General features: G+C 65.4%; 53 protein-coding genes and 1 tRNA gene (2 of these 54 running past the window's edge). 34 read left to right on the plus strand and 20 right to left on the minus strand.

Features of this window, described 5'->3' with window-relative positions:
• The 3 genes from QM712_RS14950 to QM712_RS14960 all read left to right on the plus strand — a co-directional run.
• A protein-coding gene (locus QM712_RS14950) for a 2'-deoxycytidine 5'-triphosphate deaminase (protein ID WP_415023880.1) crosses the window boundary here: on the plus strand, window positions 1–491 show its 3' end. It extends 616 nt beyond the left edge of the window; the window shows 491 of its 1107 coding nt (coding positions 617–1107); its start codon lies off the left edge, out of view; it ends in the stop codon at window positions 489–491.
• 197 nt (window positions 492–688) lie between these two features.
• On the plus strand, window positions 689–1738 hold the full coding sequence (locus tag QM712_RS14955; protein ID WP_415023881.1) for a hypothetical protein: 1050 nt from the start codon (window positions 689–691) through the stop codon (window positions 1736–1738).
• 169 nt (window positions 1739–1907) lie between these two features.
• A complete protein-coding gene (locus QM712_RS14960) occupies window positions 1908–3353 on the plus strand; it encodes an MATE family efflux transporter (protein WP_415023882.1) in 1446 nt (481 codons plus the stop codon).
• On the opposite strand, the gene QM712_RS14965 is transcribed toward QM712_RS14960, so the two are convergent.
• Together QM712_RS14965 and QM712_RS14970 are read right to left on the minus strand one after the other, a co-directional pair.
• A complete protein-coding gene (locus QM712_RS14965; protein ID WP_415023883.1) occupies window positions 3350–3853 on the minus strand; it encodes a hypothetical protein in 504 nt (167 codons plus the stop codon). The genes QM712_RS14960 and QM712_RS14965 overlap by 4 nt on opposite strands.
• Window positions 3854–3977: 124 nt before the next feature.
• A complete protein-coding gene (locus tag QM712_RS14970) occupies window positions 3978–4376 on the minus strand; it encodes an SRPBCC family protein (protein WP_415023884.1) in 399 nt (132 codons plus the stop codon).
• On the opposite strand from QM712_RS14970, the gene QM712_RS14975 reads away from it, so the two are divergent.
• Window positions 4375–4533 carry a hypothetical protein gene (locus tag QM712_RS14975; protein WP_415023885.1) on the plus strand — a complete coding sequence of 53 codons (159 nt, stop codon included), beginning with the start codon at window positions 4375–4377 and terminating at the stop codon, window positions 4531–4533. The two genes, QM712_RS14970 and QM712_RS14975, sit on opposite strands and share 2 nt — an antisense overlap.
• Window positions 4534–4614: 81 nt before the next feature.
• Here QM712_RS14975 and QM712_RS14980 read toward each other — a convergent pair whose 3' ends face one another.
• Genes QM712_RS14980 through QM712_RS14990 form a run of 3 tightly spaced genes read right to left on the minus strand, consistent with a single transcriptional unit; the run spans window position 4615 to window position 6457 of the window.
• Window positions 4615–4974 (minus strand): VOC family protein, encoded by a 360-nt coding sequence (locus QM712_RS14980; protein ID WP_415023886.1) that lies wholly within the window; start codon window positions 4972–4974, stop codon window positions 4615–4617.
• Between the two features lie 55 nt (window positions 4975–5029).
• The gene (locus tag QM712_RS14985) at window positions 5030–5869 is read right to left on the minus strand and encodes a helix-turn-helix transcriptional regulator (RefSeq protein ID WP_415023887.1); all 840 of its coding nucleotides are present in this window, start codon (window positions 5867–5869) and stop codon (window positions 5030–5032) included.
• A gap of 9 nt (window positions 5870–5878) precedes the next feature.
• Complete coding sequence (locus tag QM712_RS14990) at window positions 5879–6457, minus strand: methylated-DNA--[protein]-cysteine S-methyltransferase (protein WP_415023888.1); 579 nt, start codon at window positions 6455–6457, stop codon at window positions 5879–5881.
• A gap of 343 nt (window positions 6458–6800) precedes the next feature.
• On the opposite strand from QM712_RS14990, the gene QM712_RS14995 reads away from it, so the two are divergent.
• The 11 genes from QM712_RS14995 to QM712_RS15045 all read left to right on the plus strand — a co-directional run bounded on the left by QM712_RS14995 (window position 6801) and on the right by QM712_RS15045 (window position 23077).
• The gene (locus QM712_RS14995) at window positions 6801–7631 is read left to right on the plus strand and encodes an integrase arm-type DNA-binding domain-containing protein (protein ID WP_415023889.1); all 831 of its coding nucleotides are present in this window, start codon (window positions 6801–6803) and stop codon (window positions 7629–7631) included.
• 419 nt (window positions 7632–8050) lie between these two features.
• Entirely contained in the window at window positions 8051–10570 is a 2520-nt protein-coding gene (locus QM712_RS15000; RefSeq protein WP_415023890.1) for an ATP-binding domain-containing protein, read from the plus strand.
• 768 nt (window positions 10571–11338) lie between these two features.
• Window positions 11339–12877, plus strand: coding sequence for a hypothetical protein (locus tag QM712_RS15005; RefSeq protein WP_415023891.1), 1539 nt, complete (start codon window positions 11339–11341; stop codon window positions 12875–12877).
• 494 nt (window positions 12878–13371) lie between these two features.
• Window positions 13372–13445, plus strand: a tRNA-Gly gene (locus QM712_RS15010).
• A 79-nt stretch (window positions 13446–13524) separates the two neighbouring features.
• The gene (gene rpiB / locus QM712_RS15015; protein WP_415023892.1) at window positions 13525–13983 is read left to right on the plus strand and encodes a ribose 5-phosphate isomerase B; all 459 of its coding nucleotides are present in this window, start codon (window positions 13525–13527) and stop codon (window positions 13981–13983) included.
• A gap of 166 nt (window positions 13984–14149) precedes the next feature.
• Window positions 14150–14839 carry a TetR/AcrR family transcriptional regulator gene (locus tag QM712_RS15020; protein ID WP_415023893.1) on the plus strand — a complete coding sequence of 230 codons (690 nt, stop codon included), beginning with the start codon at window positions 14150–14152 and terminating at the stop codon, window positions 14837–14839.
• 95 nt (window positions 14840–14934) lie between these two features.
• Window positions 14935–16521: a fatty acyl-CoA synthetase gene (locus tag QM712_RS15025; protein WP_415023894.1), complete on the plus strand. Its 1587-nt coding sequence runs from the start codon at window positions 14935–14937 to the stop codon at window positions 16519–16521.
• 34 nt (window positions 16522–16555) lie between these two features.
• On the plus strand, window positions 16556–17761 hold the full coding sequence (locus QM712_RS15030; protein ID WP_415023895.1) for an ABC transporter substrate-binding protein: 1206 nt from the start codon (window positions 16556–16558) through the stop codon (window positions 17759–17761).
• A 99-nt stretch (window positions 17762–17860) separates the two neighbouring features.
• Window positions 17861–21121: a carboxyl transferase domain-containing protein gene (locus QM712_RS15035; RefSeq protein WP_415023896.1), complete on the plus strand. Its 3261-nt coding sequence runs from the start codon at window positions 17861–17863 to the stop codon at window positions 21119–21121.
• Window positions 21122–21568: 447 nt separating this feature from the next.
• Window positions 21569–21985 carry a DsrE family protein gene (locus QM712_RS15040; protein WP_415023932.1) on the plus strand — a complete coding sequence of 139 codons (417 nt, stop codon included), beginning with the start codon at window positions 21569–21571 and terminating at the stop codon, window positions 21983–21985.
• A gap of 27 nt (window positions 21986–22012) precedes the next feature.
• Window positions 22013–23077, plus strand: a complete 1065-nt coding sequence (locus tag QM712_RS15045; protein ID WP_415023897.1) for a TAXI family TRAP transporter solute-binding subunit — start codon at window positions 22013–22015, stop codon at window positions 23075–23077.
• Window positions 23078–23201: 124 nt separating this feature from the next.
• On the opposite strand, the gene QM712_RS15050 is transcribed toward QM712_RS15045, so the two are convergent.
• Window positions 23202–24077: a hypothetical protein gene (locus QM712_RS15050; RefSeq protein WP_415023898.1), complete on the minus strand. Its 876-nt coding sequence runs from the start codon at window positions 24075–24077 to the stop codon at window positions 23202–23204.
• Between QM712_RS15050 and QM712_RS15055 the strand changes: the two genes are divergently transcribed.
• From QM712_RS15055 to QM712_RS15080, 6 genes are all read left to right on the plus strand, one after another.
• Window positions 24070–24468: a type VI secretion system-associated protein TagO gene (locus tag QM712_RS15055; RefSeq protein WP_415023899.1), complete on the plus strand. Its 399-nt coding sequence runs from the start codon at window positions 24070–24072 to the stop codon at window positions 24466–24468. The two genes, QM712_RS15050 and QM712_RS15055, sit on opposite strands and share 8 nt — an antisense overlap.
• Before the next feature lie 153 nt (window positions 24469–24621).
• Complete coding sequence (locus QM712_RS15060; RefSeq protein WP_415023900.1) at window positions 24622–25203, plus strand: helix-turn-helix domain-containing protein; 582 nt, start codon at window positions 24622–24624, stop codon at window positions 25201–25203.
• On the plus strand, window positions 25203–25715 hold the full coding sequence (locus QM712_RS15065) for a GNAT family N-acetyltransferase (RefSeq protein ID WP_415023901.1): 513 nt from the start codon (window positions 25203–25205) through the stop codon (window positions 25713–25715). Before QM712_RS15060 ends, QM712_RS15065 begins: the two co-directional genes overlap by 1 nt.
• Window positions 25716–25730: 15 nt before the next feature.
• Complete coding sequence (locus QM712_RS15070) at window positions 25731–26195, plus strand: GNAT family N-acetyltransferase (protein ID WP_415023933.1); 465 nt, start codon at window positions 25731–25733, stop codon at window positions 26193–26195.
• A gap of 150 nt (window positions 26196–26345) precedes the next feature.
• On the plus strand, window positions 26346–27326 hold the full coding sequence (locus tag QM712_RS15075; RefSeq protein ID WP_415023902.1) for an aldo/keto reductase: 981 nt from the start codon (window positions 26346–26348) through the stop codon (window positions 27324–27326).
• 3 nt (window positions 27327–27329) lie between these two features.
• Window positions 27330–28178 (plus strand): amidohydrolase family protein, encoded by an 849-nt coding sequence (locus QM712_RS15080; RefSeq protein WP_415023903.1) that lies wholly within the window; start codon window positions 27330–27332, stop codon window positions 28176–28178.
• Between the two features lie 190 nt (window positions 28179–28368).
• Here the strand turns inward: QM712_RS15080 and QM712_RS15085 are convergent, their stop codons facing one another.
• From QM712_RS15085 to QM712_RS15100, 4 genes are all read right to left on the minus strand, one after another.
• A complete protein-coding gene (locus QM712_RS15085; RefSeq protein WP_415023904.1) occupies window positions 28369–28734 on the minus strand; it encodes a nuclear transport factor 2 family protein in 366 nt (121 codons plus the stop codon).
• A 151-nt stretch (window positions 28735–28885) separates the two neighbouring features.
• Complete coding sequence (locus QM712_RS15090; RefSeq protein ID WP_415023905.1) at window positions 28886–29236, minus strand: RidA family protein; 351 nt, start codon at window positions 29234–29236, stop codon at window positions 28886–28888.
• Window positions 29237–29350: 114 nt separating this feature from the next.
• A complete protein-coding gene (locus tag QM712_RS15095) occupies window positions 29351–30268 on the minus strand; it encodes an alpha/beta hydrolase family esterase (protein ID WP_415023906.1) in 918 nt (305 codons plus the stop codon).
• A 2-nt stretch (window positions 30269–30270) separates the two neighbouring features.
• On the minus strand, window positions 30271–31929 hold the full coding sequence (locus QM712_RS15100; RefSeq protein WP_415023934.1) for an FAD-binding dehydrogenase: 1659 nt from the start codon (window positions 31927–31929) through the stop codon (window positions 30271–30273).
• A gap of 261 nt (window positions 31930–32190) precedes the next feature.
• On the opposite strand from QM712_RS15100, the gene QM712_RS15105 reads away from it, so the two are divergent.
• The 5 genes from QM712_RS15105 (at window position 32191) to QM712_RS15125 (ending at window position 36838) form a co-directional block, all read left to right on the plus strand.
• Window positions 32191–32661 carry a hypothetical protein gene (locus tag QM712_RS15105; protein WP_415023907.1) on the plus strand — a complete coding sequence of 157 codons (471 nt, stop codon included), beginning with the start codon at window positions 32191–32193 and terminating at the stop codon, window positions 32659–32661.
• Between the two features lie 147 nt (window positions 32662–32808).
• Entirely contained in the window at window positions 32809–33171 is a 363-nt protein-coding gene (locus tag QM712_RS15110) for a hypothetical protein (protein ID WP_415023908.1), read from the plus strand.
• A gap of 25 nt (window positions 33172–33196) precedes the next feature.
• Complete coding sequence (locus tag QM712_RS15115) at window positions 33197–33787, plus strand: SCO family protein (RefSeq protein WP_415023909.1); 591 nt, start codon at window positions 33197–33199, stop codon at window positions 33785–33787.
• A 203-nt stretch (window positions 33788–33990) separates the two neighbouring features.
• A complete protein-coding gene (locus QM712_RS15120; protein ID WP_415023935.1) occupies window positions 33991–34968 on the plus strand; it encodes a transporter substrate-binding domain-containing protein in 978 nt (325 codons plus the stop codon).
• 226 nt (window positions 34969–35194) lie between these two features.
• Window positions 35195–36838, plus strand: a complete 1644-nt coding sequence (locus QM712_RS15125) for a lysine--tRNA ligase (protein ID WP_415023910.1) — start codon at window positions 35195–35197, stop codon at window positions 36836–36838.
• A gap of 49 nt (window positions 36839–36887) precedes the next feature.
• Here the strand turns inward: QM712_RS15125 and QM712_RS15130 are convergent, their stop codons facing one another.
• Window positions 36888–37541, minus strand: a complete 654-nt coding sequence (locus tag QM712_RS15130; protein ID WP_415023911.1) for a S24 family peptidase — start codon at window positions 37539–37541, stop codon at window positions 36888–36890.
• 305 nt (window positions 37542–37846) lie between these two features.
• Between QM712_RS15130 and QM712_RS15135 the strand changes: the two genes are divergently transcribed.
• Together QM712_RS15135 and QM712_RS15140 are read left to right on the plus strand one after the other, a co-directional pair.
• Window positions 37847–38191 carry a DUF952 domain-containing protein gene (locus tag QM712_RS15135; protein WP_415023912.1) on the plus strand — a complete coding sequence of 115 codons (345 nt, stop codon included), beginning with the start codon at window positions 37847–37849 and terminating at the stop codon, window positions 38189–38191.
• The gene (locus QM712_RS15140) at window positions 38188–39285 is read left to right on the plus strand and encodes a quinone-dependent dihydroorotate dehydrogenase (RefSeq protein WP_415023913.1); all 1098 of its coding nucleotides are present in this window, start codon (window positions 38188–38190) and stop codon (window positions 39283–39285) included. Before QM712_RS15135 ends, QM712_RS15140 begins: the two co-directional genes overlap by 4 nt.
• An 18-nt stretch (window positions 39286–39303) precedes the next feature.
• On the opposite strand, the gene QM712_RS15145 is transcribed toward QM712_RS15140, so the two are convergent.
• From QM712_RS15145 to QM712_RS15165, 5 genes are all read right to left on the minus strand, one after another.
• Window positions 39304–40635: an MATE family efflux transporter gene (locus QM712_RS15145; protein WP_415023914.1), complete on the minus strand. Its 1332-nt coding sequence runs from the start codon at window positions 40633–40635 to the stop codon at window positions 39304–39306.
• Window position 40636: 1 nt separating this feature from the next.
• A complete protein-coding gene (locus tag QM712_RS15150; RefSeq protein WP_415023915.1) occupies window positions 40637–41371 on the minus strand; it encodes an MBL fold metallo-hydrolase in 735 nt (244 codons plus the stop codon).
• Between the two features lie 76 nt (window positions 41372–41447).
• Entirely contained in the window at window positions 41448–41753 is a 306-nt protein-coding gene (locus tag QM712_RS15155; protein WP_415023916.1) for a DUF6460 domain-containing protein, read from the minus strand.
• A 397-nt stretch (window positions 41754–42150) separates the two neighbouring features.
• Window positions 42151–43932 carry a cisplatin damage response ATP-dependent DNA ligase gene (locus QM712_RS15160; RefSeq protein ID WP_415023917.1) on the minus strand — a complete coding sequence of 594 codons (1782 nt, stop codon included), beginning with the start codon at window positions 43930–43932 and terminating at the stop codon, window positions 42151–42153.
• Window positions 43929–44966 (minus strand): ligase-associated DNA damage response exonuclease, encoded by a 1038-nt coding sequence (locus QM712_RS15165; RefSeq protein WP_415023918.1) that lies wholly within the window; start codon window positions 44964–44966, stop codon window positions 43929–43931. The genes QM712_RS15160 and QM712_RS15165 overlap by 4 nt, the downstream gene beginning before the upstream one ends.
• A 65-nt stretch (window positions 44967–45031) precedes the next feature.
• Here QM712_RS15165 and QM712_RS15170 point away from each other — a divergent pair, with 65 nt between their 5' ends.
• The 4 genes from QM712_RS15170 to pdeM all read left to right on the plus strand — a co-directional run bounded on the left by QM712_RS15170 (window position 45032) and on the right by pdeM (window position 50922).
• Window positions 45032–45958, plus strand: coding sequence for a methyltransferase domain-containing protein (locus tag QM712_RS15170; protein WP_415023919.1), 927 nt, complete (start codon window positions 45032–45034; stop codon window positions 45956–45958).
• Between the two features lie 113 nt (window positions 45959–46071).
• Complete coding sequence (locus QM712_RS15175; RefSeq protein WP_415023920.1) at window positions 46072–47301, plus strand: ABC transporter substrate-binding protein; 1230 nt, start codon at window positions 46072–46074, stop codon at window positions 47299–47301.
• Window positions 47302–47531: 230 nt separating this feature from the next.
• Window positions 47532–50108, plus strand: coding sequence for a ligase-associated DNA damage response DEXH box helicase (locus QM712_RS15180; RefSeq protein WP_415023921.1), 2577 nt, complete (start codon window positions 47532–47534; stop codon window positions 50106–50108).
• Window positions 50109–50223: 115 nt separating this feature from the next.
• A complete protein-coding gene (gene pdeM, locus QM712_RS15185) occupies window positions 50224–50922 on the plus strand; it encodes a ligase-associated DNA damage response endonuclease PdeM (protein WP_415023922.1) in 699 nt (232 codons plus the stop codon).
• A 101-nt stretch (window positions 50923–51023) separates the two neighbouring features.
• Here pdeM and QM712_RS15190 read toward each other — a convergent pair whose 3' ends face one another.
• On the minus strand, window positions 51024–51887 hold the full coding sequence (locus tag QM712_RS15190) for a LysR family transcriptional regulator (protein ID WP_415023936.1): 864 nt from the start codon (window positions 51885–51887) through the stop codon (window positions 51024–51026).
• Window positions 51888–51983: 96 nt separating this feature from the next.
• Here QM712_RS15190 and QM712_RS15195 point away from each other — a divergent pair, with 96 nt between their 5' ends.
• Complete coding sequence (locus tag QM712_RS15195; protein WP_415023923.1) at window positions 51984–52895, plus strand: DMT family transporter; 912 nt, start codon at window positions 51984–51986, stop codon at window positions 52893–52895.
• Window positions 52896–52908: 13 nt separating this feature from the next.
• Window positions 52909–53682: an MBL fold metallo-hydrolase gene (locus QM712_RS15200; RefSeq protein WP_415023924.1), complete on the plus strand. Its 774-nt coding sequence runs from the start codon at window positions 52909–52911 to the stop codon at window positions 53680–53682.
• A gap of 75 nt (window positions 53683–53757) precedes the next feature.
• Here the strand turns inward: QM712_RS15200 and QM712_RS15205 are convergent, their stop codons facing one another.
• The 3 genes from QM712_RS15205 to QM712_RS15215 form a co-directional block, all read right to left on the minus strand.
• Window positions 53758–54528 carry a TIGR02186 family protein gene (locus QM712_RS15205; protein WP_415023925.1) on the minus strand — a complete coding sequence of 257 codons (771 nt, stop codon included), beginning with the start codon at window positions 54526–54528 and terminating at the stop codon, window positions 53758–53760.
• Window positions 54525–55442 (minus strand): sulfite exporter TauE/SafE family protein, encoded by a 918-nt coding sequence (locus QM712_RS15210; RefSeq protein ID WP_415023926.1) that lies wholly within the window; start codon window positions 55440–55442, stop codon window positions 54525–54527. The genes QM712_RS15205 and QM712_RS15210 overlap by 4 nt, the downstream gene beginning before the upstream one ends.
• A gap of 241 nt (window positions 55443–55683) precedes the next feature.
• Window positions 55684–57031 carry part of the coding region annotated (locus QM712_RS15215; protein ID WP_415023927.1) for a tetratricopeptide repeat protein on the minus strand (this coding region is incomplete at its 5' end). 145 nt of the annotated region lie beyond the right edge of the window, so 1348 of the 1493 annotated nt are shown.

Raw genomic sequence — 57031 nt, forward strand, 5'->3', positions numbered from 1 at the left:
ATCTGTCCGGCGAGAAGGCCAGCGGCTTCGTCGGCTACCGCGCCAAGCGTCACACCGGCGTCGTCGATGTCGATCGCCGCTCGGGCTATGCGGTGGAGGATTTCTGGGAGCCGATCTCGGCCCGTCCCGATGGCAGCCTGATCCTCGATCCCGGCGAGTTCTACATCCTCGCCTCGAAAGAGGCGGTGCAGGTGCCGCCCGATTACGCCGCGGAGATGGTGCCGTTCGATCCGCTGGTCGGTGAATTCCGCGTGCACTATGCCGGCTTCTTCGATCCCGGCTTCGGCTATGCCGGCGCCGGCGGGCAGGGTGCACGCGCCGTGCTCGAAGTGCGCTCGCGCGAAGTGCCGTTCATCCTCGAGCATGGCCAGATCGTCGGCCGTCTCGTCTACGAGAAGATGCTGGCGCGGCCCGACGCGATGTACGGCCAGCGCATCGGCTCGAACTACCAGGCGCAGGGCCTGAAGCTCTCCAAGCATTTCCGGGTGTAGCGCCCGCCTCGTCCTCGGCTGTCGTCCCGGCGAAGTCCGGACCCATAACCATGGGCGACGTTCGGCGAAGGATGGTCGTTGCGACCTTTCCGCAAGGCTGTTCCCCGTGCTGATGGGGCCCGGGTCTGCGCTTCGCTTGCCCGGGACGACAGGGTAAAGTACCGCGGCATCAACGACAACAAAAGCCGGGAGCGAACATGACCGCATCAGATGCGGCGCAGGAAGCCCAGTGGAAGCGCTGGCGCGCGGTCGCCGATCTCTATCACGCCTATTTCACCGGTCTCATCCTCACCGTCGTCACGCGGCGCGGCACGGCGGATGCCGCCGAGTTCGTCTTCCGCGTGTTTCGACGCCAGCAGCAGGAGCGCTTCCTGCCCGGGCTCAGGAAGCTCGGGATCGATCATCTGCCGCCGGCGGTGGCGGCCGCGCAGTATCACTACCTCTCCAATTGGATCGGCGGGGTGCATGTCGAATACATGTACGAGAGCGACACCAAGGCCTGGATCCGCTATCCGCCGCCGCGCTGGATCTGGAAGGGCGCCGCGATCTGCGGCGTGCCCGGCGAGGTCAGCCGCGCCATGCTGCGTGGCTGGCACGCCAACAACGGCGTCGCGCTCGGTGATACCAGGCTGGGCTTCGTCTGCACCAAGCAGAGCGTCGACGGTCAGGACGGCCTCGAAGGCTACTACTGCCAGTACGACCATCCGCTCGAGCTGGATCAGCGCCTCGTCTTCGCGCGGCATCTGGAAGCGCCGCTGTTCGAGGCGAGCGCCGCGCCGGCGTTGCCCGTCGCGAGCTGGCCGAAGCCGCGGCTGGAGAAAGCCTTTCGCAACTACGCGATGGAATATGTGCGCACCGCAGCGCCCGTGATGGTGCAATTGTTCGGCCCGGAAGACGCAGGCTATCTCCTGCACCTCACCGGCAAGCTCATCGGCATGCAATATTTCGACGAGGTTGCGGCCGCGCTGTCGGCGACGCGCGGCGGCGCGAAGGAATTCGCGGCGTTTCTGAACGCGCTGTTCGCCGCGCAGGATGATACCGCCGAGACTGCGCAATCCGAGGGCACTGTCGAACTCCGCCAGCAAAGCTGGAAACTGATGGACGACGTCGCCGATCATCATCGCGCCTGCAACAGGGTGCTCGAGGGATTGTTCGAAGGGCTCGCCGCGGGTTGTGGCCGGCACATCGGCGTACACCTGCGCCCGACGGCGGGCGGCCGCCCACCGCTGATCTGGACCATCGGGTAATTCCACGTGCTGAAATGCGCTGTCGCAGGGCACGCCTGCGCCCGCCGCAGGAGGAATCGCGCCGCACCGTGCTAACAAGTCGCTCCCCGCGCCTTTTCGCGGGAAGAAAATCATTGGCACACCGCTTGATTGATGCGCCGCGAATGGCGCCTGTGCTTCCGGAGAGGAAATGTCCGACATCGCCGAGATCCCGGTCGATGAACAGGAGCGTCCGTTGCCGCCGCCACCGCAGCCGGTGCGGAGCGCGCTGACGGACGGGCCGATCCTGCGCACATTGCTCGGACTCGCCTGGCCGAACGTGGTCGCGCTCTCCGCCGGCACCTGCGTCGTGATCGCGGAGACGTCCTATATCGGCCGGCTCGGGGTCGAGGCGCTGGCCGCGATGGCGCTGGTGTTTCCGACAGTGATCCTGACCATGACGATGTCGGGCGGCGCGATGGGCGGCGCCGTGGCATCGGCGATCGCGCGCGCGCTCGGCGCCGGCGATCGCGAGCGTGCCGGCACGCTCGCCGCGCATGCGCTGCTGATCGGCATCACCTTCGGCCTCGTCTTCATGCTCGGCATGCTGATCTTCGGACCGCGTGTCCTGGAGCTGCTCGGCGGCCGCGGCGATGTGCTGTCGCACGCGATCGCCTACACACAGGTGTTTTTCGGCGGCGCCGTGCTGCCCTGGCTGCTCAACACCATGGCCGGCGTGTTGCGCGGCACCGGCAACATGAAGCTGCCGTCGCTGCTGATCCTCAACTCCGCGGTCTGGCAGGTCCTGCTCGGCGGCACGCTGGGCCTCGGGCTCGGGCCGGTGCCGCAGCTCGGCATGCGCGGCGTCGCGGCCGGCGCGCTGATCGCCTATTCGATGAACATCTGCGTGATGGGCTGGTATCTGTTTTCAGGGCGTGCCCGTGTCGTGCCGAAGCTGCGCGGGCTTCGCATCCAATGGTCGATGTTCTTCGACATCCTGAAGGTCGGCGCCATCGCCTGCTTCTCGCCGCTGCAGTCGGTACTGACGATCTCGATCTTCACCCACATGCTGGCGAAGTTCGGCACCGCGATCCTCGCGGGCTACGGCATTGGCGCGCGGCTCGAATTCCTGCTGACCTCGATCGCATTCTCGTTCGGCATCGCCTCGGTGCCGATGATCGGCATGGCGGTCGGGGCCGGCCGCATCGCGCGCGCCCGGCGCATCGCCTGGATCGCGGGTGCGTCCGCATTCGTCGCCGTCGGCGTACCGGCATGCCTCGTCGCGATCTTCCCCGACCTCTGGGTCAACATCTTCACCGACAACGCCACCGTGCGCGCCGCCAGCCACCAATATCTCTCGACGGTGGCGCCGTTCTACGCCTTCATCGGTCTTGCCTCGACGATGTATTTCTCCTCGCAGGGCGCAGCCAAGGTGATCGGACCGGTGCTGGCGCAGACCGCGCGTCTGGCCTACATCGCCGCCTGCGGCTGGTGGCTGTCGACGCACGATGCCACCGCGCAGGGTTTCTTCTGGCTCGCCGCAAGCTCGATGGTCGTGCTCGGCCTGCTCTCGTGCTCCAGCGTGGTGCTGACGCGCTGGGGCCCTCGCGAGATCAAATCCGCGATCAGGCCGGCACTGTCGGGCGCGACGGACTAGCGACGCCTGTGGCGGCGATGACCGCCGCCGCCGACATTGGCGAGCCGTATCAGCTGCGGGATCATCGCCATCATGTCCCCGCCACCGCCGCCGCCCAGCATGCCCATGATGTCGCCTCCGCCCATGCCGCCGATCCCGGCCGGCGCATAGCCGCCGCCCATCGGCGTGTAGCCGCCGTAATTGGGCGCGCCGAAGCCGCCGCCGAAATTGCCGGCACCGAGGCCACCCATGCCGCCGCCCATCATCCCGCCGAATCCGCCGCCGCCATTCTCCATCATGCGGCTCATCATCGGGCCCATGGTCTGCATCATCATGGCGAAGCGCCGCTTGCCCATCTTCGCCTTCATCATCTCCAGCATCGGCGCCATCTGGGTCATCATGTCCTCACCGCCGGCGCCGCCGCCGAAGCCCGCGAACTGCGCCTTGGCCGGCGAGCTCGCGACCGAGAACAACAGCAGCACTGCGGCTGCCTGGCAGATCACTTTGTCAGCACCTCTCATGGCATGCTCCTCGCGTGCGCAGCTCCGCCGGGAGAGTGGAGCCCATCGGACGCACGCGGTCATGGTTAGAGCCGGCGCAGGCAAGGCTCTGTGAGAAAAATCACAGAGGCCGGGTGAGGAAGCGCTACGCCGCGGGCGCAAAGGCTCTGTGCATGGCGGCCACCGCCTCCCTGGCCTGTCCCTGGACGTAAGGCGCGAGCTCGTTCGGCAGCATGTCGATGATCCAGAGCAACCGGCATCGCGTCTCGCCGTCGGAGATCACCTGCACCGATGCGCTGTAATGCGTCAGCCGCTCGCTGCTGATGGCATAGACCAACCGCTGCCGCGCATCGTCGCAATCGACCAGCGTCTCGCGCGCCACCGAACCGTTGGCGAAAGTGACGATCCGCGCATCGCCGTCGAGGGTGCAGGCGGCGACGAAGCCCGGCACCAGCCGCTGATGCAGCGCGCCGAAATCGCGCACGGCGTCCCAGACGTCGTGCGCGGAAGCGGCGAGGGGCACGTCGTTGTGGATGGAGGCCATGAAGGTGTCCTTCTCGTTGGATGCCGCCACAACCACCGCCATTGCGAGGAGCGTTTGCGACGAAGCAGCAATCCAGAGTCAGCCGGTCTGGATTGCTTCGCTGCGCTGCAACGACGCGGCGCGGCTGGAAATCGTGGGGTGGGCAAAGACGGCATAGCGCCGTGCCCACCACGCATCGTCGTCGCACTCGGTTGGCGGGTACGCTGCCCACCCTGCGAATGTGCGCGCTTGGCAGTGCTTACGTACAGACGGCCTCGACATTGTTGCCGTCGGGATCGATCAGGAACGCCGCATAATAGGTCGGGCTGTAGTCCTTGCGCGGGCCGGCGCCGCCATTGTCGCGGCCGCCGCTCTTCATGCCTTCGCTGTGAAATGCCTTGACCGCGTCGTGGTCCTTGGCCCGAAACGCGATGTGCGTGCCGTCGGCCTTCCGTCCCTTGTTCAGATGCAGCCAGAGCGCCGGCTCGCCCTTCGGCCCGAAGCCGGCATAGCCGTCTCCGCTGGAGCACAGGACGTAGCCGAGCGGGGCCAGCACCGCGGTGTAGAAGCGCGTCGCGGCCTCGAGATCGGCAACGCGTAATCCGATATGGTCGTACATGGTGGTCTCCATTGCAGAGCGCGCCGCGAGAAGCGCGCGCAGGAGACGAACCTACTCAGTTGAGGGCGAGCCGCTCTTGGAGAATCTTGCGCTCGCCTCGTGATGCCTGGCGGAACTTCGTTGGTGACACGCCAGCAGCGCGGTGGAAGGTGCGGACGAAGTTGGAGAGATCGCCGAAGCCGACGTCATAGGCGATGTCGGTGACCGCGATGCCGTCGTCGGCGAGCAGCCGCGCGGCATGCCGCAGGCGCGAGCGCACCAGATATTGGTGCGGCGTGACGCCGAGCACGCCCGAGAACAGCCGCAGGAAGTGGAACGGGCTCAGGCCCGCCTGGCTCGCGGCCTGCTCCAGATCGACCTCGGCATGCGAATTCTCGTCGATCCACAGCGCGGCCTCGACCGCGCGGCGACGGTCGCGCGCGGTGGGCGGGCCCTGCCTGCGCGCCTTGCCGGAGGCGATGTCGACGAACCGGCCCGCCAGGATCTGGCCGACCTCGTCGAGACCGATGTCGCTGTTGCCGTCCGCGGCCGTCTGGGCCAGTTCGCCCAGCACCATCAGTTCCGGCAGTGGCGGCGTTGCGCCGACACGCCAGGCCTCACGTCGTCCGCCGAGCGCATCGACAAGCTCCTCGCTGAGGAAAAACGACAGGCAGACGTCGCCGCAGACATGCTCATGCGTGCAGGTGTATTCGTCGCCGGGAGCGCCGACCAGCATCGAGCCGGCCACCAGTTCGAAGAAGCCGGCCCGGCAATGGCAGCCGAAACTGCCCGAGCGGACATAGGCGATGGAATGGCCGGTGCGGCACTCGGCGAATGGCTTGTCGCCCGGTCCCGCATCGCAGCGAAGCTCGGAGACCGTCATCGAGGGCGTCGTCAATAACGTGGTCGCGTCCATCCCGCCTATCTAGGAAGGAGCCCTCGGCGGGGCAACGGGCAGCAGCACCTCGAACAGCGTCTTGCTGGCGATCGGATGGGCGCCCTCCAGCGACAGCAGGCGCCGCTTGGAGATCACGCCGCCGTAGGGCGAGAGCCGGTCGGTGTAATTGCCGGCCTCGAGCACCCGGTGACAAGGCACGATGAGCATGAACGGGTTCTTGACGATCGCCTGCGCCACCGAATGCACGGCGCCGGATGCCCCGAGCGTCTTGGCGATCTCGTGATAGGTCCGCGTCTCGCCGCGCGGGATCGCGCAGGTCGCTTCATAAACGCGCCGGTCGAAGGCAGGCAGGCCGCCGGCATCCAGGCTGACGTCGGAAAAATCGGGATCGCTGCCGTGCAGCAAGGCCGCGATGCCGTCGATCGCAAGCTCGGCATTGTCGGACGGTCGCTGCTCGCGTGCGTCGGGGTGAATCTGGAAAATCCGGCGGCGGGTATCGATCTCCCGGACCTCCGGCAATTGCACGGCCATCACGCCGGTCTCGCTCCAGACGATGCCGCAGCGGCCGATGGCCGTGTCGAATATCGCGTAACCGCGCCCCACCATGCACACGCCTCACAAAGTGCACGTTTCTCCCCAGACACAGATCATAACACCGTCACAATCCGGCGCACGTAGAATCTTGCCAAGACGTTAACAACCGTCAGGCGGGGCACGCCAAAGCGCTTGGCGGGACGCGCCGTCTCGGCTAATCAGGAGGAGCGCGAGGCGCATCTCGCGGGCGTAGTTCAATGGTAGCAGCTTCCCAAGCTGTTCAGTAGCTCGCTCGTCATGCACCATGGTTCGCCCTAGGTGCCTGTGACAAAAAGCTTTTCTCTCGGTACGACTAGGCATCGGTTGCCACTGTAAACCACGGCAATCCGCATGTGCCGGTGCCTAGAGGTGCCTAGTGAAATCCAATCTGACTGACGTGAGCGTTCGCGCTCTTAAGCCGCCGTCTAAGGGACAGCTCACCGTGTGGGACAAGAATAGCCCGCTGGGCGTCCGCATCTCGCAAGGCGGATCGAAGACCTTCATCCTTATGATCGGTCGCGGCAAGCGGCGTACGCTTGGCCGTTTCGGCATAGTGCCTCTCTCTAAAGCCTGCGAGGAAGCGCGTCGTATCGCCGCGGAAAAGACGCTTGGTATCACCGCGCCGACGGTCAAGACCGGTGTGCTCTTCGACGCAGCTACGATCGCTTTCGTTAAAGATCACTACAAGTCTGCGAAGCCACGGACCAAGCACGAAGCGCATCGGCTGTTGACCAACAAGTTTCCATTGCTCGATACGAAGCTCTTGTCGGAAATCACGGACGAAGATGTGAGTTCGGACCTAAAGAAGCTGGCTGGCACCCCGAGTGAGCAGTTGCACGCCTTTCGAGTACTCCGAGTTTTCTTCAAGTGGTGCATGCGACTACCTCACAGATATCTCAGGCACAGACCGCTCGAAGGGTATCCGGCGCCGGGTAAGGACAAGAAAGGGAAGCGCATACTTTCAGACGACGAGCTCCGCAAGGTGTGGCACGCGTGCGAGGGAATGTTCGGAGACATGGTCCGTCTACTTATCCTTTGGGGCTGCAGGAACGGCGAGATAGGCCGTTTGATGCCGACATGGGAGGAGAGCGGCGTGATGATTATTCCCGGAGAATTCACGAAGAATGGTCGCGCCCATGCAATTCCGATCTTGCCGCTAGCGCGCGTCATTCTCGCCGCAAGACTAATGCGCGTTACTATTTCCTAGGCCGGTTGATCGACGATCATTTCAAAGATGGCTCGTGGGGGAAGTTCAAGAAAGAACTCGACACCCGCTCGGGAGTAACGAGCGAGATCTTCGGCGGACGTTTCGATCGATGTTGGCGCGCCTTCACGTGCCGCGCGAGACCGCGGAGATAATGCTCAACCATGTGACCGGGGCAGGGCGCAACGATCTGGATGAAATCTACGATCGTTACGACTATCTTGACGAAAAAAAAGAAAGCGCTAGCAAAGCTCGAACGGCATCTGCAGCACCTGACTGTCTCGCGTTAGGATCGGCGGCCGCGAAACCAGTTCACGCAGCTTCTGGTCCGTTTTGTACTGCGCTTGGGGCTGTATCCTAGTTCCATTCGCTGCTCTATACTCACGACCTTCCCCCGAGTCGTCAGTCATTGTGGAGACCGCATGACAAATCGACCTATCGTGAGTCCGGCATCCGTAGCCGAACCAGAAGAAATAGTTGCCAGCCGCCAAGAGTTGCAAGTCCTTGAGGCGTTGGCCTACGGGGTTTCTGCTCATCTTGCCGATCTGTCGAGAAAGCCACAGTCGTTAGGTCGAATCGACGCCACCGAGTTCGCGGTGATCGAAAATAGGCATGCGCGCCTGAAGGCCTTCCAGGAACTTGCCCATGCTTGCTATGGGCGCACGGTGATCGGAACGGAGGTGGATGAAAGTGATCGGTCAAAGGGTTCTTTCACGTATAGAATTACGCAAGCCAATGTTGGCTATGTGGAGCAGGGATGCTTTGTACTGGCTCGCAATTCCCGGCTTGCCACTCAACTCGTGACCGCTCAGCCCGGCGATGAGCGTGACGTAGCGACTCCGGGCGGCGATCGATATTTGAACGTGCAAGATGTCCGCGTTCTTGATGGCCCGGTGAGCCTGCGATTGCCTACTGAGGAGCCTAACTTCCGTTCGATGGCGATCCGGAGACGCGGGCTCAAAAAGCCGGTGATCGTCGAAGACCTTCGAGCCACCCTGCAGCGCTTTAGCATGGACGCAACGGCGCTGAAGCCGTTGACCGAACTCGATCGCTTTGACCGGGCAGACCCCACCTGGTTGATCGACTGGACCGGTATCTATCTCGGAGACTCCGATAATCAATCTCTGGGTCATCAATTCATGACCCGGACAACAGAAGACCAAGAGCGCGCCTTGAACAATCCGCGCGGCTTGACCTTCGTCGAAGGAATCGCTGGAGCCGGAAAGACATCCGTAGCCCTAGGCCGCTTGAAGTTCTTCGCGAATTTTGAAACTGGAGCCGAACGTGAATATTACGGACTTCAGAACGCATCGACCAGCGATTTCGCTCCCGCAGGAATGATGGGCTTCGTCCTCAGTCACAGCCTGAGAGGATATCTCAGAGAGACTGCGGCAGCATTGGAATTGGCACATCTCCCCATAAAAGATTTTGAGGAGTTTAGAGGCGATTTGTCCAATCGCTTTGGAATCGCCAATCGGTTCAGGAAAAAGAAAAGCGGAGGCGCGTCACTTCGTAGTCGTTTCCACTGGTTGCGCGCGTTGGATGTCGCAATGGCGCGCGCGGCAGGCGAACGTCTTCGAGGCCAGTTGGCAGACGTTGGAGAAATCCCCAAGAGCGCGCGTGACGATCTCGCAAGATTTGCGGATAGCCTCCTGAATGCGACTATCCAGGCTCCGTCCGAGCCCTTCTACTTGAGTGAACTCGCGTCGCGGGTCGTCACCCTTACTGCCGAAGGCGAGCTTCGCGATCAGGAGGACCGAGCCAGAGAGACGTTCCAAGTTCGCGAAGAAATGGACCCCGAACGACGCCGCCGAGAAGAGCTGAATCTCGATCGCGAGATGCGACGCATCCAGGAACAGGCGGAGAAAAAAATCGTCTCGCCTGCGGCCCGACGTTTGCTTGAGGGGCTGACGTCGCATGAGCTGTTTGTTGCGGCGATAGGCCGCGCGGAGTTTCCGGCATTGGTTCACAGATCATTCCCTAATTCCGACGACCCAAGGATAGTTCAGGACCTAAATGGCGCTGTCGCTGAAATCAGGGGATTCCTCAGCCAAGGCGTGGAACGTCCGGCGCTGATCGAAGACGATCTGGTCGCGTTGGTGATATTTGCTGCAATGATATCCGCGGGGTTCGACTTTATCGATCAAAGCGGCAGCTTGAACCATATGCATCAAATCCGGAAAAATACCGCTGTCTTCATCGACGAGGTGCAGGACTTCACGGAAATCGAACTCGTTTTGATGGGGCTCAGTGCCCGCAACGCGTACCATCAGATCACGCTATCGGGCGACAGATGCCAGCAACTTCAGTCAGAAGGAGCCACTGATTTTGAAAATCTGTTTCCGTGGGTCCCAAAATCTTCGCGAAATAGCACAATATTCCTGGATCATAACTTTCGTCAGCGTCCTGAGTTAGCTGCACTTAGCGCGGGGTTCCGGTTTCTCATCCTTGGAGACAACCGTGTAGAATTGCAGCCCGGCGAGTCTATGGATTCTGCGGCTATCTACCGATTCGATGAACGCGGTCGCATGGCTCGACTCATTCTCGAACGTGTCCGTACTCTGCCTCATCATGCGACAGTCGCGGTAATTACGCCGTCGGCCGACAAAGCTGAAGAGTGGTTCGATCTTCTTGAGGAAGAGCTGAGTGCGTATCATCGCCCAGCTTTGTTATCGCGACGCGATGATCTCACTAAACGGATCAATATCCACTTTACAGAAGTGCGGGAAGCGAAAGGATTGGAATTCGACGTGGTTATCGTTCCGGACATTGCCTCGTTTGAACTCGATAGGATCATAGGATGCAATCAAGCCTATGTGGCAATCAGCCGAGCCAAGCACTCGCTGTTGCTCGGATGTGCAACGAATTCCGCCAGCTGGGATGTAATTGAAAACTTAAGGCAAAAAAGTTTAATCGATCTACGCGATGTTCCCTCAAGTTGATGCCATCTCGATCCATCTCTCATAGCTCGATCAATCCGAGTCGCGTTCAAGGGATTGCGACTACCTCATGTGCATTTGCGCGCCGGTCTAATTCGTGTCGTGCCGCTTTTGGCACTGACTGTGGATAACTTTTTTCAAAGACCGCGCGAGTCCGCATCTTGAGAATTTCTTGAGTTTTTTACTTCGGCTAACCGAGAACCCAAATCATTGATTTATGAAAGAGAGCAATCTCGGATAGCCGAGATGAAGATTCTGGAAAATGGAGTGAATGAGCTGTCAAATTATGGCCATCCTCTCCCGCACTTCAAAGTCTTCCGTCAGGAAAATTCGACGTTCTCCGGGACTGGCAGACCGTGCCGCTTGAAGTAGTCGAGGACCGCAGGCGTATACCACATTGGGTGGCTGTTCCGGTGGCGCCCGATCTTGCCGCGTCGCGGAAAAGGATCATGCGCGTACTTGGGATCAGTCTCCAATCGTTCGGTATGCGTCCTGCCGTAAGGCCGGCCCAAGACGTCCTTCAATTTTCGCCAACTTAGGTATAGCGGTAGCTTCACTTGTGTGGACATCCGAAGTCTCCTGTTCGGGAGACACCGGTGCTCCACGTGGGTTAAGCCACTAGCAGCGTCACAATACGTACAAATGGGCGGCCACAACCGTCAATAGTGATTATGGCCAGCGCGCTGGGCGCCAATTTGTGCAATGCGATCTTCTTGCGTACTCCTTTGCATCGATCTACCCTAGGTAGCGTCATATTGAGGAGGGTTGTTTATGCATTTCAGAAGTCGAGACGCTCAAACTAGTGGAATTGCTTCGCCACTATACAATTTGACGTCGTTCCACGACGTCCAAGATGATCGCATGTTTGATGGAGTTGCTCTACCTCGTACGTCGGCGGCAGTGCGGTGGATTAAGGAGAATACCGTTCATCAGGCATTGAAGCTGACCGCTAGTGGGGCGACCTCGGCTCCTTTTCTTTCGACACAGGTGAGCGCTGTTAGAGATGAAGGACGAGACGTCACCCACGTTCTCACAGCGGAGACAGATGGACTCTATCTAAGCAAAGTCCAAAACGTATCCGTCATTGAAAGGCATCGGATCAGTGATGGTGTAACCAGCCGCCATACCCTCGAACTGCGTAAGTATGACGGCGGGGTCGTTGTTGCCTATGTTGAAGCCGGTCGCCTGCACTTGGGAAGCGCCGAAGTGGGTACGACCTGCCAGCGTGTCGATTTTCCCTGTTTGAGCATCGACCAACCTCCTATCGGTCACGTAGCAGTCGATGCGCCTACACTCGGTTTGCTGTCGTACAAATGCCGAGAGAGCAATAGCGTCTACGTCCGGACGTTTAATCCGGTAACCTTACAAGTAGGGCCCGAAGTACCCCTGCGCGTTGCAGGTGCGTTGGGTAGCGCAGACGTTGTCTGTCGCCTCGGCCGCTGCTTTATCCGCGTTGATGTGGCGGAGAATGCAAGGATCCGCCCCTTCTTCGGTACCTGTACCCTGAATGATCTCTCGAACTTGAGCCTCACTCCCCTCAATTTGGATGGGGTCCCGCATGACGAGTTACATCCGGCCACATGTCGCTCATTTATCGACTATACGGAAAACTATCACACCATCCTTCTTGCAACTCATGGTCAGACGCAATCCGTCATCGACGTCATGCCCCATGACGATTTGGCCGTGGCGGCGATCACGCTTCCAAATGGTATCAGCGGCGCTGCCGCAGATGCATTTCCAAAGAAGCCAGGCGCGGCCATAGATTTTCGACCGGGGTTCGGCAATGGTGTGACCGATGGAAATGGCATCATTATTTCAGCGTCGTCTAAAGGTGAATTGCTCTCGACAAATTCTCAGTCGGGCGGCTACTCCTATCCCGAGGCAGGGCTTCTAAACCATGAGATGCCCAAGATATTCGCGTTTCGGACCACACAATGTTACACGCGGGGCGCTGCCCCTAACACGGTTTCGATGGACTATATCTTCATCGAAGCGGACGATCAGGGTAATCCGGTCGATAGCACGATTTGGCTAGAGACTTGGGACATGCCGTTACCGCTTCCAGACGTGCAGGCCATCTCATCTGGAAACAGCATCACGCTGAACATTCAGAAGGACGGATGGTTCTTCCCTGGAAAGACAACGGTAGGTTTGTCGGATCTAGCTGTTTCGGTAGTGAGCACTAAGCTAGTATCCGATCGGACCTTGGAGATTCTGGTCGACCGCCCGCCGCGAGCAGGTTCGATCGTTAGTTTCGAGATGAAGAGCCAATTTCTTCATCATGCAGGAGAAGCAACGCTGCCCTAGTCGGACACACGCGCTGCATGTGAGATGACGGCCCGACCCCCAAGCGCCGGCCAATCTTGGTTGGCCAGTCGCTTGGGACTTGATGCAGCTGGCAATTGCAGGTCTGATTTTGGGTTTTGGGCGTGGGTTACTATGGCGGCAGCGGGACGGCTCACCGGAGCAAGTATGGCCTGAGCTCTTCTGGGTGATCACGGACGAAAGAAATAACTCGACGCCGCTTTTCTTTTCCGCGAGCCGCGCTCCCTGAGTTGGTCTCTGCAGCAAATCAGGGCACGTGCTCCATCAGGTGGTTGAGCCACTAGCAGCGGGTAAGTGTACGGACGATCCGGAACAACCTTCAATAGTGATTCTGCTCAGTCAGCTCGTGCCCGATTGAGGCTAGCTGCTGCGCCAAGAGGCGGCTGACTTCAGAATGGACGGGGATATTGCGTTCGGCTAAACACTGAGGGAAGACCGGTGCCTGGCCGGTGCCTAAGAGACGAAAAAGTCGCTTTGCGGGCGTAGTTCAATGGTAGAACGGCAGCTTCCCAAGCTGCATACGAGGGTTCGATTCCCTTCGCCCGCTCCAAGGTTCCTTGTTTCACAGAGCTCGAGCACCAGGCCGGATGGCTTCGCGTCCGCCTGCGATCGATCGATTGGGGTAGCGAATGGCCGGGCAGGACGAGAAGGCGCATCTCGAACGCATCGTGGCCATTGCCTGCGATCACGGGGGCTTTGCCCTCAAGGAAGCCCTGAAGACCGCCTTGCCCGATGTGAACTGGCTGGATCTTGGGACCGACAGCACAGCTTCCGTCGACTATCCCGATTTCGCTCGCAAACTCGCCGATGCCATCGCAGCCGGCGAGGCCGCGCGCGGCATTCTGATCTGCGGGTCTGGCATCGGCATTTCGATCGCGGCCAACCGTCATGCCCACATCCGTTGCGCGCTGGTGCATGACGTCACGGGCGCGCGGCTGTGCCGCCAGCACAACGACGCGAATGTCCTGGCGATGGGCGGGCGGCTGATCGGCGAGGCGGTGGCGCAGGAATGCGTCGAAATGTTCTTGAGCACGACATTCGACGGCGGCCGCCACCAGCGGCGCGTCGACATGCTGGGTTCCTGCTAGGGCTGCGGCGCCGCGGGCCTCCCGTGTGCCGCTCTACCCCCGGTGGACGAGGGCCGCGCGAGACGGAGGGGGTTGCAGACGAAGGAGCGCATAGTCTAAGGGTCGCTTTCGTCGGATGGTGCAACTCGCCCACCGATATCCGATCCAACGGTAGGTCGCTGGCCCCATGACATCCGCGCGCAAGGCCGCCTTCGAGTTCAAGAAGGATCTCGTCCTCAAGGCCGCTGCGGAGAGCTTCTTCAGGAAGGGATTCTCAAAGACCCGGATCGACGACATCGCCGCGGCGCTGAACGTCACGAAGCCCTTCATCTACTATCACTTCTCGAACAAGCTCGAGATCCTCGAGGAGATCTGCGGGCGGACCTCCGTGTTCGCGGCCAATCTCGCCGAAAAGGCCGCGGACGGACCGGCGACCGGCTCGCCGGCCGAGCGACTTCGTGTCTTCGTTCGCAATTTCGCGCTGACCGTGATCGAGGAGCGGATGTTCCTGGCGATCTATTTCCGCGAATCCAAGCATCTTCCCAAGCGCACCCAGGATCGCTTCCGCAACGACCGCCTCCGCTTCCATGCGGCGTTGTCGCGGCTGTTGGCCAGCGGATGCGAGAGCGGCGATTTCGTCATCGCGGACATGTCCGTGACGGAGCAGACCGTGACCGGAATGATCACGTGGATCTTCAACTGGTATCAGGCCGACGGCAAGAGATCGCCGGAGGAAATCGCCGGGATCCTCGAACAACTCGTGCTCTCCGCCGTCAGTGCGCCGGCCGTCGGCAAGGCCTTGCCCAAGACGCTGCCCAAGACGCTGCCCAAGACCCTGTCCAAGACCTTGCCGAAGGTGCGGCGCAAGATCGCCTGATGGCGATCAGAACCGCCCTTTACACCCCTGCCGAAATCTGAATTATACCCGCAAGTATAATTTCATAACCGGTGACGATGCCGGCAGGAGGAAGCATGACCGACGCGAGGCGCCGGGCTACGCGCAACGCCATCGGCGACGCCTTGCGAAGGGTGGTGGCCAAGAACGGGGCGAAGTCGGCCCTCGTCTGGAAGGACCGCGAGTGGACCTTCGCGCAATTGGAAACCGCGTCGATCGCCGTCGCCGAGGCGCTCGCTGCGCGAGGCCTGCGAAAGGGTGATCGCATCGTAGCGTTTGGACGCAACTCCGACGCCTATCTGTTGTTGTGGCTCGGCTGCGTGCAGGCCGGGTTCATCCATGTGCCGGCGAACTACGGCCTCACGCCCGGCGAGCTGCGCTACATCGTCGAGCAGTCCGGGGCGAGGGCGCTGATCGCCGATCTGGCCCTGATGGGGCCCGTGGAGACCGCGCGGGATTTGCCGACCCTCGAATTCATCGGGCAGTTCGAAGGCGGCGGCGACATCGACGTGATGTCCGCGGCCACCCAGCCCGTGAGCCAGCCCCGTCCGGATTGGGACATCCGAGGCGAAGATCCCTGCCAGATCATCTACACGTCGGGAACGACCGGGCTTCCGAAGGGCGGCCTGATCACGCACGCCGCGTTGCTCGCCGAATATATGAGCTGCATCCAGGCCTGCGACTACGAGGAGAGCGATCGGGCGCTCTTCGCCCTGCCGCTCTACCATGCCGGGCAACTTCATACCTTCACGATGCCGCAGCTTCTGATGGGGTCGAGCACCGTTCTCATCGAGCAGCCAAAGCCCGACACGGTCTTCGAGATGATCCAGAAGCACCGGATCAATTCGTTCTTCGCGCCCCCGACGTCGTGGATCGGGCTGCTCAGGCACGAACAGATCGACCGCTACGATCTGTCCTGTCTGGGCAAGCTCTATTACGGCGCCTCGATCATGCCGGCGACGATTTTGGCCGAGTTGCGCGCGCGCTTTCCCGGCGTGCTCACCTACAATTGCTACGGCCAGAGCGAAGTGGGCCCGCTTGCGACAGTGCTGCGACCGGAGGATCATGACGGGCGTCTGACTTCGGCCGGACGGCCCGTCCTCAATGTCGAGACGCGCGTGGTCGACGACGACATGAACGATACGCCGACGGGTGTCGTCGGAGAAATCGTGCATCGCTCGCCGCAGATCATCGATTGCTACTGGGACAAGCCGGAGGAAACGGCCGCCGCGTTTGCCGGAGGCTGGTTCCACTCGGGCGACATGGGTTACTTCGACGCGGAGGGTTTCCTCTACATCGTCGATCGCAAGAAGGACGTGATCAATTCCGGCGGTGTCGTGGTGGCGTCCCGCGAAGTCGAGGACGCGCTCTACCAGCACGACGCCGTCTACGAGGTTGCTGTCGTCGGGTTGCCGGACCCCAAATGGATCGAGGCCGTTACGGCGGTGGTGGTCTGCCGGGAAGGCCAGAGCGTGACCGAGCAGGACCTGCTCGCCCATGCGCGCGACCGGCTCGCCTATTACAAGCTGCCCAAGAGGGTCATCTTCTCGGACGCGCTGCCGCGCAACGCGTCGGGCAAGATCCTGAAGCGCGAGCTGCGCCGCATCCACGGCGGAACGGAAGCGGCCTTCGCGACCGACGCCAATCCGTCCCAAGAAACGTAATCATCACAACATCCCGGGGGAAACCATGACAACAATGAAGACGATGATATCGCTATGCCTTGCCGGCCTTCTCGGCATCACCTGCGCTGCTGCTCAGGACGCGAAGCCGGTCAAGATCGGCGTGCTCGAGGACATGTCGGGCGTATATGCCGATATCACGGGTCCCGGCTCGGTCGCCGCGGCCGAACTCGCGATCGCGGACTTCGGGCCGACGGTGCTCGGCCGCAAGATCGAGCTGCTGAGCGCCGATCACCAGAACAAGGCGGACGTCGGCTCCGGCGTGGCGCGGCGCTGGATCGATGTCGACAACATCGACCTGATCACCGGCATCGGCAATTCGTCGGTCGCGCTCGCGGTTCGCAACCTCACCCGCGAGGCCAAGAAGATCGACATCGTCACCAGCGCCGGCGTGAACGACCTCACCGGCAAGGCCTGCTCGCCGACCGGCTTCCACTGGGTCTACAACACCTACTCCCTGTCCAAGACCGTCGCCTCGGCGTCGGTCCGCGCCGGTGGTGACACCCTGTTCTTCGTGGCCGCGGATTATGCGTTCGGCGCGGCGCTCGCCCGCGACGGCGCGCGCTTCGCTGAAGAGGCCGGCGGCAAGGTGCTGGGCACCGTGCGCGCACCGCTGAACAGCGCCGACTTCTCCTCCTTCATCCTGCAGGCGCAGACCTCGAAAGCGAAGAACATCACCCTGGCCCTGGCCGGGAATGACCTCGTGAACTTCGTCCGGCAGGCCTCCGAGTTCAACGTCGTCCAGCAGGGCCAGAGCCTCTCGGCGATGATCATGTTCGTCAACGACATCCATGCCATCGGACTGAAGGTGGCGCAGGGGCTGTATCTGGCCGAGACCTTCTATTGGGACATGAACGACGATACGCGCTCGTTCGCCAAGCGCTTCTACGAGAAGCGCAAGGCCATGCCGAACGGCATGCAGGCCGGGGTCTACAGTGCCGTGAAGCATTATCTGACGGCGGTGAAGGCGGCGGGCACTACGGACTCGGCTGCGGTCGCCGCCAAGATCCGGGAAATCCCCGTCAACGATTTCTTCAGCGAGAACGTTCGCGTTCGCGAGGATGGACGTGCGATGCGCAACATGCACCTGTTCCAGGTCAAGAAGCCGGACGCGTCCAAGTCGGACTGGGATCTGCTGACGCGGGTTGATACGCTGAAGGACGGTGCCGCATTCGAGCCGCTGTCGGAGGGTGGATGTCCGCTCGTCGCCGGCGCAAAGTGATCCCGTAATCGTCCATCCGCCGGCACCCCGGTCTTCGGGGTGCCGGTCTCAACTGTGAGAGGTCCGCGGCGGAACGCGGCCCGACGCGATCGGAACCCCATGAGCTTCTCTTCCCTCCTCATCGCGAACCGTGGCGAGATCGCCGTCCGGATCGCTCGCGCCGCAGCCGATCTCGGCATTCGCACGATCAGCGTCTTCAGCTCCGATGACGCCGCGTCCGCGCACACGCGCGCGACCGATGAGGCCTATGCGCTGCCCGGCCGCGCCGCGGCGGGTTACCTGGACAGGCAGGCGATTCTGCGCGCCGCGAAGGAGACGGGAAGCACGGCGATCCATCCGGGCTACGGATTCCTCAGCGAGAACGCGGCCTTCGCGCAGGACTGCTCCGATCATGGACTGACCTTCGTCGGGCCGACGCCTCAGACGCTGCTCGAACTGGGCGACAAGTCGCGCGCACGCAATCTGGCGCGCAAGCTCGGCATTCCCCTGGTGGCCGGTTCGTCCGGCCCGGTCAGTCTCGAACAGGCCAAAGCCTTCGTGGACGAGCACGGTCCGTCGATGATCAAGGCGGTCGCAGGCGGCGGCGGCCGCGGCATGCGCGTCGTCAGCGCAAGCGGTGAGGTGGACGAAGCCTATCAGCGCTGCCGCTCCGAGGCGGAGATCGCGTTCGGCTCCGGAGAGCTCTACATCGAGCGCCTGATCCGTGGCGCGCGGCACATCGAGGTGCAGATCATCGGCGACGGACACAGCGTCGTCCATGCCTACGAACGCGATTGCACCCTGCAGCGGCGGCATCAGAAGATCATCGAGATCGCGCCGGCGCCCGCCCTGGACCGCGCGCTGCGCGGGAGCATCCTCGACGCCGCCGTGACGATGGCGAACCATTTCCCCTATCGCGGTCTCGGCACCTTCGAATTCCTGGTCGAGACCGATCCGGCGAGTGGCGCATCCCGCTTCTTCTTCATGGAAGCAAATCCCCGCATCCAGGTCGAACACACCATCACCGAGGAAATCACCGGGCTCGATCTGGTCGCCCTGCAGATCGGGATCGCGCAGGGCAAGCGCCTGGCGCAGCTCGGCCTTGGCGAATCGCTGCCGGAGCCGGATGGATTTGCGATCCAGCTCCGCATCAACCTCGAAAGCATGAACGCGCGGGGCGAGGCGCGTCCGGAGGGAGGAACTCTGACCCGGTTCGAGCCGGCGACCGGCCCCGGCGTGCGCGTCGACACCTATGGCTATACGGGCTACCGCACCAATCCCAATTTCGATTCGCTTCTGGCCAAACTGATCGTCCGGTCGCGCGGGGAAGCGTTCGCCGCGAGCTTGAGGCGAACGGAGCGTGCCGCGGGCGAATTCCGTGTCGAGGGCGTCAAGACCAACATCGCGCTGCTGCGGGCATTGCTGTCGCTGCCCGAGATCGCATCGTGGAACGTCGACACCACGTTCGTCGAGACGCGGATCGGCGATATCCTGGCAACTGCAAAGGCGCTGGAGGCGGACCTCGCGCCGGCTGACGATCCGCCGGCCGGGCGCGGCAACGAAGCCGGCGTCGACATGCCGCCGAACACCGTCGCGATCGCGGCTCCGCTGCTCGGCACGGTCGCCTCGCTCAACGTCAATCCCGGAGACACGATTCCTGCCGGGCAGGTCATCGCCGTACTCGAAGCCATGAAGATGGAGCATGTGGTGACGGCGTTGCGGGCCGGCACGGTTCGCGCGGTCGCCGCCAAGCTGGGCGATACCCTGACGGAAGGCGCCCCCATCATCTTCATCGAGGAAGACTCGGCCGGCGGTTCGGATCTCGCCGCGGCGGAGGCGCCACGCGATCTCGACGCGATCCGCCCCGATCTCCAGGCGGTGATGGAGCGTCACAGGATCGGGCTCGACGAGGCCCGGCCCGATGCCGTCGAGCGGCGGCGCGCGCGGGGACAGCGGACCGCCAGGGAGAACATCGCCGATCTCTGCGATGCCGGCAGCTTCGCGGAATATGGCGCGCTCAATCTGGCCGCGCAGCGGCAGCGGCGGAACGTCGAGGAGCTGATCGCGATCAGCCCCGCAGACGGCCTCGTGGCCGGCATCGGCGCGATCAACGGCGCGATGTTCCCGGCCGACCGGGCGCGCTGCATGGTGATGGCCTACGACTTCACCGTGTTCGCCGGCACCCAGGGCTGGATGAACCACAAGAAGAAGGACCGCCTGCTCGAGCTCGCCGAGCGCCTGAAGCTGCCGATCGTCGTGTTCGGCGAGGGCGGCGGCGGCCGTCCCGGCGAGACGGACGGCCTCTCCATCCATGGTCTGGATACGCCCAGTTTCTCGCGCTTTGCCAAGCTCAGCGGGAAGGTGCCGCTGGTCGCCGTGGTCGCGGGCCGGTGCTTCGCCGGCAATGCCGCCCTGGTGGGATGCTGCGACGTCATCATCGCGACGCGGGATTCAAACCTTGGCATGGGCGGCCCCGCCATGATCGAAGGCGGCGGGCTCGGCCGCTTCAAGCCGGAGGATATCGGTCCCGTCGACGTCCAGAGTGCCAACGGCGTCGTCGACATCGTCGTCGAGGACGAGGAGGAAGCGGTCGAGGCGACCAAGAGATATCTGTCCTACTTCCAGGGACCGGTCGCGTCGTGGGACTGTGCCGACCAGCGCGAGCTCCGCTGGATCATTCCGGAGAATCGCCGCCGCAGCTACGACATCCGCGAGGCGATCGCCCTGCTGGCCGACGAGGGTTCCGTGCTCGAACTGCGCCGTGGATTCGGGCCGGGCATGGTGACGGCACTGATCCGGATCGAGGGCCGGCCGATGGGCCTCATCGCCAACAATTCCTATCACCTCGGCGGCGCGATCGATGCGACGGCGGCCGAAAAGTCGGTCCAGATGATGCGGCTGTGCGATGCGTTCGGCCTGCCGATACTCAACCTCTGCGATACGCCCGGCTTCATGGTGGGACCGGACGCCGAGAAGGCCGGACAGGTGCGCCGTTCCTCGGCGATGTTCCTGACCGCGGCTGCGCTGAAGGTCCCGGTCTTCACCGTGGTGCTGCGCAAGGGATACGGCCTCGGCGCACAGTCCATGGCCGCGGGCGGCTTCCATTCGCCGGTCTTCACCGTCGCGTGGCCGACCGGTGAATTCGGCGGCATGGGCATCGAGGGCGCGGTTCGTCTCGGATACCGGCGGGAGATGGAAGCGATCTCCGATCCGGAGGAACGGCAGCGATTCTTCGAGAGCAAGACCGGCCATCTCTACGATGTCGGAAAGGCCGTGAACATGGCGGCGGCCATGGAGATCGACGCGGTGATCGATCCGGCCGCAACGCGATCCTGGATCATGCACGGGCTGAACGCGGTCCCAGCCGGCGGCCTCGCCTGACGGCTTCATCCCCGTATCGCATTGGCTTCCGTGCGCTGCGACGGAAGCGCTGACGGCGTCGTGCGCGCCGGTTTGAAATCCGGCTCAAGCGAACGATCGCCACGCAACGATACGTTGAGCCGATGCTCGCTGCGATTAGTCCATAGGGCTTAGTCTGAACTGCAGGCTGTCGAGGGACAGGCACCGAGTTCATGTTCATGGTTAAGAACCTCTTGCCCACGCAAATCCACGCGCAACATCAATAGGTCAGCTCAAGGCCTGGATCGCAATCAAGCGTGCTGCACCGCATGCAGGACGCAAAGTCAGACGGGAGCCAGTTCCATGCCCGATGTCCGAATCCAGATCGCCGCGATCCTGCTGGCTGCAGTCGTGTTGAGTCCGGCGGCAAGGGCGGCGGGCTTCCTCCAGCCGCAGCAACAGCAGCCGTCCGCGATGTCGGCACACGCCATGATCCCGAGGAAGCAGGCGGCGGTGCGACCGGCCAAGCCGGCAACGCATCGGCTGATGATCCAGGTCAACCAGAACGACCCGGCCGTGATGAATCTCGCGCTCAACAACGCCACCAACGTGCTCGATTATTACCGCAAGAAGGGTGAGGAGGCGGACGTCGAGATCGTCGCCTTCGGTCCAGGCCTGAACATGCTGCGCAAGGATACGACCCCCGTCGCTGACCGCATTCACGCCATGTCGGACCTCGCATTCCCCAACAAGATCCGCTTCGCCGCGTGCGGGGTCACCAGGGAAGCGATGGAGAAGAAGGAAGGCAAGTCGCTCGAAATGGTGCCCGAGGCCTCCATGGTTCCCTCGGGAGTCGTGCACATGATGGAGTTGCAGGAGAAGGGCTGGAGCTACGTCCGGCCGTAGACAGGCAACCGACGGGAGGCCGCCACGATGCGCAAATTGCTGCTGTTCATGCTGGCTCTGTCGCTGCTCGCGCTGCCCGCTTCCGCGCAAAATGCCGGCAAATCCGGCGATCAGAAACGATATGCCGAGCCGGCGACGTCGGCGACCACGCGCAGCGGCCGCGCCGCGCGGGCCGGCCAGTTGCGCGGCGCCGAGGAGGACGTGAGGGATCGCGTCAATGCGGGCACGGTCGGCCTTGCCGCCGGGCTCTTGGAGGGTGCGCCGCTCCGCTTCGCCACCGAACTCGCGCGCGTCGTCAACGACGGCGGAAAGGTGCACGTGCTCCCGATCGTGACGCGCGGCCCGACCGAGAACGTCAACGACCTGCTCTATCTCAAGGGCATCGACATCGCGATCATCAACAGCGACTCGCTCGACGAGTACCGTGCGCAGGTCCCGGAGATCGGAAGCCGCATCGTCCATGTGATGAACCTGTTCCCGTCCGAGCTGCACGTCTTCGTGCGCCCCGAGATCAAGTCGCTCGCGGACCTCGCGGGCAAGAAGGTGAATTTCAACACGCAGGGCACCGCGGCCGCCTATTCGGGGCCGCTGATCTTCAGCCGCCTCGGCATCGAGGTGGACAAGACGTTCGTGCCGCATCCGGTCGCGCTGGAGCAGATGCGAAAGGGCGAGATGGCGGCCGTCGTCTTCGTCACGTCGAAGCCGGTGGACGCATTCGTCAAGCGCAAATGGGACGAAGGCTTCAAGTTCCTGCCGGTGCCGTTTGGTCCCGGCCTTGCGGATTATTACGTGCCGGCCACGCTCACATCGGCCGACTATCCCGCGCTGGTCCCGGCGGGGCAAACCATCGAGACGATCGCGGTGCCGACCGTCCTCGTCGCCTACAATTGGAGTCCCGGCATGCCGCGCTATGACCGCGTCACGGCCTTCGTGAACGAGCTGTTCGGCAAGCTCGACGAGTTGCGCTCGACCGGCTTCGATCCGAAATGGAAGGAGGCCAACCCGACCGCCAGCGTGCCCGGACTGCAGCGCCTGAAGGCGGCCGAGGCCTGGCAGGATCCCAAGACGGCCAACCGGGCGCAGCGTCCATGAGGCTTGCCGCCATCCTGCTCGCCAGCCTCGGGATCGCGGAAGCGCACGGTCAATCCGCTTCCAGTACGCTCAAGGGCCTGGACGAATGCCTGTCCCAGGCGCGCACGGCTGAAGTCACCTGCGATCAGGCCGACAGCGACACCTCGACCCGTCTCGCATGCAGGTTGAGGGTGCACACCACCGAGAAGGAGTGCCTCGACAACCTCTTCGCCAGCAGAGACGAGGCCAAACTGCCGGGTGATACACCCGCCAAGACGCGGCCCCGTCCGCCGGTGCTGCCGTCCCCGCCGCCGTCGCAGGCGTCGCCCTCATCACCGCCTCCGGCATCGCCGTCGGTCGCGTCGCCCGCGCCGCCGCCGGTGTTGCCGTCCCCGCCTCCATCGCTGGCATCGCCCGCGCCGTCGTCATCGCCGGTGCTGCCGTCCCCGCCGCCATCGCTGGCGTCGCCCGCACCGTCGTCATCTCCGGCGCCGCGGTCACCGCCGCCGTCGCTGGCCTCGCCCGCGCCGTCGTCATCGCCGGTATTGCCGTCGCCGCCGCCGTTGCTGGCATCACCCGCACCGTCGTCGCAGCCGGTGTTGCCGTCTCCGCCGCCGTCGCTGGCCTCGCCCGCACCGTCGTCGCAGCCGGTGTTGCCGTCCCCGCCGCCGTCGCTGGCATCGCCTGCACCGTCGTCGTCGCCGGTGTTGCCGTCCCCGCCGCCGTTACTGGCGTCGCCCGCACCGTCGCCACCGGCGGTGTTGCCGTCGCCGCCGCCGTCGCTGGCTTCGCCAGCACCGTCGTTGCAGCCGGTGTTGCCGTCACCGCCGCCGGCACTGGCCTCGCCGGCACCGCCGCGGCCATCGGTGTCTCCATCGCCACCACCAGCGACCAAACCACCGCCAGTGGTGACACAGCAGCGCAATCGGGACGATGCGACCGCGGCCCTGTCCGCCGGCACCGGTTGGCTCGTCAGCGAGACTTCGTCTCCGAGGGATTTCTCTCCACTTTTCGTGGCCAAGCTGCATGCGCTTCCACCGGTCGCGGCCGATGCGCCCGAGATGCTGGTGCTGCGCTGCCGGAACCAGCGAACCGAGCTGTCGCTCGGCGTCAACGGCATCTGGCGTGCCCTGCGCGGCGGCGACGTCGAGGTCATGATCTCGCCCGATCAGTCGACCACGCGGCCGATGCGGTGGCGATTGGCGGCAGATGGTCATACCGCCGCGATGTCCGAGGATCCCGTCGATCTGGTGCGCGCGCTCGACGGCGGCAGGAGATCGATCTCCGTGACCGACGGCGCGGGGCGGAACGTCACCTCGATCTTCGACTTCGCCGGCATCGAGGCCGTCCGTGCCAAGCTGGCAAATGCCTGCCGCTGGCCGAACACGACGCTGGAATCGCGGGGACGGTGACGCCGTCGATCGTCCCGGGAGAAGTGCCTGCGTCGTGCTCGTCTGGCCCAAATTTCTAATATATTAGCCCCTCATTCCCGGCACGTGCCGCGTCCCCCGCTAAGCTCTTCCAGCAGGTGCGGCCGGTTGCCGGACGAGGTTCGGATGAAGGCCATGGACCAGCAGAAACTCGACCGCGCGATCGGTCGCCGCCTGAAGACCCTGAGGACGCATGCCGGCATGACGCTGAATGAACTTGCTGCGCGCTCCGGCGTGAGCCGGGCCATGATCGGGCGGGTGGAGCGGGCGCAGAGCAGTGCGACGGCCGCGCTGCTCGGCAAGCTCTGCGCGGCGCTCGACGTGTCGCTGAGCGATGTCGTCGCGCTGACCGAGAAGCCGCCCGAGCGTCTGGTTCGGCTTGCCGACCAGCCGCATTGGCGCGATCCAGAAAGCGGCTACCGCCGCCGCCATGCCTCGCCGACCGATGCGGCGAGCGGCATCGAGATCATCGTCGTCGACCTGCCGGCCGGGGCGCGGGTGCCGTACAGCCCCTGGGGCCGCAACGCCTTCACGCAGCAACTGCTGATGCTCGAGGGCGCGGTCGCCGTGCATATCGATGCCAAGACGGTGCGCCTGCGCGAAGGCGACTGCCTCGACTTCGACGTCATGCGTTCGGTGATCTTCGAGAACGAAACCAAACTTGATGCGCGCTACATCATCATCGTGCGGCGCGGCACGTCTTACGGGAAAATGTGATGTCACTGATCGTGCGCGATGCGACGCTGGAGGATGCCTCCGCCATCCTCGCCATCTACAACCACGCGGCGCTCAACACCACGGCGGTGTGGACCGACAGCCCCGCCGACCTCGGCTCGCGCCGCGACTGGATTCTGGCCCGGCAGCAGGCCGGATATCCCGTTCTGGTCGCGGTGAAGGGGGCGGATGTCGCCGGCTTCGCCTCGTTCGGCGATTTCCGTCCCTGGCCCGGTTACCGCCACACCGTCGAGAATTCGGTCTATGTCGACGAGCGGCACCACAGGTCCGGCGTCGGCCGCAACCTCGTCGCGGCGCTGATCGCGCGCGCGTCCACGCTCGACAAGCACGTCATGATCGCCGCGATCGAGGCCGCCAACACCGCATCGATCGCGCTGCACGCCTCGCTCGGCTTTGCCGAGGTCGGCCGCATGCCGGAAGTCGGCTGCAAGTTCGGCCGCTGGCTCGATCTTGTTCTCATGCAGAAGCGGCTCGACAGCCGGGTCAGGCCCTGAGGTGAAGCCATGACCATGCAGATCCGCCCTGGCGACACCTATGATCCGCGCGTGATCGCGCTGCTCGACCATCACGTCACGACCGCGCGGGCACAGACCGCACCCGGCAGCGCGCACGCGCTCGATCTCTCCGGGCTTCGCGCCCCCGAGATCGCGTTCTGGACCGGCTGGGACGGCGAGGCGCTGGTCGCCACCGGCGCGCTGAAGATGCTTTCGGCCGGCCACGGCGAGGTGAAGTCGATGCACACGGTGCAGACGGCGCGCCGGCGCGGTTTTGCCGGCCAGATGCTCGGCCATATCGTCGCAGCCGCCCGCGCGCGGGGCTTGGCACGCCTCAGCCTCGAGACCGGATCGTCGGACTATTTCAAGCCCGCATGCGCGCTCTACCGCGCGCACGGCTTCGTCGATTGCGCCCCGTTCGAAGGCTATGTCGAAGATCCCAACAGCCTGTTCCTGACGCTCGAGCTCAGCGGTCGCTGAGCGACCGGCCTTTCCCAGCCGTCATGGCCGGGCTTGTCCCGGCCATCCACGAACTTTCATCTTCGGCACGAACAACGTTGATGCCCGGGACAAGCCCGGGCATGACGGGTTATGGTCGCGCCGGGAATGACGCGAACAGGGATCAAGGGAATGAAACGCGCGCGGCTCGCGAATGGGCTCGACGTCACGGCGATCGGCCTCGGGACGGCACCTCTCGGCGGATTGTTTGCACCGGTCAGTGATGCCGATGCCGAAGCGACCATCGAACGCGCCTGGTCGCTCGGTGTTCGCTTCTTCGATACCGCGCCGCTCTACGGCTTCGGTCTGGCCGAGCGGCGGCTCGGCGCTTTCCTGCGGCAGCAGCCGCGCGACTCCTACGTTATCTCCACCAAGGTCGGCCGTCTCCTTCGCGCCCCTGAAGGCATGGCCGCCGAGGACGACCACTACAAGAGCGGGCAGCGCGAGCGGCCGGTGTTCGATTTCAGCCATGACGGCGTGATGCGTTCGGTGGAGGAGAGCCTCGTGCGCCTCGGGCTCGACCGCGTCGACGTCCTGCTCGTGCACGATCCGGACGATCATTATGACGACGCCGTTGCCGGCGCTTTCCGCGCGCTGCAGCGCCTGCGCGCCGACGGCACGGTGAAGGCGATCGGCGCCGGCATGAACCAGTCGGAGATGCCGGTCCGCTTCGCCGAGGCCGTTCCGGTCGATTGCTTCCTGCTTGCCGGCCGCTACACGCTGCTCGACCAGGGCGCGCTCGACGCGCTGTTTCCGGTTTGCGCGGCGAACAACATCGGCATCCTGCTCGGTGGCCTCTACAACAGCGGTATCCTCGCCAATCCGCACGCGGGTGCGAAGTTCGACTATCAGGACGCCGATGCGGCGCTGATCGCGCGGGCGCACGAGCTCGACGGGCTCTGCCGCAGGCACGGAACGGAGCTGAAGGCCGCCGCGCTGCAGTTCTGCATGGCCCATCCGGTCGTGACGGTCGCCGTGATGGGCGCGCGCAATGCCGCCGAGATCGCCGACAACATCGCGATGTCCGAGCAGGCGGTGCCGCCGGCCTTCTGGCAGGAGCTGCGCGCCCGAGGGCTTGTCGACGCGCGGGCGCCGCTGCCGGGCGGAGTGTAAGCCATGATCATCGACGGCCATCAGCATTTCTGGGATCCGGCGCGCGCCGACTATCCCTGGATGAATGCCCCCGAACTCGCGCCGATCCGGCGTGCATTCGGCCCCGCCGATCTTGCGCCGCTTTTGAAGGAGAACGGCATCGACGCGAGCATCGTGGTGCAATGCCGCTCGGCGATCGAGGAGACCGAGGAGTTCCTGCGCGTCGCAAGCGTGACGCCCTCCGTGATCGGCGTGGTCGGCTGGGCCGACCTGATCGACGATGCGCTCGGCAATACGCTCGACCGGCTGCGCGCGTTGCCGGGCGGCGGCAAGCTTGTCGGCCTTCGCCATCAGGTCCATGACGAGGCCGATCCGGACTGGCTGCTGCGCGCGGACGTCAAGCGCGGGCTTGCAACGGTGTTCGACCGTGGTCTCACCTACGACCTTCTTGTCCGCACCCGCGAATTGCCTGCCGCGATCGCGACCGCAAAAGCCTTTCCGGAAGGCCGCTTCGTGCTCGACCACGCGGCAAAACCGCCGATCGCCGATGGCGGCAGCGCCGAATGGTTCGACCGCATCGCGGCGCTTGCGGCCCACGGCAATGTCTGGTGCAAGGTTTCGGGTCTCGCGACGGAGGCGACATGGAGCGATTGGGACGCGGAGCGGCTGTTTCCGTTCGTCCAGCACGTCGCGAACTGCTTCGGCGAAGATCGCCTGATTTTTGGCTCGGACTGGCCGGTGTGCCTGCTGGCCGGGAGCTACGGCGAGATCAAGGGCGCGCTGGACGCGTGCCTGGCGCAGCTTGGCCCAACCGTGCGGCAGAAGGCGTTCGGGGCGAATGCGCAAGCTGCGTATCGGTTGGTGGCTGCTTGAGATGCAGCTTTCTCCTTCCTTCTCCCCTTGCAAGAGAAGTGGCGCGACGCGCCGGATGAGGGGTTGCTTCGGCGAGCGCAACTGCAGAGATCAATGCTTGGGAGATAGACCCCTCACCCTATGAGTCGCGTCTGCGAGCGGAGATGCCCTCTCCCGCAAGGGGAGAGGGCGCAGCAACCGGCAGTCCTCCTCACGCGCCCGCAGGCACCTGATCCAGGAATCCCGTGATGCTCTTGATGCGGCCGTCCTTGAGGAGGGCGAAATCCGTCCCCTTGATCGGACTGTCGACACCGTCGGGACCGAGCCCCCAGGAGAAGCGCACGTTGTCGCCATGACCGTTGGGCTCGCCGATCAGCTTGAACCTGAAATCGGGGAAACGCTCCTGCACGCCGGCGATCAGCGCGTCGATGCCGTCCCGGCCGTCGCCCTTCATGAGGGGATCGACATAGCTCGCATCCGTCGTCCAGTGCTCGCTCAGCAATTCGCGCCGGCGGCCGGCCGCACGTTCGTTCCAGAGCTCGATGTAGCGGCGGGCGATGGTGACGTGGTCGGTCATGGTGCTCTCCTTCGATGGCGCCGGGTTCGGCTGTCCCCGACTATCGAAGCTTCGCGCGCGCCGATCGATTACCTCGGAGATCATGCGGCCACAAAAAAATGAAGCGCGATGGTGGTCCCATCGCGCTTCATTCCGTACGACTTCCGCGAAATTACTTTGCCGCGGTCACCATGATCTCGACCGTGTACTGCGGACCCGCGAGCTTCGCCTCGACGGTGGCGCGCGCCGGGGTGTTGCCGGGCGAAACCCAGGCGTCCCACACCGCGTTCATCTCGCCGAACGTCTTCATGTCGGTGATGTAGATCGTGGCCGAGAGCAGCTTCGACTTGTCGGTGCCGGCCTTGGCGAGGTGGCTGTCGATCGTCGCCAGGATGTCCTGGGTCTGCTTCGTCACGCTTTCACCGGCGGCATTGCTGGCGATGACACCGGCGAGGTAGACGGTGTTGCCGTGCACGACGACCTGGCTCATGCGCGGGCCGACTTCAAAACGTTGAACGCTCATTGGGATCTCCTGATGGAATGGCGGCCACTGTCTAGCGCAGCACTTCCGGCTCCGCCACCCCATACGCCCGCGACCCAGATGCTTGTCCGGACCGCTCTTGCGTGACCGCCGGGATCAGGGAAAGCGGCTGAAGAACGTCCAGATCGTCTCGGCACCGTCGATGTCGCCGTTCTGCGGCCCGAGCAGGCGCGCCGCGATCTTGGGGAAGCGGGCATCCGGAAACAGTCCGGGCATGCGATGGCCGCCCCCGTTGATGCGATAGAGCAAGACGTTGTGGCCGCTGGGGCAGCGCGAGGAGATCCGCGTGACGGTGGACTCGTCGGCGGAGGTCCGGTCGGGCAGGTCGGTCGATGCCGCGTCGTCCGCGTCGCAGCCGTTGAGCTTGCGCCAGAAGGCCACCGTGTCCGCGGTCGACCAGAACCCGTCTGCGGCAAAATAGCTCGATCCGCGTCCGCCCTCGTACGGGACGAGCGGGTCGGCGGTGCCGTTCATGATCAGCATCGGCAGCGGCCGCGATGGATGGCACGTGACGGCGGCTTCGTCGGTGAGATTCATGATCACGCTTGCGCCGGCCGCAAACAGATCGGCGCGTGCGCAGACCAGCGTCATCGTCATGGCGCCGCCATTGGAGACGCCCGTGACGTAGACGCGTTTGGCATCCGCCGTGCCGTCAGCCACGAGTTTCTCGACCAGCTTTGAGATGAACGCGACATCGTCGGTGCCCGGGGGCGGTCCGCGCAGTTCGGGGCCGGCTTTCGTCCTCGCATCGGCCCATGCATGGTTGAGGCCGTCGGGAAACACCACGGCAAAACCTTCGCGCCTGGCGGCCTGCGGCCACGCCGTCCGGGAGATCATGTCGGCGCCCCGCTGGGTCTTGCCGTGGAGCACGACGACCAGAGGCGCAGGCTTCCTGGGCGGCAGTTGCGCGGTGTAGGAGCGCATCATGCCGTTGACGTCGATCGTGTCGGCGGACGCGGCCGGAGCTGCCGCGAGGAGGGTCACGAGCGCCCCGATCTGCATTCGCCGCCGCATGTCTAGCCCACCGCCTTTGCCGCCGCGCGGCCTGCGTTGCGGCCCGAGAACAGGCAGCCGCCGAGAAACGTGCCTTCCAGAGAGCGATAGCCGTGCACGCCGCCGCCGCCGAAGCCCGCGGCTTCTCCGGCCGCATAGAGGCCGGGAATGATCTGGCCGCTCTCTCCGAACACCCGCGAATCGAGGTCGGTCTCGAAGCCGCCCAGCGTCTTGCGCGTGAGGATGTTGAGTTTGACCGCGATCAGCGGGCCATGCGCGGGGTCGAGGATGCGATGCGGGGAGGCGGTGCGGATCAGCTTGTCGCCGATATAGCGGCGCGCATTGTGAATGTTCATCACCTGCGCGTCCTTGACGTAGGCGTTGGCGATCTCGCGGTCGCGGGCCTCGATCTGCATCTTCAGATAATCCAGTTTGAGCAGGTCGCTGCCGGCGAGCTTGTTCATCGCGGCAACGAGATCGTCGAGCTTGTCGCGCACGATGAAGTCGATACCATGGCTCTTGAACGCCTCCACGGGGGCAGGCGCGCCCTTGTTGGTGGCGCGGCGCAGCGTCATGCGCCAGCTCTTTCCGGTGAGATCGGGATTCTGCTCCGATCCCGACAGCGCGAACTCCTTCTTGATGATGCTCTGGGTCAGGATGAACCAGGAATAATCGTAGCCGGTCGACATGATGTATTTGAGCTGGCCGAGCGTATCGGAGCCCGGAAACAGCGGCGCCGGAAGCCGCGTGCCCGTCGCGTCGAACCACATCGAGGAAGGACCGGGCAGGATGCGGATGCCGTGGCGGGGCCAGATCGGCGACCAGTTCTGGATGCCTTCGACATAATGCCACATGCGGTCGCGGTTGATCAGCCGCGCACCGGCTTTCTCGGTGATGCCGATCATGCGGCCGTCGACATGTTCGGGCACGCCGGAGATCATGAATTTCGGCGGCTCGCCGAGGCGCTTCGGCCAGTTCTGCCGCACCAGCTCGTGATTGCCGCCGATGCCGCCGGAGGCAACGATCACGGCCTGTGCCTTCAGCGCAAACGCGCCGGTGACGTTGCGCGACGAACTCCTGCCGCGCTCCACATTGTCCGGTGCGAGGATCGCGCCGCTCACGCCATCGACAAGCCCGTTGGTGATGGACAGCGCGTCGACGCGGTGGCGAAACTTGAAGGTCAGCCGGCCGCTTTTGGCGGCTTCGCGCGCACGGCGCTCGAACGGCTCGACGATGCCCGGCCCGGTGCCCCAGGTGACGTGAAAGCGCGGCACCGAATTGCCGTGGCCCATCGCGTCATAGCCGCCGCGCTCGGCCCAGCCGACCACGGGAAAGATGCGATGTCCCATCGCGCGCAGCCAGTCTCGCTTCTCGCCGGCGGCGAATGCCACATAGGCCTCCGCCCATTTGCGCGGCCAGAAATCCTCGTCGCGGTCGAAGCCGGCGGTGCCGAGCCAGTCCTGCATGGCGAGATCGAAGGAATCCTTGATGCCGAGCCGGCGCTGCTCCGGCGAATCGACCAGAAACAATCCGCCGAACGACCAGAACGCCTGGCCGCCGAGCGACTGCTCGCCTTCCTGATCGACGACGACCACGCGCTTGCCGGCATCCGCGATTTCGGTTGCGGCCACCAGTCCGGACAATCCGGCACCGACGACGATCACATCAGCTTCTTCAGTCAACAGGCCAGTCATGAGTTCCCCCCTGTAGTTGCCCGGATTGAAGCCAGCGGTTGCAACTGAGATCAAGAGTGTGGCGCGTAAGACAACATTAACTTGTTCCACTTCGGGATGGAGACCGGCCGAGTGCAGCGCGGACGCAACACTGGATTTGAATTTGTTTTGATCGAGCCGGTGCGCCTAGACAAAACCGCAGAGTCGACAGACGCTAGCCGCGCATCACCACCTGACACGCAGATTCGAAAACGACCGGGGCGGGGGACCATGAAGTTTCTGACGGGGTTGCTTGCGGCGGTTCTGCTGATCGTGGGCATGGGGGCCTCTCACGCAGTGGTCCGGATCGCGGATGATCGCGGCGGCCGGATCGGAACCTACGTCGACAAGTATCAGGACCTGCGTCAATCGGGCGATACCGTCATCATCGACGGTCTCTGCGCCTCGGCCTGCACCATCGTCCTCGGCGCCATCCCGCGCGACCGCATCTGCGTCACCTCGCACGCGATGCTCGGCTTCCACGCTGCCTGGGACTTCGGCAGCAACGGCCGCGCCGTGACCAATCCCGAAGCGACCCAGATGCTCTACGCGATGTATCCGTCGCAGGTGAAGCGATGGATCGCGCAGCGCGGTGGCCTCACCCCGCACATGATCTTCCTCAGGGGCAAGCAGCTTCAGGCCATGTACAAGCCCTGCTACCTCGACGCCCAGGCCTCGGCGATCAAGCCGTCGTCGCGGTAAGCCCGTGCTCCATCGATATCCCGCCGTCTAACGCCGCAAATGCGGTGCGCGCCCTCTCCCGCCTGCGGGGAGAGCGATCGCATATGAGGCGCGCGTCATAGGCGCACCGAAGTTTCAGCGGCGTCCTGGCGGGGACAAGCCCCGGGCGTGACCACCTCTGGCAAAACTCTCAATGAGATTGCCGTGCCGGCGGGAGAGGGCGAAGGTCCGCCATCATCACCACGTGATCCCGGCTCCATCCGCTGCGCTTGCCGGGCCGCCCGCCAGCGCCTATTTGGAAGGCAGGGAACCGCGCTCACTGCCCTGATCATCGTGATGGCCCAACCACTGCACCCAACGCGTCCGTTACAGGACAATTCGTCCACTGCCGGCCGGACATCGTCCGTGCTGCTGTTGGCCGGTGCTGGTTTCGGCGGGCTCGTCGTGATCGGTGCATTCGCACTCTGGTTCCACTACGGCACTCAGGTGTTCTTCGAAATGATCAGGACCGGCTTCTCCGCCTGCTTCTGACCCCGCGACAGGAAATTCTCCGCCAATGAGCTCCGCCACCCGCCCGCTGGTGATTGCAACAGCCTTCGCCGCAAGCCTCGTCGTCGGTCTCCTGATCATGTTCTGGGCCATGGGCGGGGTGAGCAAGGTGGCCCAGCCCGCCGCGGTCGGCGGCCCGTTCCAGCTCACCGACCAGAACGGCAAGACCGTCACCGAGAAGAGCCTCAAGGGCAAGCCGACCCTGATCTTCTTCGGCTACACCCACTGCCCCGACGTCTGCCCGACCTCGCTGTTCGAGATCTCGGAAGTGCTGCGCGCGATGGGCACGGATGCCGACAAGGTCAACGCCTATTTCATCTCGGTCGATCCCGAGCGCGACACGCCGGCGACGATGAAGGACTACCTCTCGAGCTTCGATCCGCATCTCGAGGGGCTGAGCGGCGACCCCGCCGAAACCGCCAAGGTGATCACGTCCTACCGGGTCTATGCCAAGAAGGTGCCGACCAAGGACGGCGACTACACCATGGACCACACCGCGTTGATCTATCTGATGGACCGTGACGGCCGTTTCGTCTCCCCGTTCAACCTGAAGCGGGCGCCGGAAGAGGCGGCCACCGAGTTGAAGCGGTATCTCTGAGGGTTACCTTCCCCGCTTGCGGGAGAGGTCGCGCCCGAGGCGCGGGCGTGGGCTCTGTCCGCCCAGTGAGTGTCCCGATGTGGAGATACCTCCCCCCGCAAGCAGGGGCGCACCTTCATGGCGGCCATAATCGGCGCTCGCGTTCCCGGCGGGATGGTCTATAAGGCCCTCCGATCCCAATGAAATTCGTTCATTTCCCGCTGATGGTCTCATCGCGACAGGCAAGATTGCCCCTCACCATGCGCCGCGCCCTGCTCGGGCTGGCGGCCGGTGCGTGCCTGCTCGCCGGTCTGTCCGGCGCCCTTGCGCAGGCCCCGGCGAAGCAGCCTCCGGCGGCACCGCAGGCGCCGGCCCCGGCCCAAGCCGTCCCTCAGGTCGCCCCTCAAGCCGCCGCTCAAGCCACCCCACGGGCAGCGCCGCAGGCCGTGCCCGGCTTCTGGGATCCGCGCCGTCGCCCGGAGCGGCCGGACCTGTCCCGCCTGACCGTGATCCGCTTCCTGACCGAGACAGACTATCCGCCGTTCAACTACACCGGCGCGGACGGCAATCCGGCCGGCTTCAACGTCGATCTCGCCCGCGCGCTGTGCGAGGAGATCAAGATCACCTGCACCGTGCAGATGCGCCGCTTCGAAACGCTGGTCGATGCGCTCACCTCCAACCGGGGCGATGCCATCATCGCCTCGATGGCGGTGAGTCCGCAGCTACGCGCGCGCGTCGACTTCACCGATCCCTATTATCGCGTGCCGGCGCGCTTCGCGTCGCGCAAGGACGCGGTGCTGCCGGAGATCCGCCCCGAATATCTCGAGGGGAAAAAGGTCGGCGTGATCGCCGGCTCGGCGCACGAGGCCTATCTGAAGGCGATGTTCACCGACGCCGAGCTGCACGGCTATCCCAACGACGATGCCCTGCGTGCCGCCCTGCGCAAGGGCGAGGTCGACCTGATCTTCGGCGACGCCATCTCGCTCGCGTTCTGGATCAACGGCACGGATTCGGGCGATTGCTGCGCCTTCTCCGGCGGCCCCTTCGTCGAGAGCCGTTTCTTCGGCGAGGGCGTCGGCATCGCCGTGCGCAAGGGCAACGACGTGCTGCGCCAGGCCCTGAACTGGGCGCTGTTCCGCGTCTGGGAAAAAGGCCGCTACACCGATCTGTGGCTGCGCTATTTCTCGGTGAGCCCGTTCTAGTTTCTTCGCCTCTCTCCGCGAGCGGGGAGAGGCCGGAATTTGCGAGAGCAAATTCCGCGTGAGGGGGACTCTCGGCGAGTCCAACTCATACCGTGATCGCGGAAGCAGCCGCTCACCCCAACCCTCTCCCCGTCAGAACGGGGCGAGGGAGCAAGTGTGGTGATGGTCGCCCCAACTTTTGCATTCTGCCCGGAAATCGCTATTTTCCGCGGCCCGGAGGCCCTTAATGTCTGTCATCGATCTCGCCGCCAACCCGAGCGATCTTCGCGCGCTCGCCGAACAATCCAACGCCTGGCCGTTCGAGCAGGCGAAGGCCATCGTCGCGCGCCTGAAGAAAAGCCCGAAGGACGAGGTGTTGTTCGAGACCGGCTACGGCCCGTCCGGCCTGCCGCATATCGGCACGTTCGGCGAGGTCGCGCGCACCTCGATGGTGCGCCATGCTTTCCGCGTGCTGACCGAGGACAAGGTCAAGACGCGCCTCCTGGCGTTCTCCGACGACATGGACGGACTGCGCAAGGTGCCGGACAACGTGCCGAACAAGGATCTTCTGGCGCAATATCTGGGACGGCCGCTCACGGCGGTGCCCGATCCGTTCTCCAACGAATATCCATCGTTCGGCGCCGCGAACAACGCGCGCCTGCGCGCCTTCCTCGATCATTTCGGCTTCGACTACGAATTCGCGAGCTCGACCGAATATTACAAGTCGGGCCGTTTCGACGCGACGCTGCTGAAGATGCTCGCCGCCTACGACAAGATCATGGCGATCATCCTGCCGACGCTCGGACCGGATCGCCGCGCGACCTATTCGCCGTTCCTGCCGATCAGCAGGACCACCGGCGTCGTGCTCCAGGTGCCGATGATCCGTCGCGACGTCGCCGCGGGCACGGTGACCTATGTCGATCCCGACAGCGGCGAGGAAGTCGAGACGCCGGTGACCGGCGGCAACGTCAAGTGCCAGTGGAAGGCCGACTGGGCGATGCGCTGGGTCGCGCTCGGCGTCGACTACGAAATGGCAGGCAAGGACCTGATCGACTCCGTGAAGCTGTCCGGTGCGATCGCCAGGGCGCTCGGCGGCACGCCGCCCGAAGGCTTCAACTACGAGCTCTTCCTCGACGAGAAGGGCCAGAAGATCTCGAAGTCGAAGGGCAACGGTCTCACCATCGACGAATGGCTGCGCTACGCTTCGCCGGAATCGCTGTCGCTGTTCATGTATCGCGAGCCGAAGGCGGCCAAGCGGCTCTATTTCGACGTCATCCCGCGCAACGTCGACGACTACCAGCAGTTCTCCGACGGCTTCCCGAAGCAGGACGGCAAACAGCAGCTCGGCAATCCGGTCTGGCACATCCACAACGGCAATCCGCCCAGGGGCGACATGCCCGTCACCTTCCAGCTGCTGCTGACCCTGGTGTCGTCGTCGAATGCGGAGAATGCCGAGACGCTGTGGGGCTTCATCGGCCGCTATCGTCCCGGCGTGTCGCCGCAGACGCATCCCAAGCTGGATGCGATGGTCGGCTACGCCATCAATTATTATCGCGACTTCGTGGCGCCGACGAAGCAGTTCCGCGTGCCTTCGGAGACCGAGCGCGCCGCGCTGCAGGATCTGCGCGATGCGCTGTCGCAGCTGCCGCAGGACGCCTCCGCCGAAGACATCCAGAACGTGGTCTACGAGATCGGCCGCCGCGAGCCGTTCCTCGATGAGGTCAAGAAGGGCAAGGACGGCCGTCCGGGCGTGACGCTCGACTGGTTCAACATGCTCTACCAGGTGCTGCTGGGTCAGGAGAAAGGCCCGCGCTTCGGCTCCTTCGTCGCGGTGTACGGCATCCAGAACGCCGTCAACATGATCGACGGCGCCCTGGCGCGGAGCGCGTAAGGCGCGCCGTCGGGACGACAGCGCGTGTGTGTCGGCTGCTGAACGCCGTTCACTGGCTCGCCCACACGATCCGCGCGATCCAGGCCACGTCGCTTGCCGCGATGGTCCGTTCGGATTGCGTGGTATCGAGCGGCTGCAGTTCCAGCACCTTGGCCGTGCGGCGGACCAGCGTCGTCACGGTCACCTCGCCCGTCGTGGTCTTCACCACCACGCGGTCGCCTTTCCGGATCGGCGCGCCCGGCGAGACCAGGATGACGTCGCCGTCGCGATAGGCCGGCGCGAGCGCCTCGCCGGAAATCTCCAGCGCGAAGGCGTGCTGGTCCTCGGCGGCCGGAAGCGCGATTTCCGTCCAGCCCTTACCGCTGGGAAAGCCGGCCTCGTCGAAATGGCCGCTCGCGCCCGCCAGCGCGAAGCCGAGCAGCGGCACCGAGCGCCCATCGCCGGTATCGTCCCCGGTCAGTTTCACGAAGGCCTCGAGCGAGGCGCCCGCGGCCGCGAGCGCCTTCGCGATCGATTCGGTCGAGGGCCAGCGCGCGCGGCCGTCGGACGTGATGCGCTTGGACTTGTTGAAGGTGGTGGGGTCGAGCCCGGCGCGCTTGGCAAGCCCCGACGGCGACAGCCCGGCGCGCGCCGCGAGCCGATCCAGCGCGCCCCAGATCTGGTCGTGGGTCAGCATCCTCTGCGCTTTGGCCTGTCTGACCATGGTGGTCCAGCCCGTCGCAACTCAGGAAAACTATCCTCAAATCAACCGGTTTTCCGTTTTTCGTGCAAGGGGCGGCGGCCAAAAGCGTTCTCGGCCGGCGCGGGGATCCGTTCGCGCCGAGAAAACGCGTCGAAACAAGGACCTGGAGCCCCGTTCCGGTTTCATCGGGAGGGAAAAGGCTCTAGGTCTTGAGTTCGGAAGGGGCCGCCTTTACGGTCGCGCGCGGGTTCGTCGCCGTCTCCAGGCGAAAAAACCCCAAGAGAGTCAAAGAGCTGACTCGAAGAGCAAACAGGGCTCCGTCAACGGTGGTCAAGATCTACAAAATCTGTCCGGCCTCGGCCTGGCGCGAGGCGGAACGGCAGGGCGTCTACCGGGGCAGCGCGGACGATGCGCGCGACGGCTTCATCCATTTCTCCACCGCGGCCCAGGTCCCCGAGACCTTGCGAAAGCATTTCTCCGGGCAGCGCGCGCTGTTCCTGGTCGAGGTTGACGGCGACGCGCTCGGCACTGGCCTGCGCTGGGAGCGCTCGCGCAACCAGGACCTGTTTCCCCACCTCTATGGCGAGCTCGATCTCGGCGCGGTGATCTCGGTGATGAACCTCAACGTCCGCTCCGACGGCGGTCACGACATTCCGGAGCTGCTGCCGTGATCCGTGCCTTCGACACGCTTTCGCTGCCCGTGCTGCGCTGGCTCGATCCGGAGGACGCGCACCGGCTGGCCATCCAGGGCCTGCGCTTCCTGCCGCCGGGCAAGCCGCGGCCCGACGATTCCAAGCTCGCGGTGCGCGCCTTCGGGCTCAACTTTCCCAATCCGATCGGCATGGCGGCGGGCTTCGACAAGAATGCCGAGGTGCCGGACCCGCTGCTGCGGCTCGGCTTCGGCTTCGTCGAGATCGGCTCGGTGACGCCGAAGCCGCAGGCGGGCAATCCACGGCCGCGGCTGTTTCGGCTCGAACGCGACGAGGCCGTGATCAATCGCATGGGCTTCAACAATGACGGTGCGGAAGCCGCGCTGCGGCGGCTCGCCGCGCGCGCGCAGAATGGCGGCATCGTCGGCGTCAATGTCGGCGCCAACAAGGATTCGCCGGACCGCGTTGCCGACTACGTCAAGCTGATCGAGACCTTTGCGCCGGTCGCCAGCTATTTCACCGTCAACGTGTCCTCGCCGAACACGCCGGGCCTGCGCAATCTGCAGGAAGGCGCGCTGCTCGACGAGCTCCTCGCCAAGGTGATCGACGCGCGCGAGCGGGTGCGCCAGAAGGCCGGCGATACGCCGGTGCTGCTGAAGATCGCGCCCGATCTCAGTCTCGCCCAGCTCGACGACATCGTGCAGGTCGCGCGCTCGCGCCGGGTCGACGGCATGATCGTGTCCAACACCACGATCGCGCGGCCGAGCACCCTGCGCGAGCAGATGCGCGCGAAGGAGCAGGGCGGCCTGTCGGGCCGGCCGCTGTTCCGCCTGTCGACGCGCATGGTCGCGGAGACCTATGTGCGCGTCGAAGGCGCATTCCCGCTGATCGGCGTCGGTGGTGTCGATTCCGGCGGTGCCGCGCTGACCAAGATCCGCGCCGGCGCGAGCCTGATCCAGCTCTATTCGTCGCTGGTCTACAAGGGCCTCGGCCTCGTCGACGAGATCAAGCGCGACCTCTCTTCCACGCTGTTGCGCACGGGACGGGATTCGCTCTCCGAGATCGTCGGCGCCGACGCCGCGACGCTCACCGCGGAAGACTGGCCGGGGCTGTAGTTTCTTCGCCTCTTCCCGCTAGCGGGAGGGAGACGGAAACGTCGCCCGGTACAGCGACGGATACCGCGCGCCCTGCAGGCCGCCGCGTGCGGCGTAGAAGGCGAGCAGGGCGCACCACAGCCCGGTATTTCCGAGCGATTGCAGCGCCCACCAGGTGCCGAGGAAGATCGCCAGCGAGGCGAGCATCAGGTTGCGCATCTCGCGGGCCCATGTCGCGCCGACAAAGATGCCGTCGAAGCCGAAGGCGAACACGCCGGGCACGGGCGCTGCCACGATGAACGGCAGGAATTCGCGCGCGGCACGACGGACGGCTTCGCTCGCGGTCATGAAATCGATCAGCGCCGGCCCGAACAGGGCGAACATGGCCGCGACCACCAGCGCGAAGCCGAGCCCCCACAGCAGCACCAGCCGGGTCGAATCGGCAAAGCCCTTGGCGTCCCGCCCGCCGAAGGTGCGGCCGCAGAGCTGCTGCGCCGCGTTGGCGAGGCCGTCGAGGAAGAAGGCGCTGACCAGCAGGAAATTGTTGAGCACGGAATTCGCGGCCAGCGTCACGTCGCCGGCGCGCGCGCCCTTGGCGGTGAAGAACAGGAACACCGTGATCAGCGCCGCGGTGCGGATCATGATGTCGGAGTTCACCGCGAGCAGCCGCATCAGCTTCGCCCGGTCGAACAGGCGGGCGCGGGGAACGGCAAAACCGCCGACGGCATGGCGCCGGCAGACGACGACGCCGAGCACGAAGCCGGTCGTCTCCGACAGCAGTGCCGCGATCGCAGCGCCCGCAATACCGGTGTCGTAGACCAGCACCAGCAGGATCGTCGCCGCCATGTTGATGAGGTTGATGACGACCTGGAGCGCGAGCGCCGAATTGGCGCGAGCCTGTCCGACCAGCCAGCCGAGGATGACGTAGTTGGCGAAGGCGAACGGCGAGGACCAGATCCGGATCATGAAATAGGTCTTGGCCGCGCGGGTCACGCCCTCGCTGCCGCCCATCAGGTCGAACAGCACGGACGCCAGCGGCAATTGCAGCGCGATCAGCGCGGTCCCGATCAGGCCCGCGACGATGAAGCCGCGCACCAGGATCACGGTCTGCTCGCGCGTCTCGCCGGCGCCGAGCGCCTGCGCGGTGAAGGCGAGCGTGCTCATGCGCAGGAAGCCGAACAGCCAGAACAGGCAGTCGAAGATGACGGAGGCCATCGCGACACCGCCGAGCAGCGCGGCATCGTCCAGCCGGCCGATCGCGGTGGTCGAGACCACGCCGATCAGCGGCGTGGTGAGGTTCGCGACCATCGCGGGTCCCGCGATGGCGAAGACCTGGCGGCTGCCGACGCTGGTGTGAACGGGTGCGTTCATGTCAGAACACGATCACCATGCCGTCTTCGGCGGCGAGATGCTCGATGTCGTCGAGGCGCGAGAGCATGTCGTCGCTCATATGGGTGAGGACGAGCCGCTTCGCGCCGATGTCGGGCAGGTGCTGTTCCAAGGTCTTCAGGCTGAGATGGTTCTTGACCACCTTCTCGTACATATAAGCCTCGGCGATGAAAAGGTCCGCGCCATGCGCCAGCGGAATGAGTGTCTCCGTCCATTCGGTGTCGGCACTGTAGGCGAGGGTGCGGCCCTCGGCCTCGATGCGATAGGCCAGGAAGGGACCTCCGGATTCGCCGTGCACGACCGGGTAGGGCGTCACCGTCGTCGTGCCGAAGCTCCGACGTTGTCGTGGCGCGAGTTCGACGACGGAGAGCTCGAAGCGCTGCTTCGTCCCGGAGGAATGCTCGAACAGTGCCTCCATCACCTGCTTCAGGCGCATCTCGATGCCTTGCGGCCCCGCGATCGTCAGCGGCTTCACGCGGCGCGAAAATTGCGCGTCGAGCAGGAAGAAGGGCAGGCCGGCGAAATGGTCGCCGTGGAAATGGGTGACCAGGATCAGGTCGATCTCGTTCCGGTCGATCTCCAGCCGCTTCAGCGCCGGCAGGGACGAAGCACCGCAGTCGATCAGGACGTTGGTCTCGCTGCCGCAGACGTGGAAGCAGGTGTTGAGCCTGCCGCCGGAACCGAAAGCGTCGCCGCAGCCGACAAAACGCAATTGCATCGGCTGCGCAACTCCTTAGAGCATGACCCGGAAAAGCGTGACGCGATTTCTCGGCGCGGTCACGCTCGACTGCATGTCAGCGGCCGCGGGGCGTGCCGAAGACGCGCGAGAGCAGCCAGATCGGGATCACGATGACGGCGCCGAGCAGGAAGTAACGCCACAGCCAGTTGACGGCGTCGAAGCCGAGATCCCAGAGCCGCTGGAACAGCAGGCGGATGCTGTAGATGATATTCCAGGGATCGAAGCCGATCGCAGCCAGCACGACGCCGACCAGAACCGACAGCAGGATCAGGCGAAACGCAACCGCCAGCGGCGAGCCGCCGAGAAAGCGGTTCAGGCCATCGCTGTGGCCGGCCGGCAAGTCTCTGACGTCGTTGGCCATCGCAAAACTCCTCGCGGGGATTCGCCCCGATTATAGGTCACGGCGGGGGACATGGGGAACCCGTTCCCGGCCGTCAATCGGCTTACGGCATTTTAATCCGGCAACCCGCCAAAAGCGAACCGGGCGGCAGGTCCCCGATGCGTCGCCGGAAAGCAACATCGGTAAGGTAAACGGGATTGTTCGTCGGCATGTGAACGGCCGTTAATTGCCCTTGGCGGCCCCGGGCTCCTATGAGGAGTGCGCGCGACGCCTGAGAGGTGTCGCGCAGGTCTGCGCTGGCCCGATGCTTTGACGGGCCAATTCCCTTGGGACCGCCGCCGGGGCCAATTCACGGTTCTCTGCGCATAGGCTGGCTGGCTTTGCGCTGGCCGGCGGCGGGACCATTTTTTTTGCCGGATCATGTCGCAGCCCCGGCCGCCTCCGTCTTCAACATCCGTTCCAGCGTATCCAGTCGGTCCGCCTCGCGCGGCGGCTTGTCCCAGCGCAGGCGGCTGATCCGGGGAAAGCGCATGGCGACGCCGGACTTGTGGCGCGGCGAGCGCTGCAGGCCCTCGAAGGCGACCTCCAGCACCAGGCCCTTGTCGGGTTCGTGCACAACATGGCGGACGGGGCCGAACTTCTCCGTGGTGTTGCGGCGGACGAAGCGGTCGATCTGCAACAGCTCCTCATCCGTGAAGCCGAAATAGGCCTTGCCGACCGGCACCAGCTCCTCGTCGCCGCCGGTCCCGGTCCAGACGCCGAACGTATAGTCGGAATAATAGGACGAGCGCTTGCCGTGGCCGCGCTGGGCATACATCAGCACGGCATCGATGATGTGCGGATCGCGCTTCCACTTCCACCATTGTCCCTTCGGCCGTCCCGGCAGATAGGGCGCTTCGCGCCGCTTCAGCATCACGCCCTCGACGGCATCGGCGTCCTCGCCGGCGCCGGCACCCGCGGGATCGGCGCGCGCGGCGGTGAGCGCGTCCCAGTCCGAGAACGGAACCGTCGGCGACAGATCGATGCGGGGATCGTCGAGTTTCTCGATGAAGGTTTCGAGCCGCGCGCGCCGCTCCGCGAACGGCAGCTCGCGCAGATCGTTCTCGTCGTCGCCAAGCAGATCGTAGGCGCGCAGATGGATCGGAAACTCCTTGATCAGTTTCGGCGAAACGATTTTGCGATTGAGGCGCTGCTGCAGGACGTTGAAGCTCTGCACCCGGCCGTCGCGCAGGATCAGGAGTTCGCCGTCGATCGCGCCGGGCAGGCGCAGCGACGGCACCAGATCCGGAAAGCTTCCCGTGATGTCCTCGCCGGTGCGCGAATAGAGCCGCGCCGTGATGTGTCCGCCTTCGTCGCTGCCGGCCACCGCCTGCACGCGGATGCCGTCCCATTTCCATTCGGCGATGTAGTCGGCCGGGTCGAGATTCCTGAAGTCTGTGTCTTCGATCGCGTGCGCCAGCATCACGGGCCGGAACGGCGCGGGATCGCGATTGACCGGCTTTTCGCCGCGGCCTTCCAGCCAGGCGAACAGGTCGAGATAGGGCGGTGTGAGGCCGGGCCAGATCAACTCGACCTCGTGCGGATCCTTGTCGCCGAGCGCGGCCGCGGCGGTCTTCGCCAGGCGCGCGGAGATGCCGATGCGAAGCGCGCCGGTGACGAGCTTCAGCAGCGCCCAGCGGCCGGTCTCGTCGAGCTCGTCGAGCCAGCGTTCGAGCTGCCGCGGCAACTCGGTCTTGCCGAGGGTGCGCAGGGTCGTGACGACTTCGGTCAACGTCGGCGGCGGCGGGTTGTTGTGGTTGCGAGCGTGGGAGGACTCAGTCGCCTCGCTGCCTGGATTTGTGCTCGTCGATTGCACAGAACTCCGCTGCGCTCCCTCCGCCCTTGCGGGGGAGGGTTGGCTCGGAAAAGATTCGTCGTCGTTCGCGCCCCGCCTTGGCCACATCAGCGCGACCGTTTCCGAGAGATCGCCGACGTAGTCGTAACTCAACCCGAACAGCACGGGATCGGTGCGCGAGGCGATCAGATCGCGGATCAGCGCGGGCTTGGCGTGCTTGAAGCTGAGCGCGCCGGTCAGCGCGGCAAGCGCGTAGCCGCGGTCGGGATCGCCGACCTCGCGGAAATAGCTGATGAGCAGCCGCAGCTTGTTGTTGCGGCCGGGCTCGTAGGCCAGGCGGTCCAGCAGCTCGGCGAAGCGGTTCATGCGTCCGCCTCGTCGGCCAGCGGTGTCTCGCTCTCCTCCTCGTCGCCATAGCCGACGAGATCGAGCGGCTGGGCCTGCAGGCCCTTGCTCTTGCACCAATGCACCAGCGCATCTTCCTGGCCGTGCGTGACCCAGATCTCGCCGGCGCCGGTCGCGGCGATGGTCGCGGTGAGGCCGTCCCAGTCGGCGTGGTCGGAAATCACCAGCGGCAGTTCGATGCCGCGCTGCCGGGCACGGGCGCGCACGCGCATCCAGCCGGAGGCGAATGCGGTGACGGGGTCGGGAAAGCGCCGCGTCCAGAGATCCGACGTGGCCGAGGGCGGCGCCAGCGTGATCGTGCCGGCGAGATCGGCCTTCTTCATCCCGCGTGCGGGGGCCAGCTCGCCGAGTTCGATGCCGCGGCTCTGGTAGTAATAGGTGATCTTCTCCATCGCGCCGTGAAGGTAGATCGGCGCGTCGTAGCCGCCCTGGCGCAGCAGGGCGATCACGCGCTGGGCCTTGCCGAGCGAGTAGGCGCCGACGAGATGGGCGCGCTCCGGAAACAGCGCCACTGAGGCCAGCAGCTTCTTCACCTCGTCGGCGGCATCGCCGTGCCGGAACACCGGAAGTCCGAAGGTCGCTTCGGTGATGAAGACGTCGCATGGCACGATCTCGAACGGCGTGCAGGTCGGATCGGGCGCGTCCTTGTAGTCGCCGGAGGCGACGATGCAGGTGCCGCCGGCCGTCACCGCGACCTGCGCGGAGCCCAGCACGTGGCCGGCCGGGTGGAATTTCACCCGAACGTCACCGAGCCGGATCTCCTCGCCATAGCGGATCGCCTGGGTCGCGCCGGCGAAATTCTCGCCATAGCGCAGCCGCATCATGTCGAGCGTTTCCTGCGTCGCCAGCACCGCACCGTGGCCGGCACGGGCATGGTCGGAATGGCCGTGGGTGATCACGGCCCGCTCGACCGGGCGCACGGGATCGATATGGAAGCCGCCGGGCTTGCAGCACAGGCCGGCGGCGACTGGCATCAGGATGTCTTGCGGACGCATGCCTGATATATAGGTTGCGCTACCGCGTCTTCGAGTCATCCATCCGTTTCGCTCCCTGGTTCCCGATGCCCCTGCGCCTGTTCCTGTCCTCCGGCGATCTCATGGCCGACCGCCGCTTCGAATTCGCGCGCGACCTCCAGCTCAAGGGCGATCTGCCCGCGGCCGCCGACCTGCTGGAGCAGGCGCTCGAGCTCGCGCCGGACTTCACGTCGGCCTGGTTCACGCTCGGCGAAATCCGCCAGCAACTCGGCGAGCGCGACAAGGCGATCGAAGCGTTCCGCAAAGCGCGCGATTCCGACCCCGGGGATCAGCATGGCGCCGGCCTGCATCTGATGCGGCTCGGCGATACCCAGCTCTCGGAAATGCCCAAGGCCTATGTGCAGGCCCTGTTCGATCAATACGCTCCGCGCTTCGAGCACGCGCTGATCCACGATCTCGGCTATCGCGCTCCCGCCTTGATCTTCAAGGCGGTGCTGGCCGCGCGTGTCGCGTCGAAGAAGCCGGCCTTCTTCAAGCGCACCATCGATCTCGGCTGCGGCACCGGGCTCGCGGCGGCGGCCTTCGTCAGGCAGGTCGATCATTTCATCGGCATCGATCTGTCGCCCGGCATGATCAAGGAAGCGCGCGCGACGAATCTCTACGCCGAGCTCGAGGTCGCCGACATGATCGACGGCCTGCGCGCCAGGGACGATGCGAGCGCGAACCTCGTCGTCGCGGCCGACGCGTTCGTCTATCTCTCGGATCTCGCGCCGGTGCTGACCGAGGCAAGGCGCGTGCTGGTGCCGGGCGGCACGCTCGCCTTCACGCTGGAGACGCATGACGGCAGCGGCGTCGTGCTCGGCGAAGGACTGCGCTATGCCCATTCGGCGGAATACGCGCGCGGCGCGATCGCCGACAGCGGCCTCAAGCTCCTCACGCTGGAGCCGGCCTCGCCGCGCAACGAGAACAACGAGCCGGTGCGCGGGCTCGTCGTCGTTGCCGAGAAAACTTGAGTCTAGGCGCTGCCGTCTCGGCGATTTGAGCGTCGGTGCGCCGTAAGCTGCGACTTCCCACTTGCGAGCGGTGCTGCCTTGTCAGCACAATGCGCGCGCCAGGGAGGACAACAATGATGAAGAATCCATCGCGGCGTGACTTCAGCGCCGCCGCGCTCGCGACCATTGCCGCATCCACGCTGCCCGCGCCCTACGTCCGGGCCGCCGACAAGAAATACGATGCAGGCGCGAGCGATACCGAGATCAAGATCGGCCAGACCGTGCCGCATTCCGGCCCCGGCTCGCTCTACGGCGTGCTCGGTCGCATCGGCGAAGCCTATTTCCAGATGCTGAACGAGAAGGGCGGCATCAACGGACGCAAGGTCAAGTTCCTCACCATGGACGATGCCTACAGCGCGCCGAAATGCGTCGAGGCGACGCGGCGCCTGGTCGAGCAGGAAGAGGTGCTGGCGCTCTACGGTTCGCTCGGCACCGCGCCGCAGACCGCCGTGCACAAATATCTGAACTCCAAGGGCGTGCCGCAGCTCCTGCTCAACACCGGCGCGTCGAAGTGGAATAACCCGAAGGAGTTCAAATGGACGATGGCGGGGCTGCCGCTCTATCCGACCGAGGCCCGCATCCTGGCGCGGCATGTCGTCGCCACGAAGCCGAACGCCAAGGTCGGCATCCTCTACCAGAACGACGATTTCGGCCGTGACTTCCTCGGCCCCTTCAAGAAGGTCCTGGCGGATGCCGGCGGCACCGCGCAGGTGATCATGGAGCAGACCTACGATCTCACCGATCCGACGGTCGATTCCCAGCTCATCAATCTCTCGAAGTCGGGCGCGGACGTCTTCTACAACATCACCACCGGCAAGGCGACGTCGCAGTCGATCCGCAAGGTCGCCGAGCTCGGCTGGAAGCCGCTGCAACTGCTCTCGGCCGGCTCGACCGGCCGCTCGATCCTCAATGCCGCCGGGCTCGAGAACGCCACCGGCATCGTCGCCATCCGCTACAACAAGGAAGTCGGCCTGCCGAAATGGGAGAAGGATCCGGACGTGATGGCGTTCGAGGAGCTGCGAAAGAAATACATCTCGACGATCGATCCGGACAACACCATCGCCTTCGCCGGCTACGGCCAGGCCGTGACCATGGGCGAGATCCTGCGCCGCTGCGGCGACGAGCTCACCCGGGCCAACGTGCTGAAGCAGGCCTCGACGCTGGCCGGCTTCCACTCGCCCTACTTCCTCGACGGCGTCACCTACGACTACACGCCCGAGGACTACACGCCGATGAAGACGCTCTACATCTCGACCTTCACCGGCAAGGACTGGGACATCTCCGACAAACCGATGTCGGAGTAGGATGGCTTTTCATCTTCTCCCCCCCGCGGGAGAAGGTGGCGCGAAGCGACGGATGAGGGGTTGTCTCCGACGGCTCGGAAGACAATGGTTCGCAGCGAGACCCCTCACCCGTCTCGCCGCTGCGCGGCGATCCACCCTCTCCCGCAAGGGGAGAGCGGGACGGCGTCCCGCTCGTCGATTCAGGCTTCCACCCCTCGACGAAGCCGCCCGCACGGCTTACCTGTCATGCCGTGCCGCCCCGTATCCGCAAAATATCGGCCGAGCCGGCTGCGCTCTTGCCCGATCGCTTCCAGCAATGGTTCGCGGCCCGCGGCTGGGCGCCGCGCGCGCACCAATTGGCGCTGCTCGAGAAGGCCCGCGAGGACGCCAGCGCGCTGCTGATCGCGCCGACCGGGGCCGGCAAGACGCTGGCTGGGTTTCTGCCGACGCTGGTGGAACTGTCCACGCAGGCGGCGGAGAGCGACGCCGCCGCGACGGCGAGCGTGGTCTCGACCGGCCGCGGCGTTCAGCGCACCGGCGGTCTCCACACGCTCTACATCTCCCCGCTCAAGGCGCTCGCGGTCGACATCGCCCGCAATCTCGAGCGGCCGATCGCAGAGATGAGCCTGCCGATCAAGGTCGAGACCCGCACCGGCGACACGCCGGTGTCGCGGCGCCAGCGCCAGCGACGCTATCCGCCGGACATCCTGCTGACCACGCCGGAACAGCTCGCGCTGCTGCTCTCCTCCGACGACGCGCCGTTCCTGTTCTCCTCGCTCAAGCGCGTCGTGCTCGACGAGCTGCATGCGCTGGTGACGTCCAAGCGCGGCGATCTGCTGTCGCTCGGTCTGGCGCGGCTGTGGCGGCTGGCGCCGCGGATGCGCGCCATCGGCCTGTCGGCGACCGTGGCCGAGCCGGATCAGCTCGCGCGCTTCCTGGTGCCGCAGCCCGGCGGCAAATCGGCCGCCGCCGACATCGTCGTCGCCGGCGGCGCCGCGCCGCCGCTGGTCGAGATGCTCGACACCAGCGAGCGGCTGCCCTGGGCCGGCCACAGCGCCCGCCACGCGCTCGCCGAAGTCTATGAGCTGATCAAGCAGAACAAGACCACGCTGGTCTTCGTCAACACCCGCAGCCAGGCCGAGATGCTGTTCCAGGATCTCTGGCGGATGAACGACGACGGCCTCGCCATCGCGCTACATCACGGCTCGCTCGACGTCGTCCAGCGCCGCAAGGTCGAGGAAGCCATGTCGGCCGGCAAGCTGCGCGGCGTGGTCTGTACCTCCTCGCTCGATCTCGGCATCGACTGGGGCGACGTCGATCTCGTCGTCAATATCGGCGCGCCCAAGGGCTCCTCGCGCCTGATGCAGCGCATCGGCCGCGCCAACCATCGTCTCGACGAGGCCTCGCGCGCGGTGCTGGTGCCGGCCAATCGTTTCGAGGTGCTGGAGTGCCGCGCCGCGATCGACGCCATCGCCGAGAATGCGCAGGATACGCCGCCGCTGCGCACCGGCGCGCTCGACGTGCTGGCGCAGCACGTGCTCGGCTGCGCCTGCGGCGAGCCGTTCCTCGGAGACGAGCTCTATGACGAGGTGCGCACCGCCGCGCCCTATGCCGAGCTCGCACGGCAGGATTTCGACGACGTCGTCGATTTCGTCGCCACCGGCGGCTACGCGCTGAAGACCTATGAGCGCTTCGCCCGCATCAAGCAGGACAAGCAGGGCCGCTGGCGCGTCGCCAATCCGAAGGTGCGGCAGGGCTATCGCCTCAATGTCGGCACCATCGTCGAGGAGCCGATGCTGAAGGTGAGGCTGGTGCGCGGGCGCTTCGCCGGCAGCGGTTCGACCGGCGCGATCGCGCGCGGCGGCCGCGTGCTCGGCGAGATCGAGGAATATTTCATCGAGGGCCTCACCCCCGGCGACACCTTCGTGTTCGGCGGGGAGGTGGTGCGTTACGAGGCGCTGGCGGAAGACCAGGCCTACGTGTCCCGCGCCAACGACAAGGACCCGAAAGTGCCGTCCTACATGGGTGGCAAGTTTCCGCTCTCGACCTACCTCGCCGAGCGCGTGCGCCGCCTGCTCGACGATCGCCGCGCCTGGAATGGCCTGCCCGAGCAGGTGCGCGACTGGCTGTCGGTGCAGAAGGAGGTCTCGCGTGTGCCCGGTGTGCGCGAACTGCTGGTCGAGACCTTTCCGCGCGGCAACAAGCATTACCTGGTCTGCTATCCCTTCGAGGGGCGTCTCGCGCACCAGACGCTCGGCATGTTGCTGACGCGACGGCTGGAACGCGCGCGCGCCCGGCCGCTCGGTTTCGTCGCCAACGAATATGCGGTGGCGATCTGGGGGCTGGGCGACGCCTCCTTCATGATCCGCCACGGCAAGCTCGATCTCGACGCGCTGTTCAACCCCGACATGCTCGGCGACGATCTCGAAGCGTGGCTCGCCGAATCCGCGCTGATGAAACGCACCTTCCGCAACTGCGCGCTGATCTCCGGCCTGATCGCGCGCCGCTTCACCGACGAGGACAAGAGCCGCCGCCAGGTGCTGTTCTCGACCGATCTCGTCTACGACGTGCTGCGCAAGCACCAGGCCGATCACGTCCTGCTGCGCGCGGCGCGCGCCGATGCCGCCACCGGCCTGCTCGATTTGCGCCGCCTCGGCGGCATGCTTGCCCGCATCCAGGGCCGCATCACGCATCGGGAACTCGACCGCGTCTCGCCGCTTGCGGTCCCCGTGATGCTGGAAATCGGCCGCGAGTCAGTTTATGGCGAAGCTGGAGACGAATTGTTGGCGGAGGCCGCCGACGAACTCGTCAGAGAGGCGATGTCGTAGAGAATTTGCCAGTGAGGCGCGCTCATCTATCCACACCGTCATGCCCGGGCTTGACCCGGGCATCCGCGTCTTTGTCGCCGCGACGAGACCGTGGATGGCCGGGAAAAGCCCGTCCATGACGGAACATGTTGCGCTGTCCATCACGTCGACGCTCAGCCTGGACGTCGCCGGCATCTCGCTCCACGCCGATCTCTCCGGCGCCCTGTTCTGGGAAGAACAGCGCCTGCTGGTCGTCTCCGATCTGCATCTGGAGAAGGGTTCCAGCTTTGCCACGCGCGGTGTGCTGCTGCCGCCCTACGACACGCTGGCGACGCTGAGCCGGCTCGCTGCTGTCATCTCCCGCCATGATCCCAGGATGGTGATCGCGCTCGGCGACAGTTTTCACGACCGCACCGCGCATGAACGCCTTGCGGTCGAAGATCGCGACGCGGTGGCCGCGCTGCAGAGCGGCCGCGACTGGATCTGGATCTCCGGCAATCACGATCCGATGCTGCCGCGCGATCTCGGCGGCACCGTCGCCGACGAAGTCGCGATCGGGCCGATCACGTTCCGCCACGAGCCGACCGGTGCGCATGGCGAGATCGCCGGCCATCTGCATCCCAAGGCGCGCGTGTCCGCGCGCGGCCGTTCGATGGAGCGCCGCTGCTTCGCGTCGGACGGCCTGCGTGCCGTGATGCCGGCCTTCGGCGCCTATGCCGGCGGCCTCAGCATCCGCGATGCGGCGTTCGCGAAGATCTTTCCGAGGAACGGCTTCGTCGCCCATCTGCTCGGCGACCGCCGCGTCCACGCCATCGCGGCGTCGCGCTGCTATTGAGCGGATCTTATTGAAGGCCGGAAGCTTGCCGCGTGCATGACTGGCGGGGAGGGAAACGCACCGACGTCGCGGCGACGGGTTTTCCTCACGGCAGCGATTCGCTACGCCGCCTTCGCCTGCACGTTGTCGCAGAACTCCGCCAGCCGGTCGGCGAGCCGCAGCGTCGCGGGGCTGGCGCCGGGCGAGGCCATCAGCGCCACTTCGGTGCGGTTGATCGGCGCAAAACCATCCTTCGCCGTCAGCACGCGGTGATCGGACTGGATCGACATCTCCGACAGGATGCTGAGGCCCATGCCGGCGGCGACCGCGGCCTGGATGCCGGCGAGACTCGATGACGAGTAGGCCATGTGCCAGGCGCGGCCCGCGCTCTCCAGCGCGTGGATCGCGCCGGCGCGGTAGAGGCAGCCGAGCGGAAAGCCGATCAGCGGCACCGACGGCACATCGACGTCGATCGGATGGCTCTTGCTGGTGACCCAGTGCACCTGCTCCGGCCACACCGCGATCGCGCCCTTCTCGCCCGTGCTGCGCTTGTAGAGCGCGAGGTCGAGCTCGCCGCGTTCGAGATCGCGGGACAGGTTCTTGCTCTGGTCGGCGCGCACGTCGAGCCGCAGGCCCGGATGCGAGCGAGAGAAGGCGCCGAGCAGCTTTGCCAGCCGATAGGCGGCGAAATCCTCGGGGATGCCGAGCCGGATCGCGCCTTCGCTGTCGGGCTGGCGCAGCACGTCGCGCGCCTCCTCGGCGAGCGAGAGCAGGCGGCGTGCATAGGACAGCAGGCGTTCGCCGGCCTCGGTCGGGCGCACGTCCTTGCCGTCGCGGAGCAGCAGCGTCTGGCCGACGTCTTCCTCCAGCCGCTTGATCTGCTGGCTCACGGTCGACTGGGTGCGGTGGACGCGCTCGCCGGCGCGGGTGAAGCCGCCGGCCTCGACCACCGACACGAAGCTGCGCAGAAGCTCGAGATCGAGCATAGGCGCCTCCATTCGAAAATCCACTGATGGCGAGTTAATCATTTAATTTCCAAATGGCAAGCCGTCTCCCTAGATCGAGGGCTCAGGAGATTGCCCATGTCGCTCGCCCCCTCGATTCCCGTTCCCCGCAGCCGGTTCAGCGCGCTGCCCCTCTCGATCGGCCTGTTCTGCCTGCTCTGGAGCTACGCCTTCGTCGCCGGCAAGATCGGCGTCACCCATTGCCCGCCGCTGATCCTGCTGGCGGCGCGCTTCTCGCTCGCCGGCATTCTGATCCTCGGCGCCACGCTGCTCCGCGGCGACGACTGGTCCCTGTCGTGGCGCGATGCCGCGGTCTTCGCCGTGCTCGGCATCGCCAACAACGCGCTCTATCTCGGGCTCGGCTACACCGGCCTGCAATCGGTCTCGGCCGGGCTCGGCGGCCTGATCGTCTCGGCCAATCCGGTGTTCACCGCGGCGCTCGCCGCGCTGCTGCTCGGCGAAGGCATGACCTGGCGCAAGGCGGGCGGCCTCTCGCTCGGCATCATCGGCGTCACGCTCATCGTCTGGCATCGCCTCGCGGTCGGCACGGATTCGCTGCACGGGATCGTCTTCACGCTGGCCTCGCTCGCCTCCATCGTCGCCGGCACGATTCTGTTCAAGCTGCTCGCGCCGAAGGGAAGCCTGTGGATCGGGAACGGCGTGCAGAACCTCGCCGCCGGCATCGTGCTGACGCCGGTCGCCCTCACCTTTGCCGATGTCCGCGCGATCGACGTCACGCCGAGCCTGATCGGCGCCTTCGCCTTCCTCGTGCTCGGCGGCTCGATCCTCGCCTACTGGCTCTGGTTTCATCTCCTGAAAGTGTGTGGCGCCACCGCCGCCAGCGCCTATCATTTCCTGATGCCGCCGCTCGGCATGCTGTTCGCGTATCTCGTGCTCGGCGAGCATGTCGAGGCCCGCGACCTCCTGGGCATCATCCCGGTGGCGCTCGGCATTTATCTGGTGACGCGCCCCGGCAGGCCCGTCTCGTAGGAGGAGTTCCCTGATGCCCATCGCCATCACCCTGATCGGCGGGCCGACCGCCCTGATCGAGATCGACGGCTTCCGCCTGCTCACCGATCCGACCTTCGATGCGCCGGGCGCATACCAACTGCCGCATGTGAAGCTGGAGAAGACGATCGGCCCGGCGCTGAAGGCCGACGCGATCGGCCCGGTCGATGCCGTCCTGCTCAGCCACGATCAGCACGCGGACAATCTCGACAATTCCGGCCGCGACTTCCTGAAGCACGCCAGGCGCGTGCTGACGACCGAGGCCGGTGCAGGGCGCCTCGGCGGCCATGCCGAAGGGCTCGCACCCTGGAGCGTCACGCATCTGAAAGACGGCGACGGCCATTCGCTGACGATCACCGCGACGCCGGCGCGCCATGGTCCAGCCGGCATCGAGCCGCTGTCCGGCGACGTCATCGGCTTCGTGGTCTCGTCGAGCCGGAAGGACACGCGGCCGGTCTATATCACCGGCGACACCACCTGGTTCGACGGTGTCGCGGAGGTCGCGCGCCGCTTCAAATGCGGCGTGGTGATGCCCTTCGCCGGCGCCGCGCAAACGCGCGGTCCGTTCCATCTCACCATGGACACCAACGACACCATCGAGACCGCGCGCGCCTTTCCCGACGCGATGATCGTGCCCGTGCACACAGAGGGCTGGGCGCATTTCCGCCAGAACGGCGAGGACCTGCGCAAGACGTTCGACGTGCTCGGTTTCGGCCCGCGGCTGCGCCTGCTGGAGCCGGGCGTGCCGACGGTGGTGGAGGCGCCGTGAGGCGCGCCGTCGCGGGCCTCCGGCTTCTCTCGTCAAGCCCGGGCAAGACGGTGGCAGGCAGCTCGTGAGCGCGGCTCAGTCCTTCCGGAACACGATCGACGCCATCCAGCCCGTCATCAGTGCCATCGCCGCGGTGACGAGGCCGTACGCCAGCCCGTTCTGCCGCGCGCTCGTCGCCACGAACTGCTCGAAGCCGACCTTGACGATCTCGAACGCGGTCTCGGTCTTGGTGATGAACGCGCCGTTCGCGAACAGCTTGATCTCGACGGCATAAGTCCCGATCGGCACCTCCGCCGGCAGCGGGATGCCGGTGCGGAACAGCGTCGGCGTCAGGAACGTGATCGCGGAGGGATCCTCGCGATAGAGACCGTGCTGCGTGCGCAGCCGGACGAAGGCCGAGCGGAACGCGTCGTTCGGCACCACGTCGGCATAGTCGCCGCTGACCCGCTGCGTCAGCAGCACGTTGTTGAGCCCGATCTGCTGCCGCCGCGCGATCTCGGGCGTGGTGATCCGGTCGAACGGGCGGTTGGCGAACAGCGCCAGATAGGTCGGCACCTGCAGGAACTGACGGTAGTCGGTATTGATCCAGATGCCGAAGGTGCGCTCCTTGCGTCGCGTCACCATGTCGGCGCGCGGGCCCATCACGGTGACGACGAGGTCGTAGGCGGTGCGGTCGGCGGGCGTCGATGCATCCTTCTCGACCGAGCCGAACAGCACCAGCTCCTCGCCCGAATAGTTCGGTGTCACCGTGACGCGGTGGTTCGAGACCGAGACGATCAGCCGTTCGGCCCGCGCGGCGGAGCCGAGCAGCAGGACGAGGACGGCGGCGGCGAGCGCGCGCATCATCCGTTCACCCCCAGCTCGCGGATGGTGAAGAGATCCTCGGGCCGGATCACGAGCTCGACCGCGAAGCGGATGCCGACGGAGAGGATGAGAAGGCCGAGCAGCAGCCGCAACTGCTCGCCGCGGATCTTCTGGCCTGCGCGCGCGCCGAACTGCGCGCCGGTGACGCCGCCGATCATCAGGATCAGCGCCAGCACGGCATCGACCAGATGATTGGTCACCGCGTGCAGCATGGTGGCGAACAGCATCGTCACCAGCGTCAGGACCATCGACGTGCCGATCACCGTCGAGGTCGGCACCCGCAGCAGGTAGATCATGACCGGCACCAGGATGAATCCGCCGCCGATGCCCATGATGGCGCCGATGAACCCGATCACGATACCGACGATCACCACGGGGATCACGGACAGGTAGATCTTCGAGCGCTTGAACCGCATCTTCAGCGGCAGGCCGTGGATCCAGCTATGGGTCCGCCGCGGCGGCACGGTGCCGCGGCGGGTCCGCATCATCGCGCGCAGTCCTTCGGAGAACATCAGGCTGCCCACCGTCGTGAGCAGCACGACGTAGGACAGCGCGATCATCAGGTCGAGCTGGCCGAGCGCCCGGAGTTGCGTGAAGGTCCACACGCCGAGCGCCGTGCCGGTCACGCCGCCGCACAGCAGCACGCCCGCGAGTGCCGGGTCGATCGCGCGCCGCCGCCAATAGGACAGCGCGCCGGAAAAGGAGGAGGCCGCGATGTGGCTCGCGACCGAGGCGACCGCGACCGCCGGCGTGATGCCGATGAAGATCAGCAGCGGCGTCATCAGGAAACCGCCGCCGATTCCGAACATGCCGGAGACGAAGCCGACCGCTGCGCCCATCGCCAGCACGAGGAAGACGTTGATCGGAAGATCGGCGATCGGGAGATAGAGCTGCATGGGCCCACGCACCGGCAAACGGATCGATTGCCGCGTCCCTCAATAGCCGAATCCGCTGCCGGGAGGGACCGGGAAATTCGCGCGTGGTGAATGAGCCGCACGCGCGGCATCGACGCTCACTGTCCGCATCCTGAGGAGCCTGCACGGCAGGCGTCTCGAAGGGCGCGGCCCAGGACGGGAGCGGGGAGGTATCATGGTTTGAGACGCGCGCGGGAGCGCGCGCCTCAAGAGGGGAAAGATCTCAGTGCGCGGCCGAGGCCGAGCGCTTGGTCGCCACCGGCTTTGCCGCGGGCTTCACGCTCGCCTGGGGCGCGCTGTCCCAGCCGCCGGCGGGCGTCGTGACGCGGACCGCATCGTCGGGCTGCGGCTCGGCGCTGAAGGTCTGGATCGCGAGCTTGGCGGCGGCCAGCGATTGCGGGTCGAGGCGCTTGGCGACGTCGTCGCGCTTGCCCGCTGCATCCGCGTCGCCCTGGGCGGCAGCCAGGCTGAACCATTTGTAGGATTCGGCGAGGTTCTGTTCGACGCCGATGCCGCGGGCATAGAGGATGCCGAGGTTGAACTGGCTGTCGGCGACGCCGCGGTCGGCCGCCTTCCTGAACCACTGCGCCGCGCTCTTGTAATTGGCGCCGTGTCCGCCGCCGTCGGCATCCAGCACCGCGAGGTTGTGCATCGCCTTGGCGTTGCCGCGCTCGGCGGCCTGGGTGTAGTAGCGGCGGGCGATGTCGGCGTCCTTCTTCACGCCGAGGCCCTTCTCGTAGAGCGTGCCGAGCCGGAAGGTCGCGGGCACCACGCCGGCCTGTGCCGCGCGGTCGTACCATTTGGCGGCTTCGTCGTAGTTCGTGGCGATGCCCTTGCCCTCGGCAAAGCGCACGCCGATCTCGTAGGCCGCGGTCGCGTCGCCCTTCAGCGCGGCCGCGCGCAGCACCGGGCCGCCGATGCCGTCAGGAAGTTTCTCGCTCGGCGGCACCTGGACCTGGCCGAGCTTGGCGCGCGTGCCGGCGGACAGCGCGCCGGTGACATCGCCGTTGGCCGCCGGCTGGGGCGGTGGCGCGGCGGGGGCAGGCGGGATTTCGACCGAGGCCGAGCCGCTGGAGCCCGGGGCGGAATTGTTCAGCGACTGACGGCCGAGCGGCGTCGGCGAGGTCATCGACGGCGTGACCTGCTCCGGCGGCGCGGCCGGCTTGCTTTCCAGTGCCGGCGGCGGCGTCTGCGGTGCGAGTTCGCTCGGCGGAGCCTCCACGGCCTGCGGCGGCGGTGCGCTGCCGCCTTCGAGCAGGTTCATCGCCATCTTGAAGGTGCCGAGCACGATCACGACCACGCTGGCACCGACCAGCAGGGAGCGGATCTTCGACGTGATGGTCGAGCCGCCGTCCTTGCCCTTGTCCTTGGTGCGGACGGCGCCCGCCTTGGCGGCGCGTCCGGTCTTTTCGGGCTGTGCGGCAGCAGCCTGCGCGGCGCGGCGCGCGGCGGCGATGAAGCTCGACGACGACACCGGCTCTTTCGGTGCGGCCGGAATTTCGCTGATCGCGCTTTCGGACGCGGCAATGCGCTCGGACGGCGTGGCGGCACGCCCGTTCGGGCGCGTGCCG

The organism is Bradyrhizobium sp. (assembly GCF_047605465.1).
Classification (GTDB): domain Bacteria; phylum Pseudomonadota; class Alphaproteobacteria; order Rhizobiales; family Xanthobacteraceae; genus Bradyrhizobium.

Bases quoted from the DNA above. Each gene is read 5' to 3' on its own strand.
- QM712_RS15095 (WP_415023906.1), bottom strand. From the start codon at position 30,268: ATGCGGCGGCGAATGCAGATCGGGGCGCTCGTGACCCTCCTCGCGGCA.
- QM712_RS15000 (WP_415023890.1), top strand. From the start codon at position 8,051: ATGACAAATCGACCTATCGTGAGTCCGGCATCCGTAGCCGAACCAGAA.
- QM712_RS15170 (WP_415023919.1), top strand. From the start codon at position 45,032: ATGCCCCTGCGCCTGTTCCTGTCCTCCGGCGATCTCATGGCCGACCGC.
- QM712_RS15080 (WP_415023903.1), top strand. From the start codon at position 27,330: ATGATCATCGACGGCCATCAGCATTTCTGGGATCCGGCGCGCGCCGAC.
- QM712_RS15160 (WP_415023917.1), bottom strand. From the start codon at position 43,932: ATGAACCGCTTCGCCGAGCTGCTGGACCGCCTGGCCTACGAGCCCGGC.
- QM712_RS15145 (WP_415023914.1), bottom strand. From the start codon at position 40,635: ATGAACGCACCCGTTCACACCAGCGTCGGCAGCCGCCAGGTCTTCGCC.
- rpiB (WP_415023892.1), top strand. From the start codon at position 13,525: ATGGCCGGGCAGGACGAGAAGGCGCATCTCGAACGCATCGTGGCCATT.
- QM712_RS15205 (WP_415023925.1), bottom strand. From the start codon at position 54,528: ATGATGCGCGCGCTCGCCGCCGCCGTCCTCGTCCTGCTGCTCGGCTCC.
- QM712_RS15085 (WP_415023904.1), bottom strand. From the start codon at position 28,734: ATGACCGACCACGTCACCATCGCCCGCCGCTACATCGAGCTCTGGAAC.
- QM712_RS15120 (WP_415023935.1), top strand. From the start codon at position 33,991: ATGGTCTCATCGCGACAGGCAAGATTGCCCCTCACCATGCGCCGCGCC.
- QM712_RS15005 (WP_415023891.1), top strand. From the start codon at position 11,339: ATGCATTTCAGAAGTCGAGACGCTCAAACTAGTGGAATTGCTTCGCCA.
- QM712_RS15070 (WP_415023933.1), top strand. From the start codon at position 25,731: ATGCAGATCCGCCCTGGCGACACCTATGATCCGCGCGTGATCGCGCTG.
- QM712_RS14970 (WP_415023884.1), bottom strand. From the start codon at position 4,376: ATGGCCTCCATCCACAACGACGTGCCCCTCGCCGCTTCCGCGCACGAC.
- QM712_RS14985 (WP_415023887.1), bottom strand. From the start codon at position 5,869: ATGGACGCGACCACGTTATTGACGACGCCCTCGATGACGGTCTCCGAG.
- QM712_RS15040 (WP_415023932.1), top strand. From the start codon at position 21,569: ATGATCCCGAGGAAGCAGGCGGCGGTGCGACCGGCCAAGCCGGCAACG.
- QM712_RS15195 (WP_415023923.1), top strand. From the start codon at position 51,984: ATGTCGCTCGCCCCCTCGATTCCCGTTCCCCGCAGCCGGTTCAGCGCG.
- QM712_RS15090 (WP_415023905.1), bottom strand. From the start codon at position 29,236: ATGAGCGTTCAACGTTTTGAAGTCGGCCCGCGCATGAGCCAGGTCGTC.
- QM712_RS15125 (WP_415023910.1), top strand. From the start codon at position 35,195: ATGTCTGTCATCGATCTCGCCGCCAACCCGAGCGATCTTCGCGCGCTC.
- QM712_RS14965 (WP_415023883.1), bottom strand. From the start codon at position 3,853: ATGAGAGGTGCTGACAAAGTGATCTGCCAGGCAGCCGCAGTGCTGCTG.
- QM712_RS15115 (WP_415023909.1), top strand. From the start codon at position 33,197: ATGAGCTCCGCCACCCGCCCGCTGGTGATTGCAACAGCCTTCGCCGCA.
- QM712_RS15155 (WP_415023916.1), bottom strand. From the start codon at position 41,753: ATGGCCAACGACGTCAGAGACTTGCCGGCCGGCCACAGCGATGGCCTG.
- QM712_RS15165 (WP_415023918.1), bottom strand. From the start codon at position 44,966: ATGCGTCCGCAAGACATCCTGATGCCAGTCGCCGCCGGCCTGTGCTGC.
- QM712_RS15030 (WP_415023895.1), top strand. From the start codon at position 16,556: ATGAAGACGATGATATCGCTATGCCTTGCCGGCCTTCTCGGCATCACC.
- QM712_RS15035 (WP_415023896.1), top strand. From the start codon at position 17,861: ATGAGCTTCTCTTCCCTCCTCATCGCGAACCGTGGCGAGATCGCCGTC.
- QM712_RS14955 (WP_415023881.1), top strand. From the start codon at position 689: ATGACCGCATCAGATGCGGCGCAGGAAGCCCAGTGGAAGCGCTGGCGC.
- QM712_RS14960 (WP_415023882.1), top strand. From the start codon at position 1,908: ATGTCCGACATCGCCGAGATCCCGGTCGATGAACAGGAGCGTCCGTTG.
- QM712_RS15200 (WP_415023924.1), top strand. From the start codon at position 52,909: ATGCCCATCGCCATCACCCTGATCGGCGGGCCGACCGCCCTGATCGAG.
- QM712_RS15065 (WP_415023901.1), top strand. From the start codon at position 25,203: ATGTCACTGATCGTGCGCGATGCGACGCTGGAGGATGCCTCCGCCATC.
- QM712_RS15130 (WP_415023911.1), bottom strand. From the start codon at position 37,541: ATGGTCAGACAGGCCAAAGCGCAGAGGATGCTGACCCACGACCAGATC.
- QM712_RS15025 (WP_415023894.1), top strand. From the start codon at position 14,935: ATGACCGACGCGAGGCGCCGGGCTACGCGCAACGCCATCGGCGACGCC.
- QM712_RS15075 (WP_415023902.1), top strand. From the start codon at position 26,346: ATGAAACGCGCGCGGCTCGCGAATGGGCTCGACGTCACGGCGATCGGC.
- QM712_RS15150 (WP_415023915.1), bottom strand. From the start codon at position 41,371: ATGCAATTGCGTTTTGTCGGCTGCGGCGACGCTTTCGGTTCCGGCGGC.
- QM712_RS14975 (WP_415023885.1), top strand. From the start codon at position 4,375: ATGAAGGTGTCCTTCTCGTTGGATGCCGCCACAACCACCGCCATTGCG.
- QM712_RS15210 (WP_415023926.1), bottom strand. From the start codon at position 55,442: ATGCAGCTCTATCTCCCGATCGCCGATCTTCCGATCAACGTCTTCCTC.
- QM712_RS15060 (WP_415023900.1), top strand. From the start codon at position 24,622: ATGGACCAGCAGAAACTCGACCGCGCGATCGGTCGCCGCCTGAAGACC.
- QM712_RS14990 (WP_415023888.1), bottom strand. From the start codon at position 6,457: ATGGTGGGGCGCGGTTACGCGATATTCGACACGGCCATCGGCCGCTGC.
- pdeM (WP_415023922.1), top strand. From the start codon at position 50,224: ATGACGGAACATGTTGCGCTGTCCATCACGTCGACGCTCAGCCTGGAC.
- QM712_RS14980 (WP_415023886.1), bottom strand. From the start codon at position 4,974: ATGTACGACCATATCGGATTACGCGTTGCCGATCTCGAGGCCGCGACG.
- QM712_RS15045 (WP_415023897.1), top strand. From the start codon at position 22,013: ATGCGCAAATTGCTGCTGTTCATGCTGGCTCTGTCGCTGCTCGCGCTG.
- QM712_RS15105 (WP_415023907.1), top strand. From the start codon at position 32,191: ATGAAGTTTCTGACGGGGTTGCTTGCGGCGGTTCTGCTGATCGTGGGC.
- QM712_RS15190 (WP_415023936.1), bottom strand. From the start codon at position 51,887: ATGCTCGATCTCGAGCTTCTGCGCAGCTTCGTGTCGGTGGTCGAGGCC.
- QM712_RS15175 (WP_415023920.1), top strand. From the start codon at position 46,072: ATGATGAAGAATCCATCGCGGCGTGACTTCAGCGCCGCCGCGCTCGCG.
- QM712_RS15020 (WP_415023893.1), top strand. From the start codon at position 14,150: ATGACATCCGCGCGCAAGGCCGCCTTCGAGTTCAAGAAGGATCTCGTC.